Genomic DNA, 49,996 nt, shown 5'->3' with positions numbered 1-49,996 from the left:
TTGGTGCCGACTTTGTAGCGCTCTTCCACTTTCTCGTTCTGTCCCAGCTCAAGCTCGGAGAGATGCATGAGCCCTTCCACATCTTTCGCGATTTCCACGAACAGTCCGAAACCGGCGACCTTCGTCACCGTGCCTTCCACCGATGAACCGAGCTGGAATTGCTGAATCAGCTGCGGCCAGGGATCCGACATCATCTGCTTCATGCCAAGCGTAATCCGGTGGTTGTCCGGCTCGCAGGTGACAACCATCACTTCGACCATCTTGCCCTTCTTGAGGACCTCGGAGGGGTGGTTGATCTTGCGGGTCCAGGAAATATCTTCATTGTGCAGCATGCCTTCAAGGCCGTCTTCCAACTCAATGAATGCGCCATAATCGGTGAGCTGCCGCACCCGGCCCATGACCACGGCCTGCGGCTTGTATTTCTCGGCCGCGGTCTGCCACGGATCGCCGGCGGCCTGGCGCATCCCCAGCGAGAGCCGCTGGTTCTTGGCGTCAACCGCCAGCACCACCGCTTCGATTTCCTGCCCCACCTGCAACAGCTCGGAGGGATGATTGACGCGCTTGGACCAGGACAGCTCCGAGATGTGCACGAGGCCTTCGATGCCTGGCTCCACCTCAACGAAGGCGCCGTAGGGCACGAGGTTTACCACTTTCCCCTTGATTTTCGTATTGACGGGATATTTTTCCTCGGCGTGCTGCCAGGGGCTCGGAAAGAGCTGCTTCAGCCCCAAGGACACCTTGTTGGCCTGCCGGTCAATGGCCAGCACGATCACGTCCAGCTTCTGGCCGACCGAAAGGACCTCGGAGGGGTGGCCGATGCGCCCCCAGGAAATGTCGCCGATGTGCAGCAGGCCGTCGATGCCGCCCAAATCGATGAACGCGCCGAAATCGGTCAGGTTCTTCACGGTGCCGGCGCGGCGTTCGCTGACGGTCAGCGACTCGATGAGCTTCTGGCGGATCTGCGTTTTCTCTTTGAGGAGGTAATCGCGGTGGGACACGACGATGTTTTTGCGGGAGCGGCTGATCTTGATGATGATGAACTTCAGGCCCTGGCCGACGAGGGAATCCAGATTCGCGTAGCCTTTCAGGGAGGCGAGGGAGGCCGGCATGAACGCCTCGATGCCGATATCCACCATGAGCCCGCCTTTGACCTTACGGAGGGGCCGGCCGTCGATGATGTCGCCTTCCTTGCAGTTGTTGACGATCCGCTCCCAGCCCTTCTGCCGGTCGGCCTTGTGCTTGGAGAGGATGACCATGCCCTGCTCATCCTCGATCTTCTCCACTAGCACTTCGACCTCATCGCCGACTTTCAGGCTCTGGGGATCGGAGAACTCGAGCCGGTTGATCGAGCCTTCGGACTTAAAGCCGATGTCCACCACCACGTCCGCAGGGTTGACCGCGATGATGCGGCCCTTGACGATCTGCCCTTCGGCGATGGAGCGCATGCTCTGCGCGTAGAGATCGGAGAGCGTTTCGGTTGTTTCCTCGGTCATCATCTCGTCTTGAGGGTTGTTGGGCTGCTCAACTGGGCGGCCAGTTGGCGCCACGCCGTTGTCACGGCCTCCGCAAGCTGTTGGTGGGCATTGCGAGAGGCCCCGGAAACCGTAGACCCAAGAGTATAGGGGATCGGCGGGCCGAACGCAACGGAAATTTTTGAGCGTCGCAGGCGCAGCGGCCCCGTCGGCCCCATCGCCTCAAAGGTGCCCTGCACCACCGCCGGAACAATCGGGGCTTTCGCCGCCATGGCCAGCAGGCCAACACCGCGCTTGGCCTGGCCTAACCGGCCTGAGAGCTGGCGAGTGCCTTCCGGAAAGATCGCCACGACGCCTCCTCGGCGGAGCTTGACGATGGCCGCGCGCAGCGCGCCCAGATCCGCTTCCCCGCGCCGCAACGGCACCGCCCCAATGGAGCGCAGATACGCGCCCAACAACGGCTTCGCAAAGAGGCTGGAGCGCGCCATAAAATCGATGGGGCGCGGGCACGCCACCCCCAGCAGCGGCGGATCGAGATAGCTGACATGATTGCCGGCGAGGATGCACGGACCACGCCTCGGCACATGGCGCTGCCCGCGGACGGACAGGCCGTAGGCGCCGCGAAACACCAGCCACAGCAGGAGCCGGCTGAGCTGATACGGGACGGCCTGTGCGACCGTCATGCGCGGGGATGCGCGATATGCCGGAGCATTGCCCGGATCACTTGGGCAATCGTCAGGCGGGTCGTATCGATCGTCACGGCCCCCCGCGGCTTCACGAGCGGGCCCACGCGGCGATTGCGATCCAGATGATCGCGGAAATGCAGCTGCTCCTTCACTTGGATCATGGGCGGCTTGGTCCCGTAGAGACGGGCCAGCTCTGATTGGCGCCGCCGAGCCCGGACGGCCGGATCCGCGTTGAGGAAAAACTTGTGCGGTGCCTGAGGAAACACCACCGAGCCGGTATCGCGGCCTTCAACAACCATGCCTTGGTGGTTCGCGAGCCGACGCTGCAACGCCACCATGGCGGAACGGACCGCCGGCTCCTGGGAGACTTGGGCGGCGGCCTCGGTCACTTCTTCCGTCCGGATCTTCGTGGTGATGTCGTGCCCGCGCAAGAAGACGCGCAAGCCGACGTCAGGATCTTGCCGCAGCCGAAGCGGAAGGGCCTTAGCCAACCGTGCGACCTGCTTGGCGTCCGTGATGGGATTCAAATCGGCATGCAGGGCCGCGTAGGCCAGCGATCGGTAGGTCGCACCGGTATCCAAATAGAGCAACCCCAGCCGCTTGGCTAGCAATCTTGCCACCGTGCTCTTCCCCACGCCGGCCGGACCGTCGATGGTCACCACCAGTGGCCTAGTCAAGGGCATCACGTTTGGCTTTTGCTGCGCGCAGCAATCGGCGCAGGGCCGGACGATCGCTCCAGGCGAGGTGCTTGCGCAGCTGCTGCCACGTCCGCTCGAATCGCCGCATGGCCGCGGTGATCTGGCCGCGGTTCGTCAAAAAGATCGCCTCCCACAAAGCCGGATCGCTTTTGGCGACGCGCGTGCCGTCGAGAAAACTGCGAGGCGCGATGGCTAAGGCCTTGGGCTCGGTGGCGGCCATGAGGCAGAAGGCCATCACATGCGGCACGTGACTGACTTCGGCCAGCAGCTGATCGTGGCGCGCGGGATCCATCATGATCACTCGATCGGCGATCGCGGCCCAGAACCGCCGGACACGAGCTAACGCGGCTCGATTCGTGCGTCGGGTTGTGGTCACAATGCACAGTGAGCCATCGTAAAGATTCTTTTGAACCGCCCGAATCCCGCGCCGCTCGGAGCCGGCCAGGGGGTGTGCTCCGACAAACGCCACGCCGCGGCGCCGCGCGCGCTCCAGCGCATGCACGATCGCCTCTTTGGTGCTGCCGACATCAGTGAGGATGCTGCCTGGCTTCATGGATCGTGCGATCCGCGGGCCGAGCGGGAGCATCACATCGACCGGTGTGGCCAGGACGACCAGGTCGGCATCGGCCACCGCCTTGCGCAGGTCGGTCGTACCCCAGGTGACTGCACCGGAGGCTTTGGCCTGGCGAAGTGTTGCGGGTTTACGACTCCAACCAACGACCTCATGGGCAAGCCGTTTCTTGCGAATCGCCATGCCGAGCGACCCGCCCATGAGTCCAAGTCCTACGATCGTGACTTGCTTAAAGTGTGTCATTGATCGATTAATGCGACCCACGATTCATGACCCATGACGCATGACATATGACATATGACACAAGACACATGACACACGACCAAATATGTTTTTGTTTTAGTCATGGGGCATGCGTCGTGTGTCATGGGTCGCCGTTTCGTCATAATGTCCGACCCACCGCTTTGGCGACTTTGCGAATTTCTGTCACGAGCGCAGCAAACTTCTTGGGCAGCAGCGACTGGGGCCCGTCCGAAAGTGCGACTTCCGGATTCGGATGCACTTCGATGATCAGCCCATCCGCGCCGGCGGCGATGGCGGCCTTGGCCATCGGTCCGACATATTCCCACGTGCCGGTGCTATGGCTCGGATCCACCACGATCGGCAAGTGCGACAAGCTCTTGATGACCGGCACGGCGTTCAAGTCCAGCGTAAAGCGCGTGGCGGTCTCAAACGTCCGGATGCCGCGCTCGCACAGGATCACGTTGAAATTCCCCTGGCTTAAGATATACTCCGCCGCCAGCAGAAACTCATTGATCGTCGCAGATAAACCCCGCTTGAGCAGCACCGGCTTCTTGGACTGCCCCACGTCTTTCAGCAGCTCAAAGTTCTGCATGTTGCGAGCGCCGATCTGGATCATATCGGAGTATTCCTCGACCAGCGGCAAATCGCGCGTATCGAGCAACTCCGTCACCACGCGCAGGCCGGTCTCATGGGCCGCCTCGCGCAGCAGCTTCAGCCCTTCTTCGCCGAGCCCCTGGAAGGAATATGGCGAGGTGCGCGGTTTAAATGCTCCGCCGCGGAGAATTTTGGCGCCGCCGTGCTTCACCGCCTTCGCCACCTCCTGCAGCATTTGCCGGTTTTCCACCGAACACGGCCCGGCCATGATCACCACTTCTTTGCCCCCGATTTTGACATCGCCGCCTACGTCGATGACGCTGGCCTCAGGCTTGAATTCCCGCGAGACCAGCTTGTAGGGCTTGAGCACCGGCATCACTTTCTCAACGCCGGGGATCACTTCCAGCGGCTGCACGCGCAGCTGATCCTCCGGCCCGATGACGCCGATGATGGTGCGCTCGGTGCCCTGGGACACCATGGGCTTGAGGCCAAGCGCCTTGATGCGCTCAATCACATGATTGATCTGTTTCTTCGTTGCATCCGGTTTTAAGACGATAATCATGACACCCTCCTTATCCTGCGCCGACTAACGTAAACACTGGCGTAATTCCTGAATAAATTTTCGATTCTCAGCGGGCGTGCCGATTGTGATCCGAAGACACCCGGTCAGTTTCCAGCCGCTCATTTCGCGGACGATCACGCCGCGCTGCAACAGGGCGTGCGCAATCTCCGGCGCGCGCGGGCCAAGCTTTAGCAGGATAAAGTTCGTCGCGCTCGGAATCGAGCGGATCTTCAGCTGATCACATTCTCTGAGCAGATAGCGCTTGCCGTCAGCGACGAGCTTGCGCGTCTTGGCAAGAAACGCTGTATCATCAAGCGCTGCCACCGCAGCGGCCTGGGCGAGCGAGTTGACATTAAATGGCTCGCGCACGGCGTCCATGGCCGCAACCACCGCTGGCTCCGCGATCCCATAGCCGATGCGCAGCCCAGCGAGTCCATACGCCTTTGAGAACGTCCGCGTCACGATGAGCGGATGCTGCTCAATCAGCGGAATCGTCTGCGGATAATCCGGCGCATCCGCAAACTCATAGTACGCCTCATCCATGAACACCAGGACATGGCGCGGCAGATCGCGCACAAAGGCCAGCACCTCCTGCCGTGTGACATAGGTGCCGGTGGGGTTATCCGGATTGGCGATAAAGACGAGTTTCGTATCCGCGGTGATCCGTGCTCGCATCGCCGGAAGATCATAGCGATAATTCGTCAAGGGCACGACCACGACCTTGGCCCCGCAGGCCTTGGCCTGCAGCTCGTAGATCAGGAAGGTTGGAGCCGCCACCACCACGCCATCCCCCGGATCGACAAACGCCCGTAGCGCGAGGACGATGAGCTCATCCGAGCCGTTGCCGAAGATCAGCGCTGAGGGATCGACATGCAGTTTCTTCGCCAGTTTCGCGCGCAGCAGCGGGCAGGTCGACTCAGGATACCGGTGCAGATCCTTGAGGGCTTTCTGCGCGGCCGCCACGGCTTTGGGCGAGGGCCCCAGCGCGTTCTCATTGGAGGCCAGCTTGATGACCGAGGAGAGTTTGAGCTCTCGCTTGACCTCCTCAATCGGTTTGCCCGGCCGATAGGCCGTCAAATTCCGAATCGTCGCCCGCGCTCGTGTATCAATCATTTGATGCGGATTACACAGATTATTGGTCATTTATTGGTCACTGGATACGATCCTAAAATGCGAAGTAACGACGTCGAACGTTCTAAAGCTATCAGCGCTTTCTTCAGGCGCGGCTCGCTCATGTGGCCGTCGACGTCGATGAAAAAGAGATACTCCCAGGCCTTGCGCTTCGAGGGCCTCGACTCGATCTTCGTCAGGTTGATACGGTTGTGCTTGAATGGCACGAGCGCATCATGCAAGGCCCCCGGCTTATCCTTCAGCGCAAAGAGGATCGACGTCTTGTTACGGCGGCCGCGCTTTGGCTCGCCTAAACCCAGAATGAGAAATCGTGTTTTGTTCTCCCGCTCATCCGGAATCGGCATGGCGCGCAACCGATGCTCGCGCGCGAGCTCCTCCCGGCCGATCGCGGCGACCGCATGGCGCTGTGCTGCTGGCAACTGCACGAGCATCCAGACGGCATCGGCGGTTGAGCTCGTCTCCGTGCGCGCCACACGCGGCAAATGATGATCGAGCCATCGACGGCATTGCGCCAGCGCCTGAGGATGCGAGTAGACCGTGCGAATCTGCGAGAGCGATGCCTTGGGTGCTGTGATGAGCGCGTGATGGACCAGGAGCTCGGCTTCTCCATGAATCCGCACGGGCGTATCCACGAAATCGATAAACCGATCCAGGGTGTGCGCGACCGACCCCTCCAAAGAATTCTCAACAGGCACGACCCCGTAGTCGGCCTGCCGGCGCTCGACCAGATGGAACACATCATCGATCGTCGCCGCATGAAGATACCGGGCTCGCGCTCTGAAGCGGGCCTTGGCGGCGAGGTGCGTGTTCGTCTGCTCAGGACCCAAATACGCGATGGTTTGCATTCCCTCACTCACTGACTCACCCGCTCACTTACTCACTGGACTCTGTCGTCGCCGTTTCGCAGAACGACGCTCACGGCGGCGGCACTCGCACAAAATGGCTTGGAACGCATGCTCGACCGCCCGCGGCGAGAGCGGGCCACGGTTGGCGTGGACCACGTGCTTCAACACCGAGGCCTCGCGCGCCGCGTCAAACACCGGCCACTTGCGCCGATGCTTGATCCGGCCGATGGCGAGTGCCAAAGCGGCCCGCTGATTCAGCAGGCGCAAGAGCTGCTCATCCAGCCGGTCAATTCGACGGCGTAGCGACGGCAGATTCGGCATGAGGCTCTTGAATCGTGGGCGTGGCCATTTTGGGTAATGCTTCAATTGATGTCAGCCCGAAATGGCGCAGAAACTCCGTGGTGGTTCCGTAGAGAAACGGCCGGCCCGGCGTGTCTTTTCGGCCGGTCATTTTCACAAATTGCCGCTCAACGAGGGTATCAAGTGAAGCAGTCGCATCAACGCCGCGGACCGCTTCGATTTCGGCTTTGGTGATCGGCTGGCGATACGCGATGATGGCGAGTGTTTCCATCGTCGCCGATGTGACCGAATCCGGCTTGGGCGGCTGCAGCGCCTTGCGAATCCAGGGGGCGAGCGACTCATCGGTCACCATGTGCAAGCCCCCGGCGATGTCTTGGATCCGGAACGCGCGATTCGCCGCCGCATATTCGGCATTGAGGTGTTCTACCGCCTGCCGGATCGCTGTGTCGTCCGCATCCTGCAGAATGTCCTTGAGCCGCTTCACCGATAATGACTCGCTGAACACAAACAACAAGCCTTCAATGACCCGCTTCAGTTCAACCTGTTCCATACCCCCCTCAGCTCGAAACCACGGTGATAGTGATGTCTGAAAACGAGGATTCTTGGATGGCACGGGCGATGCGTTGGCGGATGAGCTCCAACAAGGCCAAAAAGGTCACCACCAGCTCCAATTTGCTTTTCTCCGGCGTAAAAATATCAAGAAAACGCACGTGCCGCTTCACCGTCAAGAGCACGCGCAGCTCGGTGAATTTCATCTCGACGGTCCAGGGCTCGACGTTCACCTCATAGATCGGCGCGCCGGCTTTCTTCAGCACGCGGCCGAAGGCCCCCATCAAATCGGTGAGGCTGACTTCCGCGGGTGCAGGGGCCGCCGCGGCATCACCGGCATCGGTCGTACACGCTGCCGGCGCGCGGCCAAAATGCTTGTGCTGCAAGGCATGCAGCTCGGCGAGCAATTGCGCGACGGTCTTGAACTGCTCGTACTCCTTGAGTCTCCGCTCGAGCTCCTCAAGGCTGACCGGGACGTCCTCCTCATCCACCATCGGAGGCTGGGGCAGCAAGCCTCGGGCCTTGATCGCCACGAGCATCCCCAGCAGCGGCAGCGGCTCCGCCAGCTCGTTCAACTCAATCCCGGAGCGCTTGACCTGCTCCAGGTATTGCTCGGTAAGATCCACCAGCTTGATGAGAAACACATCGACGAGATTGGCCTTGGTCAACTCCACGAGGAGCGACAAGGAGCCTTCGTAAATGTCCGCATCGACTTCGTACCGCATTTCAGTGGCCGGGTGGCCGGGTGGCCGGGTGGCCGGGTATGACTTGGCCACTTGGCCACTTGGCCACTTGGTCACCGCCAATAAGGCCGAAGGCTTGCTTCACCTCATGAATCGTCTGCTGGGCCACGGCGCGGGCCCGCATGGCGCCGTCGCGCAAGATGCGCTCGATGTCGCCCGTCGAAGGGCCGCGTGATCGCGCCGCGCGAAACGGCTCGGTCAGCTGAACCAGCAGCTCGCCAAGGTCGCGCTTATTCTCGACACAGCCCCGCGTGGCGTTGCGACAGCCGTCCCAAAACGGCTGGTAGCCGGTCGGGTTGAGCATCTTGTGATAATTGCAGACGTTGCACGTCTCCGGGTGCCCTGGATCGGTGCGCTTGATGCGCAGCGGATCGGTGAACATCTTCTGCGCCGTCGCGCGAATCCCCTCGGCTGACTCCGAGAGATTGATCGTGTTGCCATAGCTTTTTGACATCTTGCGACCGTCGGTGCCAAGGAGTTTCGGGGCTTCGGTCAGCAGCGCTTTCGGCTCGGGAAACATCTCGCGCTTCAGCAGAAAGTGGATTCGCCGGACGATCTCACGCGCGAGCTCCAGGTGCGGCAACTGGTCCTCGCCCACCGGCACCGCATGCGCCTTGTAGAGCAAAATGTCCGCCGCTTGCAGCACCGGATAGCCGAGAAATCCGTAGGTGGCCAAATCCCTCCCCTGGATTTCCCGCAGCTGCTCCTTGTACGTCGGCACCCGCTCGACCCACCCTAACGGTGTCAGCATGGCGAGTATGGCGAAGAGCTCCAGGTGCTCAGGGACATCCGACTGCCGGAAGATCACGCTGCGGGAGGGATCAATGCCGGCGGCAAGCCAGTCGCGCACGTTCTCCAGCGACCATTCATGGAGGCGTTGGGGGTGCTCATACTCGCTCATGAGCGCGTGGTAGTCCGCGACCATGAAGAAGCACTCGTACGACGCTTGCAGCGAGTTCCAATTGGCCAGCGCCCCGACCAAGTGGCCGAGATGCAATTGGCCGGTCGGCCGCATCCCGCTGAGCACGCGTTGTTTCATGCGCAGGTTACCGGGAGCCCCAAGGCCACCGCATCTCTTTGAGCGGCAGCACGCGGAACACGTACTTCCCGCGAATGCTTCGCTGCCTGCGCTGAGACGCCTCGCTCTGGCTCACGAGCGACACCACCAAATCAAATGCGATGATGCGCTTGTCATCATCGATGCTCACGCTCCCCGTCACCTTCTCGCTGTACAATTCTTCCTGCTGGGTGGCGCCGAACCCCAACACGGAGTAATAGACGCGAACGTCTTTGGCGGGGAGCGTATAGGTGCCGTACGCCGCTTGGTCGGCAAACTCAAACGTCAACCAGGTCAGATAGCGGGTGGACCGCGGAGTGGCGGCATCCGGCGAGGACACCGTCTCCGTATTCGAATCGCCCACCACCACCACGAAGCGCCGGCCATCTTCCAGGCGGTGCCCATCGGCGACGGACACGTCGTTCTCTGGCCCGGGGAATTTCCCCGCCATGGCCACCCCGTAGACGCCGTACGCCACCCCGGTCGTGGCCGAATCGGATGCGGCGCTGGCGGCCTCGCCCTGCATGCCGCACATCAGGCTCCCGATGAACGCGCTCACGACTGCCGCCAACACCATCCGAGCCATGGGCACTAGTCCAACTTTCTCGCCACCTTCTTCAATTCCCACGCTTCCAGCAGATCGCCGACTTGCAGGTTCGTGGCATGCGCTAACAGCACCCCGCACTCAACGCCTTCCTGCACCTCGCGCGCATCATCCTTCAGGCGCTTCAGGCTGCCGATGGTGGTCTCCGCCAGCCGATCCTTGCCGCGGATGACGCGGATCGTGCAGTCGCGGCGCACGCTGCCCTTCGTCACCATGCACCCGGCCACCAGGCCCTTCGAGGTCGGAAAGATCTTGCGCACCTCGGCGCGGCCCACGAAGAGCTCTTCAATGGTCGGCTCCAGCAATCCTTCGATCGCCGCCTTGATGGCCCCGACCAGCTCATAAATAATCTGATAGATATGCAGATCAACACCCTGTGTCGCCGCCAGCACTTGCACTTTCAGATCGACCCCGACGTGAAATCCCACGACAATCGCGTCAGACGCCGCCGCCAGAATCACATCCGATTCGTTGATGTCCCCCACGCCGATGTGCAGCATCTTAAACGACACTTCGTGCTTCTCAGCATCTAGCTTCTGCAGGCTCTGCACAATAGCCTCGAGCGAACCCTGGACATCGGCCTTCAGAATCAATCGGAGCTCCTTGAGCTTGCCTTCGGCGATGCGCTGGTGCAGCTCCTCTAGCGTGATGCGTTTTGGATGCAGCACCGCCTGCAGGTCTTTCCGGGTTTGCCGGTGTTCGGCCAGCTGCCGGGCCAGCTTATCATCCGGCACGATGAGGAACCGATCGCCGGCCTGCGGCACCTCGGGCAGGCCGAGCACCTCGATGGGTTTTGACGGCCCGGCCTCCTTGACGCGGTGACCGCGATCATCCACCATCGCGCGCACCCGGCCGATGAGGTGGCCGATCACGATCGTCTCGCCGATGCGCAGCGTGCCGTGCTGCACGAGCAGGGTCGCCACCGGCCCGCGATCTTTCGTTTGCTTGGCTTCAATCACCGCGCCCGAGGCGGGGCACGTCGGATCGGCTTTCAATTCCAGCAATTCCGCTTCGAGCAGCAGCATTTCCAAGAGTTGGTCGATGCCCTGCCGGCTGCGCGCGGACACCGGCACCATGATCGTCTTGCCGCCCCAGTCTTCCGCGATGAGGCCGTGCTGTGTCAGCTGCTGCTTCAGTTTTTGGGGATTCGCCTCCGCTTTATCCATTTTGTTCATGGCCACCACGATGGGAACATCGGCGGCGTTTGCATGGTTGATCGCTTCGACCGTTTGCGGCATCACCCCGTCATCCGCGGCCACAACCAGCACGACAATATCGGTGATATTCGCTCCTCGAGCCCGCAGCGCGCTGAACGCTTCATGGCCGGGGGTATCGAGAAATGTCACGCGCCCCTTGTCCAGCAAGACTTCATAGGCGCCGATATGCTGCGTAATGCCTCCGGCTTCCCGCTCGGCCACTTTCGCTTCGCGGATCGCATCCAGCAGGCTGGTCTTGCCGTGATCAACGTGCCCCATGAAGGTCACGACCGGAGCGCGCGGTGCGAGATGCGCGGGATCCGGCTCCGCCGCCTGCAGCAGCTGCTCTTCGAGGGTCGGCTGCGGGGCCACCTCCCAGTGAAACGCCTGCGCTGCCTTGGTCGCCACCGCCTCGTTCAGCGGGTGCAGCAGTGAGGCGAAGATCTTCTGCTGCATGAGATATTTGATCAGCTCGCTGGCATTCATCCCCATGGCCTGCGCAAGATCCTTAACCGTCACTGGAAATCGCAGCTCAAGCCGCTTGGGCGCTGCCGGAGTCTCGGCGGCAGCAGGCGGTGCCGTAAGCGCTTCCGGTGACGGCGCGGGCTTGGCGGATGGCGCGACAGGAGCCGGCGGTTTCGGTTTCGGCGGGGCCAGGGTGGCCGCCGCGGCGCGCGCACCACGGGCCGCCGGTGCCAGATGAAGCGATGGCGCCGCCGCTGGGCGAGCGGGCGCCGCCGACGACGGGGCCGTGGCGACGGGCCGGGCCGGCTTGATGATGGGCTCAGCGGACTTTGCGACGGCCGCTCGGGGGACCGATGGCGCCGTCGGAGCGGCTTTCGCTGCGGCTGAGGTCTTGGCCGCCGAGACCGCCGTTTTGGCGGCGGCCTTTGCGGGGGGCGCTTTTGTCGATTTCTTCACCGAGGCCTTTGCGGCGGGAGCGGCCTTTTTGGCTGGGGCGCGCACCGTCAGCGCTTTGCGCACGCGGTTGACCGCATCCGCATCCAGCGTGCTCGTAGCACTCGCGGCTCTCACCCGCAGGGCTTTGAGCTTGACCAACAGCTCGCTCGAGCTCAGATGCAAGGCTTTCGCGAGTTCGCTAACTTTCATTCGATGCCTCTGGCGTCCCTTCCTGTTCAGGTTCGGCCTTCGCGGGAGGTTGGGCGGCCTCCGTCGTCTCGCCGCCGTCAACCTTGGGACTCCGATCGGCGGCTCCGCCTGACGGCGAGGCAGGACCGCCTGACGGCGGCTGACTCAGGGATGCCTTTGCCGACTGCAGCAGCTTCTCGGCGGTTTTTTCGCCGATGCCTTTAATCGCGGTGAGCTGCTCCAGGGTCTTGGCCGCAAGCTGGGCGACCTTCGTGATGCCGGCCTCGTTCAGCCGCTGCTCCAATAAGGGACCGACGCCAGGCAGGCTGCGCAAGGGCGCGTCCGCCTGGCCGCTCTGTGCTAACTGCGAGCGGCTCTTGATGTCAAGCTGCCAGCCGGTGAGCTTCGACGCCAACCGCACATTCTGGCCTTTCTTGCCGATGGCGAGCGAGAGCTGATCATCATCAACGATCACCAGCGCATCATGCGCGTCGGCATGCAGCTCGATATCGGCGATCTTCGCCGGAGACAGCGAGGCGGCGATGAATTCCTTGGGATCCTCATGCCAGCGGATGATGTCGACTTTTTCTCCGTGCAGCTCGCGGACGATATTTTTCACCCGGGTGCCGCGCATGCCCACACAGGCCCCCACGCAATCCACCTTGTCATCGCCCGACGCGACGGCGAGTTTGGTCCGGTCGCCGGCCTCGCGAGCGATCCCCTTGATCTCCACGATGCCCTCGCCGATCTCCGGCACCTCAAGGGCGAAGAGCCCGCGGATGAAGTTGTCGTGCGTGCGCGAGAGCACCACCGCAGGCCCTTTCGCGCTCTTGCGGACGTCCAGCACATACCCTTGCAGGCGGTCGCCCTGGTGATACTCTTCGTGCGGGATCCGCTCGGATTTCGGCAGCACCGCTTCGGTCCGGCCCAGCTCCACAATGATATCACCCCGCTCAAACCGGTGCACGGAGCCGGTGATGATATCGCCGACGCGGCCCTGGAATTCGTTGAAGATGACGTCCCGCTCCGCTTCGCGGATTTTTTGGATGATCACCTGCTTGGCGGTTTGCGCGGCGATGCGGGTCAGGTGCGCAGAGTCAATCTCCTTGCCGGCGACGATCACGGTGAGTTTGCCGGTCTTGCGGTCAAAGGTGGCACTCGCCTCCGTTTCCTCGCTGACCCCTTCGCTCTTTTTGGCCGCCGTCGCCACCGCCGCCTCAACCGCTTGGATCAGGACCTCGCGGTCGACGCCTTTGTCCCGCTCAATCGACTCAAGAATGGTCAGCAATTCTCTACTGCTCATCGTCCTCGTCCTACCATCGCAGCGCTTTTTTCGCGACGGTGATCTGGGTGAATGGGACCGTGACGTTGCCAGCCGGCGTCTTGACCACCACCGCCTCCGGCTGGACCGCCAGAATGATGCCCATCAGCTCTTTGGTCTTTCCGTTGTCCGTCAACAGCTCCATGCGCACCTCTTCTCCGAGCGCTCGCTCAAAATCCCGCTTGGTCGTCAGCGGGCGATCCAGCCCCGGCGAAGACACCTCCACGATATAGCTGCTGTCAATGATGTTGGCCTGCTCTAAGGCGTTGCTGATGTGCTGATTGACCCTGGCACAGTTCGCCAGCGTGACACCGCCCGGCCGATCCACAAGCAACCGGATCAGCGCCTGGCGGCCTTGGGGGCGGCAGGTCAGCTCCACCAGCTCCATCCCCGCCTCCGCCAGAATCGGCTCAACCAACGCGTGAATCTGCGCCACCTGCGCTTCCTCTATTGGCATCGCTGGAGAATAAAAAAGTGGGGGATACCCCACTTGTGGCCTTGCTATGGTAAATCGTAGAATACTACGAAGAGGATGCCTTGTCAAGCCACTGGCGGATCGTTGCCGCAAGCTGGCTCGGCTCTGCCTGAACCTTCTGTTTGCTGGCTCGCTCGACGACTTCCACTTTTCGCTCGGCCTGCCAGACTTTGCCGATGACGACTTGAACGGGAATGCCAATCAAGTCGGCATCCTTAAGCTTCACGCCCGCAGAGAGTTGACGATCGTCCAGCAGCGCTTCAAGACCGGCCTTGCCGAGCGCCTCATACAGCGCTTCGCCAACCTTGCCCTGCTCAGCGTTGTCATGCTCCATGATGCTGATCACCACCTGAAAGGGGGCGAGGTTAACCGGCCAGATGATACCAGCGGCGTCATGGCCTTGCTCAATCGCCGTGGCGAGGATGCGGTTGACCCCGATGCCGTAGCAGCCCATGACCATGGGTTTGACCGCCCCATCCGCAGCTTGGAATTCCGCCCCCAGGGCTTGGCTGTATTTGGTGCCGAGCTTAAACACGTGGCCGATTTCGATGGCTTTCACAAAACGTAAGCGCCCTCCGCACTTCGGGCATGCATCGGCTTCAGTCACCATCCGAAGATCGGCCTCAGTAGTCACGGTAAAATCTCGGCCGGGGTTCACATTGATCATATGGGCTTCGGCCGCATTCGCTCCGGTGACCGCGTTGACCATGCGCATCACCGCATGATCCGCCACGAGCGTGACCCCACCCAGCTTGACCGGCCCGGTAAAACCCATCGGGGCGCCCGAAAGCCGCTCAATCGTCTTGGCATCGGAGAGCTTCACGTGCGCTGACGTGAGGACCCGGGCCAGCTTGGCCTCATTCACGTCATGATCGCCGCGCACCAGCACCGCGACATGCTCTTTCTCAACGTCGTAGATCAGGGTTTTGATCAATGCGCTCGATGGCACCTTGAGAAATTCGCTGACCTCTTTGACACTGTGCTTGCCTGGCGTTTTCACCACCTGGAGCGGCTGTGGCCGCTCGGTCGAAGGTGGAAGGTGGAAGGTGGAAGGTGGGCACGTGGCAGCTTCGAGGTTTGCTGCGTAGTCGCACGTGGTGCATTTCACGACGCGATCCTCCCCGCACTCGGCCGGCCCCATGAACTCTTGCGAGCCTGAGCCGCCCATCATCCCGGGATCCGCCTCGCAGGCCAGGAACTTCAGCCCGCAGCGAGTAAAAATCCGGTGGTAGGCCTTGGCCATGGCGTCATAACTGCGGCCAAGCCCTTCGTGATCCGCGTCGAAGCTGTACGCATCTTTCATCAAAAATTCTTTCGAGCGGATCACCCCGCCGCGCGGTCTTGGCTCATCGCGGAATTTGTTTTGGATTTGGTAGACCGTCATGGGGAGATGCTTGGGCGAACGGATTTCTTTGAGCAAGTCGGTGACGACTTCCTCGTGAGTCGGGCCGAGGGCGATTTCCTTGTCGGTGCGGTCTTTGAACGTGATGAGCACATCGCCGAGCAGCTCGTAGCGGCCGGTGCGCTTCCACAGCTCGGTCGGCTGAAGGACCGGCATCAGCAGCTCCTGCGCTCCGGCTCGATTCATTTCTTCGCGGACGATGGCTATGGCCTTCTGCAGCGCGCGCAACCCAAACGGCAGATACGAGTAGGCGCCGGAGCCGAGCCGGCGGATCAAACCCGCCCGCACCATCAGCTTATGGCTGATCGACTCGGCATCTTTCGGATCTTCTCTGAGTGTTGGCAGAAAATATCTGGACCACTTCATGAACGGTCAATGCCCTTATGGCTTCACCACATCTTCCGCCCAGTGGAAGAAGCGGTCGGTGAGTTTGGCGATTTCGGCCGCTTCATGGGCGGTAAAGGAACGATCTTCATACTCGATGAGGTGTTTTTCATGAACGATCCGCCGCAGCGTCTCGGCTTTCTGCTTCACCTCAGGGACTTTCGCCAACGCGCTGAGCAGATAGACCGCTGATTCATGATCCGGGCTGGCCGAGCGCTGTTCGGTGTAGTATACCAAAACCGCATCGCACGCTGAAATGGCACAGTGCACGGCATTCAAGCCCACCGCGTTCCAGCGACTCGACGCCATCGCCTGCCGCATCGACTCGAAAAATTCAGTCGCCTTCTTCAGGTAGCGGCTGGCTGCTACTCGTTCGACACGCCGGACCTTATGAGGTCGCGCGGCCATCCAAGACGTCCTTCAACGGTTGTCCCCACAGCAGCTCATGATCCTTGAGGATGCTCTGGAACACCGCGAGTTGTTGTTGAGACTTCTGTTGCGCTTCATGCGCGGTCTGAATATACGGAGCCACCGAATTGCCAAATGCTCTTGTGACGTCAGTCCAGACGCGCTCCATCCGCTTCTGCGCCTGCGGTTTTCCTTTCGCCGATCGAACAAGGATGAACACGTCGATGTCGCTCATCGGCCGCTCTTCTCCACGCGCCAGGCTCCCATAGAGTGCGACGCTCACGATCTCAGCACTCAATTCCTTGCCCAAGCCCCGACGCAATACGGTGCGCAAGCGCTCCTTGGCAGCGGCCTCTCGCGCAAATAAGGGCTTCAAGAGCTCCTGAACGAGATAATGATCCTCTCGCAGCGAATAGACGAAGCTCGCGCCGACTTTGCGGAAATCCAAGATGGTGGCCTGATGGAGCGCTCGCAACGCTCGATGCGTCATCACGGGGTTGAGCGAGAGCTCATCGGCCAGACGCCGCCCGCTCCACTGTCCGCCCTTGCGGCAGAGAAAGCGAAGCAGCTTAACCTTTCGCTCATCGTTGAGGATCGCGTTGATCGGCTGGTGGAATTGCATCGTATTGTTTAATCTATTAAACACGTGTTTAATAGATTAAACAATACCACGTGCCCCGGCGGCTGTCAAGGGTGCTTCTTGGAGGACGAGGCGGACTTCATCGAGGAGAGCGTCGATGAGCTCGGCTTCGGCGACGTGGCGGACCGCCACCCCTTTCCGGTAGATGATGCCAATACCCCCGCCGCCGGCCATGCCCACATCCGCATGCGCCGACTCCCCTGGCCCATTGACGACACAGCCCATCACCGCAACGGTCAGTGCCAGCGCGCGCGGTTCGCTCTGGGCCAGCGCTTGCAGCCGCTGCTCGACCTCTTTGGCAATGCCGATCACATCGATCTGGCAGCGGCCGCACGAGGGACACGCGATGACGTTGGTGCCGAAGCGGCGCAGCTCAAGCGAGGAGAGAATCCGCTGCGCGACTTTCACTTCATCGACCGGATCGCCGGTGATGGACACGCGAATCGTATCCCCGATGCCCTCGGCAAGCAAGGCACCGATGCCGATGGAGGATTTCACCGTTGAAGCTTCGAGCAGCCCGGCTTCGGTCACGCCGAGATGAAACGGATAGTCGCACAGTTGGCTCATCCGCCGATACGCGGCCATCATCTGCAGGACGTCGGAGGATTTGAGCGAGAGCACGATGTCATAAAAATCAAAGGTCTCGAGCAATCGCACGGACCTGAGCGCGCTGTGCACCATCGCTTCAATCAGGTTCCCGGAATACTCTTCCTCGCATTCTGGATCCAGCGACCCCACATTGACCCCGACGCGAATCGGCACCCCTCGCTCTTTCGCCCGATCCACGACCTGCCGAACCGCTCTCGCATTCCTAATATTGCCCGGGTTCCATCGGATTTTGTCAAAGCCCGCCTCAAGTGCTGCGATCGCAAACTGCGGATGAAAATGGATGTCAGCCACGAGCGGCACGTTGTGGCACTCGCGCCGGATCTCCGGCAACACATCAGCCGCCTCAATCGTCGGCACCGCCACGCGCACGAGCTCGCAGCCCGCCGTGGCCAGCGCTCGGATCTGCCGGCATGTGGCCTCGATGTCCGTTGTGTCGGTCTTCGTCATCGACTGGATCGACACCGGCGCTCCGCCTCCGATGAGGAGGTCTTTGACTTTGACTTGTCTCGTCTTGCGTCGAATCATCAGCGTCTCCATTCGATATCAGATATGAAATGGCCATTTCTTATCTGATATCGCCTGAATCGTTAGCGGTGGAACCAGCCGGCGACTTTGTCGAATACTCCTAAGCGGGAGAGGTCGTTGGCGCAGACGACGAGCACGAGGGACATGAGCAGCGCAAACCCCACCTGGGCGGAGCGCTCCTGCACTTTGAGGCTGATCGGCCGTCCGCGCAGCTGCTCCAAGGCGAGAAACAGCAGGTGGCCTCCGTCGAGAATCGGGATGGGAAAGAGATTAAAGACCGCAAGGCTCAAGCTGAAAAGGCTCACCAGAAAGAGCACCGGGCTAATACCCAGCTTCACCGCTTCAGAGGTGAGCATGACAATCCCGATGGGCCCGGTGACCGAGTCGCGCACCGACAAGCGCCCCGTCACCATCGACAGCAACGCCATCAAGGTCTGCTGCAGCCACTCGTTTTGCTGTGTCACCGCCCGCGTGGCGGCCGCGAAGGGAGCGAGGCGCGTTGACTGAAACGCCCCGCTCGGCGAGATGCCGATTTGCCCGACGGTTTTGGTTTGGCCTAAAAAATCGGTGAGGGATTTCGCTTTGGGCGTGATCGCCACGGAGAAGGTGGCCTGCTGCCGCTGAATCACGAAGGCCAGCGGGCGCTCAGGGGAGCGCGCGATGATCTTCGTCATCTGCTCCCAGCTGGCCAGCGGCTGGCCGTCGACGGAGGCGATGCGATCGTCCGGTTGAAGACCGGCCAAGGCCGCCGGCATCTGGGGCACGAGCTTGCCCACCACCGGCAGCAGCTCCGGGTAGCCGATGACGAAGACGGCCCAGAGGCTCACCAGGGCGACAAGATAATTCACGAACGGGCCGGCAAACACAATCAGGCCGCGCGTGGCGATCGGTTTGGACAGATATTCCCATGGCTGGTGCTGCCGCTCCTCGCCTTGTTCGCCGGCCATTTTCACGTAGCCGCCGAGGGGAATGGCGCTGACCGCATATTCGGTGTGCCCGCGCGTCCACGTCAGCAGGCGCGGGCCGAAACCCATCGAAAAGCGCAGCACGCGCACGCCAGCGCACCGGGCCACCACAAAGTGGCCGGCCTCGTGCACGATCACAAGAATCCCCAGGATGAAAATAGAAATGATGGCTGACATAGGCTTACGACGTGGCGCAATGCTCCGTGTGTTGGCCAATCAGCTCCTGGGCGGTGGCGCGGGCCCAGGCATCGACGCGAAGAATGTCATCCAGGGTCGGATGCGCCATCGCCGTGTGGCAGCGCATCGTCTCCTCGATGACGCGCGGAATCTCGTGAAAGGGCAGGCGCTCCTTGAGGTAGGCTCGAACGGCGACGTCATTGGCCGCATTGAGCGCTGCGCACGCCGTCCCGCCGGCCGTGGCGGCGTCCAGGGCCAGCGCGAAGCACGGAAATTGCTCCAGATCCGGCTCAGCGAACGTGAGCGAACCCAGCTGCGTGATGGCTAATCGAGGCAACGCATTCTCCCACCGGTCCGGGTAGCTCAGCGCATACTGGATCGGCAGCCGCATGTCGCACGGGCTCATCTGGGCAAGCCACGTGCCGTCCCGCAGCTCCACGATGGCATGCACCACCGCCTCAGGATGAATGACGACCTGCAGCTGCGCCAGGGGCCTATCGAAGAGCCACCGCGCTTCGATGATCTCCAGCCCCTTGTTCATCAGCGTTGCTGAATCGACCGTAATCTTCGGCCCCATCAGCCACTTGGGATGCGCTAAGACGTCGGTGTGCGTCACGAGTTTCCGCTGGGCCGGCGAGAGCTTCCATAAGGGCCCGCCGCTGCCGGTCACGATCAACCGGGCCACCTCCTCCTTCGCCACCCGCTGGAGGCATTGAAAGAGCGCGGCATGCTCGCTGTCGATGGGGACCAGGCTCGTGCCATGCTCCCGCACCAAGCGCATGATCAGCTCGCCGGCCATCACCAGCAGCTCTTTGGAGGCCAGGGCGATGCGCTTGCCGGCTTGGATCGCGCGCACGAGGGGTATCAGCGCCTCGTGGCCGGAGGTCGCCACGACGACCACGTCGACATCAGGATGGGTCGCCAGCTCCGTGAGCCCCGCCATGCCTGACATGATCTGCGCGCCGTCGACGATCAGCTCGAGCCGCTTCGCCGCCTGCTCTTCCCACACGCAGACCAGCGAGGGCCCGTACTGCTCCATCTGCTCAGCCACGAGATCCACTCGCGAGCGCGCGGCAATCCCGACCAACTGCAAACACTCGGGATGGGCGGCAATCACCTCCAGCGTGTTGCGCCCCACCGACCCAGTTGAGCCCAGCACCGCGACTCGCTTCATCTCAGCCATAGATGAGGATGCCATAGAAGAGGGGCGCGGTGAAGAGGAGGCTATCGAGCACATCCAACACGCCGCCCAGGCCGGGGATGAGCGAGCCGGTGTCTTTCACTTGGCAATCGCGCTTCAGCAGCGACTCCGCCAGATCTCCGAACTGGCCGCATAATCCCATGAGCGCTCCAAGGCCGAGGCTCAGCGGCATCGTCGGCATCCGGCCGAAGATGGGCTGATGCCCCAAGAGCGGCTCCGCGATGACCGCGGTGGCGGCGCTGACAAGAATCGCCCCGAGCAATCCTTCAACGGTTTTCTTCGGGCTGATCCGAGGGATCAGGCTGTGCCGGCCGATCAGGTTGCCGATGGCATACGCGCCTGCATCGCCCATTTTGGTGACGAGGATGAGATACGCCACCAGCAGCCGCCCATCGATGCCCTTCATCGCGCGAAGGTAGAAAAAATAACTCATCAAGGCCGCCACATAGGCCAGCCCAAACAAGGTCGTGGCCAACCCGCCCAGCGCCTCGAACGTGTTTTCCCGCGTAAACTGCCGAATGAAAATGATGATGATCGTGGCCGGCCAGAAAATATCCCACATCCAGCTGATCGCGCTCATGCCGGGACCCAGAATCGTCGTCGGCATCAACCCCGGCTTGACGAGCGAGCGCCACGCCACCAACGCGGTGAAAACCAACCCGAGCCCGATGGACAGCGGCCGGTGCACCAAAATGCCCCGATGGCGCACCATGGTGAAAAATTCGTACAGCGCTCCGGCCACAAACCCCCCGATCACCAGCGGATAGACCCAGAGGGGGAAGTAAAACAGGGTGGCGACGACTAACCCGATCAACACGGCCGCTCCCACCAACCGCCGGTAGAGATTCGCCATTTAGGCCGTTGCCGTCTCCACTTGACCAAATCGCCGATCGCGCCGTCTGTAGGCGTCGATCGCCTGCCTCAGATCCTCAATCGAAAAATCGGGCCACAGGGTCGGTGTGACGTACAGCTCGGTATACGAGGACTGCCACAGCAGAAAGTTGGAGAGCCGCTGCTCCCCGGAGGTGCGGATCAGCAGATCAGGATCGCCGAGATCCGGCGCATACAGAACGCTGGAGATCATGGCCTCGTCAATCGCCTCAGGGGAGACGGTGCCAGCGCGGACGCGGCGCGCAATCTCCCGCGCGGCATCCACGAGCTCTTGGCGGCCGCCGTAACACAGGGCAAGGCTCAAGGTCATGCGGCGGCACGCCGCCGTCCGCTCCATGACTGCTGCGAGGCTCGCATGGACGCCTGGGGGAAGTTCGTGCAGCCGGCCAACCGCCCGCAGCCGAATCCCGTTGGCGAGCAGCCTCGGCGTCTCCGCGTGAATAAAATGCTCCAGCAGCCGCATCAGCTCGCCCACTTCCTCGGGGGGGCGGAGGCGGTTCTCCCATGAGAACGCGTAGAGGGTGAGCACGCGAACACCCAGCTCGCAGGAGGCCTCGACAATCCGCCGGACGGCCGCAGCCCCCCGCTGATGGCCGATGATCCGTGGCAATCCCCTCGCCCCAGCCCAGCGGCCGTTGCCATCCATGATGATCGCGATGTGGCGTGGTATGTGCTGTGCGTCGTCCATCGCCTGACACAAAGACGCCCACGGCCGCCAGCCGGCGGCCCGTGGACGCTCCTTAGGGTGCGGTCGTTGCCGGCGTTGATGGCGCCGCCGGAGCAGCCGCGGGTGCAGATGCCGAGGCTTTGCGCGCGCGCTCCAGCTCGGCTTGCAGCTGCTCAATCGTCTTGATGTGCTCCTCGGCCTTCTTCGCGAGCTCATCTCGCTGGGCCTGGACGTCATCGAAATCGACTTGCAGGCTGTCGTAGTCCTCTTCCAGCTGCTCCTGGTCAATGCGGGCCTGGTCTAAGTGCGTGCCGACCCAAGCCAGAGCCACCGCCAGCACCACCGTCAGCCCCCCTAACCCAGACCAAATGAGGATCGTTCTTCGAGGCATCGCCATATACTCGCTCCAATCGTAGATTATGATTACACAGATTATGAAAAGCGATTACACAGATCAATGTGTAATCACCCATATAGTCATTTCACTTACTATACGGCGCGTGGTTCGACACCCGCTCCGCTTCCTGCTCATACGCTTTGCCTGATGCTTGATTCGGGATCATGATGATTTCGACGCGCCGGTTTTTCTGACGGCCCTCCGCCGTGTCGTTGGAGGCGATGGGGCGCTCTTCGCCATACCCGATCGTCGTAATGCGCCGGCGATCGATCTGGTGCGCGGTGGCCAGATGGTCGGCTACGGCGTTGGCGCGCGCCGCTGCCAGCGCGTAATTATCCGCCCACCCGGAACGCTTGATCGGCTGGTTATCCGTGTGCCCCTCAATGCCGATCGGCTGATTCGGAAATTGCCGAAGGACGGTGGCCACACGGCCCAGCACGCGATGCGCGCTGCCGCGCAGCTGGGCTTTGCCGGAATCAAACAGCACCGCATCGTGGACCCGCGTCACGAGGCCGCGGTCGTCATAGCCCACCTTGGCATCGGTCGCCGAGAGCTGCTGCTCCAGCATCTCTTTCGCCTTGCGCAACTGATCCGCCTCCTCAGCCTTCAATTGCGCGAGCGTCTTGAATTGCTCCAGCTGGTCGCTGAGCTCCGCAAGCTGCTGGATATCCCAGGGCGAGCGTTTGGCAAAATTCACCGCGCAACCAGCCGTCAGACCAACCACCACGAGCATCACGAGCCAACGCCGCAACATTCCGACCTCCTGTCGCTGTATTCTACTACCAATGGCTTGTCTTGAACACCTGTTCTCGCTTTGAGCCGGTCGAAATCAAACCAATAGACACCTCCAAGAGCTGCTCGAGCCGCTGGACATAGCGCTGGGCGGCTTTAGGCAAATCGTCGAAGGAGGCCGCATCGCAGGTTTCGGCCTTCCAGCCAGGCAGCGATTCGTACACCGGGGCAACACGGGAGAGCTGCGCGATATCCGAGGGGAACTCTTCGATCAGGCGGGAACCGCCTGCCTCGTCCCGGTAGCCCGTGCAAATCTGAATGGTGTCCATCTCATCGAGCACATCGAGCTTCGTCACGGCGATCGCATCGCAGCCATTGACGACCACCGCATGGCGGGCCACCACGGCATCAAACCATCCGCACCGGCGGGGCCGTCCGGTGGTGGCTCCGAATTCCTTGCCCTTGGTGCGGATCTGCTCCATCAGCGCGGGAGGAAATTCCGTCGGAAACGGGCCTTCGCCGACGCGCGTGGTGTAGGCTTTGACGACGCCCAGCACGCGATCGATGGCCGTCGGCGGCACCCCAGCGCCCGTGCAGGCTCCGCCGGCGATGGCATTGGAGGACGTCACATAGGGATAGGTGCCATGGTCGATATCGAGCAACGTGCCCTGCGCGCCCTCAAAGAGCAGACGCTTCTTCCGGCGCATCGCGTCCCGCAAAAAGCGCGGGCCATTGACCACGTGCGGGGCGAGCCGCTCTCCGTAGCCGCGATAGCGCTCATAGAGGTCGTCGTACGACATGGGCGGCTCGTGGTAGAGCGCGGCGAAGACGCGATTCTTCTCCTCGATATTGGCGCGCAGCTTCAGCGCGAAGGTCTTCGGATCGCACAAATCTACGATGCGGATGCCCGCGCGGGCAATCTTATCAACATAGCACGGGCCGATGCCGCGGCCGGTCGTGCCGATGCGCCCGACCCGTGTGGATTCTTCCAGCAGATCAAGACGCTTATGGTAGGGCAGAATGACATGGGCGGTATCGGCGATCTTCACGGCCTGCTGCACATCGATCCCGCGCACGGCGAGTTTCTTCATTTCCGCCAGCAGCGCCTCAGGATCGATGACGACGCCATTGCCGATCAAGCCGATTTTCCCCTGATGGAGCAGCCCGGAGGGGATGAGGTGGAAGATGAACTCTTCGCCATCGGCGATGACGGTATGTCCTGCGTTGTGGCCGCCCTGGTAGCGGATGAGGATGTCCGCCTCTTCGGAAAGGACATCGATGACTTTGCCCTTGCCTTCATCGCCCCATTGAGCTCCCACAACTACTGTATTCATCTCTCTCACTGCGACACATGACTCATGACCCAAGACTCATGACTAAAGCCACACAGAAAAGTCATGGGTCACGGGTCATGTGTCATGTGTCCTGGATCGCCGTTTCGTCATAGTTTGATCAGTTTTGCATCCAGCACATGCTTGAGTTTCTTCACTTGCTCCATGACTTTGGGAGGGATCGCGTTGTCGATGTTGATGACGGTGATGGCCGTGCCACCCGGCTCATCGCGCCCGTTCGTCATGCCCGCGATGTTGATCTTCGCCGCCCCGAGCAGCGTGCCGAGGCTGCCGATCAACCCCGGCTTATCCTGGTTTTTCAGGATCAGCATGTAGCCTTCCGGTGTGGCCTCCACGAAATACTTGTCAATCTTCACGATGCGCGGCTGGCGGCGCGCGGAGAGCGTGCCCTGCAGCGTCAATGTTTTTCCATCGCTGAGCACCTCGAGGGCGAGCACATTGGCGAATTCTTCCATCCGGCTCGCTTTCGCTTCCACCACTTTGACGCCGCGCTCGGCGGCGATCAGCGACGCATTCACGTAATTCACATTCTCGCCCACCATCGGCTGCAGAATGCCTTTGAGGATCGCGAGGGTGACTGGCGACGTATCGTGCGAGGTCACTTCGCCCACATAGGTGACGCGCACCTCGGCGATTTGGCCGGCCAGCTGCGAGGCGAGCGACCCCAGCCGCTCGCCGAGGATGATGTACGGCTGCAGCACTTGCAGCGTCTTCGCATCCACGGAGGGCATGTTCACCGCATTGCGGATGCCGCGGCCTAAGAGCGCATCGGCCACCTGCTTCGCCACTTCAATGGCCACATTGAGCTGCGCCTCTTGCGTCGAGGCCCCAAGATGCGGCGTGCAGACGACTTTGGACAGCTTGAAGAGCGGATTGTCTTTCGGCGGCTCTTCCTCGAACACATCGATCGCGGCTCCGCTGACTTTGCCCTCATCGATCGCCGTCTTGAGGGCCGCCTCATCGATGATGCCGCCTCGCGCGCAGTTGATGAGCCGCACGCCGGATTTCATCATGGCGATTTCTTTCTCGCCGATCATGTGCTTCGTTTCGGCCGTCAGCGGCGTATGCACCGTGATGAAATCGGCTTCCTGGTAGAGGGTCTTTAAGTCCGTCAGTTGAATCTCAAGCTGCTGCGCGCGTTCGGATGAGAGAAAGGGGTCGTACGCGATCACCCGCATGCCGAAGGATTGCGCGCGCTTCGCCACCTCGGAGCCGATTTTGCCGAACCCGACGATGCCCAGCGTCTTGCCGAAGAGCTCGGTCCCCACGAATTTCGAGCGCTCCCACAACCCGGATCGCACATGCGCATCGGCTTGGGGAATGCTGCGCGCGCAGGCCATGATCATGCTCATCGTATGCTCGGCCGTGGAGATCGTGTTGCCGGCCGGCACGTTCATGACGATGATGCCGCGCTTGGTCGCCGCCTCCGCGTCGACATTGTCGAGGCCGACCCCTGCGCGCCCGATGACCTTCAGGTTCTTGGCCTTGGCGATGACCTCAGCCGTCACTTTGGTCGCGCTGCGCACCACCAGCCCGTCATACGGCTCGATGATCTCCGCGAGATCCTTGGGCGAGAGGCCAGTTTTGATATCAACCGCTAACCCCTTTTCCGACTTCAGAATCTTGATCCCATCCTCCGACAGATGATCCGCAATCAGCACCTTCAGCTGTGCCGTCTCTTTCTTCGCTCGGTCTGCGGTCTGCGGTCTGCTGTCTGCTGTCTGTGGCATCACGTTCTCGCTCCTACGGCTTTATAGCCCAACTCGGTTAATGCGCCTTCCAAGGCGGTCAATCCCGCCGCGATGTCCTCCGGTGAAATGAAGCCCATGTGGGCAAACCGAAAGATTTTGCCTTCCATCTCGCCCTGGCCGCCGGCCACCATCACATGCGAGCGCTCATACATCGTCTTGGTCAGTTTTTTTCCGTCGATGCCGGCCGGCACGTTGATGGCCGTGACTCCATTCGAGGGTCGCTTGGAAAACAGGGTGAGCCCAAGCGCTTTCGCACCAGCGCGCGTGGCTTCAGCCATCGACGCGCACCGCGCGATCTGCTGCGCCACCCCTGTGCTCAAAATCAGCTTCAACGCTTCATCCAGGGCGATCACCGTCGAGACGGCTGACGTAAACGGCGTGTCATCATCCGCCAGAGATTTTTTGTACAGCCGCAGATCGGTGTAGAAGCGCGGCGTCTTGGATTGGTCGACCAACGCCCAGGCGCGGGTACTCAGGCTCAAAAAGGCAAGACCTGGCGGCAGCATCAGCCCCTTTTGCGAGCCGGTGACGACCACATCGATGCCCCACTCATCGGTCTTGCAGTCATCGGCGAGCAGGCCGCTGATCGCATCGACCACCAGCACCGCCGGGCTGTTGCGGGTCAGCGCGGCAATCGCCTTGATGTCGTTGACGACGCCAGTTGAGGTCTCGCAGAGTGTGGCGAACACCGCGTTCGCGTTGGGATGCGTGTTAAGCGCTTCGGCCACTTTTTGCGGATCAACCGGATCGCCATAGGCGACAGGGATCGTCGTGGCTTTGACACAAAAGGCTTTGCAGAGTTTCTCCCATCGCTCGGCGAATTTTCCTCCGAGAATGACGATCGCCTCATCGCCCGGTGAGAGCAGATTCACCACGGCCGCTTCCATAGCACCCGTGCCTGAGCTGGTCAGACACACGACATCGTTGGCCGTCTGCATCGCCGTTTTCATGCCGGCCATCGCGCGCTTAAATAAGGCGCGGTAGGCGGCCGTGCGGTGATGAATGATCGGCCGTCCGAGCGCCTCCCTCACCTGCGGCGGCAACGGCGTCGGTCCTGGAGTGAGTAACATGTCTGAATTCATCACTACACGCTCCAATCGTTAGTGATTCAGTAATTAAGTGATTGGGTGATTAAGCGGCGGCTTGCCCAGCACACAAATCTCTCAATCACCCAATCACTGAATCACTCAATCACTTCTTTGGTTTGCCGCGGATCACTTCATCCACGATGCCGTACTCTTTGGCTTCATCGGCGGACATGAAGTAGTCGCGGTCGGTGTCCTTTTCGATTTTGTCCAAGGGCTGGGTGGTGTGCTTGACCAGCAGCTCGTTAATTTTCTCGCGCAACCGCAAAATCTCCCGCGCCTGAATCGAAATATCCGACGCGGCCCCTTGGGCCCCGCCCCACGGCTGATGGATCATGATGCGCGCATCCGGCAACGCAAACCGCTTGCCTTTCGTGCCCGCGCACAAGAGCAAGGCGCCCATGCTCGCCGCCTGCCCCACGCAGTACGTCGCCACCGGCGGCTTCACAAACTGCATCGTGTCGTAAATGGCCAGGCCCGCCGTCACCGAGCCGCCCGGGGAATTGATATAGATGTTGATTTCCTTATCCGGATCCTCGTTCTGCAAGAACAATAATTGCGCGATGATCAGGTTGGACACCACGTCATCGATTGGCGTGCCGATAAAGACAATGCGATCTTTGAGCAGCCGTGAGTAGATATCGTAGGCGCGCTCTCCGCGCGGCGATTGCTCCACGACCATCGGAACCAACAGTTGTCCGTGCTCGCTGCTCATCTTCCCCCTCATGGTTGCTGAACCGGTGATTGAGTAATTGGGTGATTCAGTGATTGAGTGATTTTGGCTTCACGTTTCAACAGCTCAATCGTCTTCTCTTGCCGGATGGCCGAGGCCACCGACCCCCAGAGCCCTTGGGCATCAAAGATCTTGCGCACGTCAGCCGGGTCTTTCTTCCATCGCTGCGATAATCTCCACAATCGCTCGACGAGATCTTGCTCCGCAACGCCGATCTGCTCTGCCTCGGCGATCCGATCGAGGATAAACGCCAATTTGACATGGCGCGCAGCGCTCGTGCGCAATTGCTCGGTGAATTTCTTCAGCTCCTCCTCCACCTGGCCTTCGGTGATGCCGGAGAGGAGCAGCCGAACTCGAAAATCGCGCGTGAGCTGCTCGGTTTGCCGCGCCACCAGCTTCGCCGGCACGGCAAAGGCGTGGCGAGCCAGCAGCTCGTCGCACAACGCCGTTTCCACATCGCGCGCCTGCGCGGCGCGCTTTTGCTCCCGCAGCTTGGCTTCCACATGCTCGGTGAGTTTCGCGACGGTGTCGAATCCCAGGTCTTTGGCGAACGCCTCGTCCAGCGGCGGGACTTTCCGCTCTTTCGGCTGGCCCTCGCCGGCCGGCACGAGCTGCGCCATCGAGTCTTGCAGCGACGCGAGCGCGCGCTGCAGCTCCTCCGCGGCTACCTCCAAGGATGGCTCGGTCAGCGGAAGGCCTGTGTACGCGCCCAACGCAAACGTCGGCTCAACTTCAACCGTCGCTTCCAACGTCAGGCCATCGGCGTCGTTGAGCTGCACCTGCTTGACTTCGAAGGGCCCGACGGGTTTGAGCTGATGCGCCTTGGCAGCCTGCTCCAGGGCGCGGCGGCTGAGCCGCTGCACCAGCTCCTGCTGAATCGCATCGGCGTACTGGCGCCGCACCAGCTCCACCGGCGCTTTGCCTTTCCGGAATCCCGGCAGGGCGGCTTCCTTTTGGAATTCGGCGAGGACCGCGGCCCGCACGGGGGCGACCTCCTGCGGGCTCATCACGAGGCGCAGCGATTTTTCGCAGGGAGCGGTCTCGGTCACCGCGTGATCATCGCCGTCTCGTGTTGGGCGTGTGGACTTCTTGAACAAGGCCATGGGTCGTTCGAGGTCGCTGGGTGCCCTTCGCGGTTAGAGTCGGAATTTCTCGCCGAGGTAAATCTCACGCGCCCGCGGATCCGTGATGAGCTCATGGGCGGTGCCAGCGATCAGGACGCGGCCCTCGGCCATGATGTAGGCTCGGTCGGTAATCGCCAGCGTCTCGCGCACGTTGTGATCGGTCAATAAAATCCCTAAGCCACGGCGCTTCAGCTCGCGGATGATCTCTTGAGCTTCAAACACGGTGATGGGGTCGATGCCGGAAAAGGGCTCATCCAGCAGGATGAACTCCGGGTTCGTGACGAGCGCTCTGGTGATTTCCAGCCGGCGCTTCTCGCCGCCGGAGAGCGTGAGCGCCTTCTGCCGCGCTAAGTGCGTAATGCCCAATTCGTTCAGCAGCAGATCCAGGCGATTCCGGCGCTCTTTCGGCGACATCTCCAGGGTCTCCAGCACGGCCAGGATATTCTGCTCAACGGTCAGCTTCAGGAAAATCGACGGCTCCTGCGCGAGGTAGCCGATCCCCAGCCGCGCGCGTTGATACATCGGCCAGTCGGTGACCTCGCGGTCATCCAGCATGATGCGCCCGCCATCCGGCCGCACATAGCCGACCATCATCGCGAAGGTCGTCGTCTTGCCGGCCCCGTTGGGCCCCAGCAGGCCGACGATCTCGCCGCGGGAGACAGCGATGTCCACGCCGTCCACCACCGGGCGGCCGCCATAGCCTTTCACCAGCCGTTCAGTTCGTAGCCGTTGCATGCGTGGTCGGGCTCGGCGATTCCATCAGGCCGCCGAGCGACAGTTGCGGGGGTTGATTCTTCTCCGTCGGGTACAGCAGCAGCGACGGTTTTCCCACCAGCGTGATCTTGCCTTTTCCGGGCTCATACACCGCCCGATCGGAGAGCGCGGTATTGTCATGCTGATGGATGCGGACTCTGCCGGTGGCTTCGGCATACTTGATGGTATGCGTGGCCTGATCGATGTAGGCGACGAGCCGATCCGAATAGAGATCGCCGTTGGGGTCGTTGACATGGACGTTGCGCTCAAACGTGGCCACGCTGTGCTGGTAGTCGAATGACAGCGGCCCGTCGCAGGTGATCGTCACCTGGCCGGGCCCGTCGGGGTGGTTGAGGCTGACGGCGTCATGGTCGGAGGGATTGAGCACCATTTCGATGTCCTGCTCAAGCCGCGCGAATTTTAGCTGCGTGAGGCCGTTGAGCCCCCGCCCCCGCAGCAGCATGTGATCGGTCTCGATGCGCACCGATTGATCCGTGCTCATGCGGTTATCATCCGGGATCCAATTGAGCCGCGGCGTTGAGAGCCACAACCCGTCGGTGGTGTGGATGGTCACGTCGTGCTCCATCTGCACATGGCGGTTGGTCTGATTGACCCGGGCGATCGAGGCCGTCAGATACGCCGTGCGCCCGGGGTCAAACCCGGTGGCGTCTGGGCGCAGGATCGTGACCAGGTTCTCCTCAAGCGTCGCCCCTTGGCCATTGAGCACCCACTTCGTGCCGCCGCCTTGATGGTAGCCGGTCAGCGTGAAGCTGCTCATTCGCTGCTCGGTTTGGGGCGCGGCCGGCTTGGCGGCGTGCTTGGTGCCACCGAACTTGCCGCATCCGATCAACGAAGCACAGAGCAATAGAGCGACCCATGACGCATGACCCATGACCCATGACTGTGACGTTCCGGACGTCCTGGTTGCTGCAGGAACAGGCCCCTGGCGTGTGTCGTGTGTCATGGGTCGTGTGTCCTGTGTCGCCGTTTCGCTGGTGGGACGAGTCTTCCAGCGACGATGCATCCAGACCCACTGCTCAGGGTACCGGCGGATAGCGGACTCGACCACCGCGCTCCAGGCCTGCGTTAATTCGCGCATGGCTGCCGTCCGATCGGCGCCTGGCGGCGCGCGCAACGGCGGCTCAACGCTCAAGCGAAATCGCCGTCCGTCTCGACGGAGAAAACAAGGGATGATGGGTGCCCCGGTCATCACGGAGAGCGCGGCCGGCCCAATCGGCGTATGCGCCGGCTGGCCGAAAAAGTCGACGAACACGCCATCGAGGCTGTCGATGTCCTGATCCGGCAACAGCCCGATGAGCTGATTCGCGCGCAAGAGTGCGGCCACATCTTTGGCCGCACCGCGGGCCAGCGTGGTCACGCCTTTTGCGCCGCGCATCGAAATCAAAAATGATTCATACTCCGGATACCGCAGCCGGCGTGCGAGCACCGCCCCTTCAAAACCGAGCGATCGAAGATAGAGCGGAATCAGCTCCCAGTTGCCGAAGTGCGCCGTCACCATCAAGGCGCCGTTGCCCTGCTTCAGCGTTTCGCGGATGTGGTCGATGCCTTCGGCCGAAATCAGCTGCTGCAGATCCGCCGTCGAGAGCTTCGGCACCTGGAGCCATTCCATCATATTGCGCCCGAGATTGACGAACACCCCGCGCGCAATCCGCCGCCGCAGCGATGGACTGACCGAAGGCCCCAGGGCGTAGGCGAGATGCTGGTGGGCGAGGCGCCGCTGGCTACCGATGAAATAGTAGGCTGCCGTTCCCAGCGCTGCCCCAACCGCCTGGGCGGCTGGCAGGGGAAGCGCTTGGGCGCTTACGCGCAGCGCCTGGAACCCTAAGTACATGATTCGTCGACGGATAGGGTGCTTCATAATCAGCGAAATATGATACGCCTTTTCGGAGGGAGCGTCAACTACAACGAGCGGATCGAAGAATTAATCCAAGCCAAGGGCAAAGCGAAGCGCGGCATGGAGGGCGAGCAGCTTTTCTTGAGTCAGGAAGCACATCCGCTCCTTGAGCGCCTCCTTGGGAATCGTCGTCAGCACATCGCAGTTGATGACACACCGTTTTGGCATGCCATCCGTCTGACCCAGGGGGACTTCAACCGGAATGTCGCGGATGGTCGTGGTCACTTGCGCCACAATGATGGAGACTCTCACCTGAATGGCCCGTTGACGCGAGATGATGACCACGGGTCGTTTCCCGATGGGTGTCGGTAACTCGGCCCACCACACTTCGCCCCGCTGCATTACCAGGAATCCCGTGCCAAACTGGTCAGACCGGCCTTGTAGTACCCCTCGACATCAGCGGCAAGCTCGGGGTGGCGCGCATAGCCGGCAACATAGCGTTCCTCAAGAGCTTCTTGCTCTCTCATGCGCAGCCATGTCCGAAATGCCATCAGCAGGATCCGGCTTCGGCTATGATGCGTGCGCTTGCAGAGCTGTTCAAGGCGCGTAAATTCGCTCCGGGGAAAACTGATCGCGGTTTTCACGGCCTGTGCCATCGGCATCCTCCAGGATTACTTTAGTATTCTGATCGTCAATACCATAGTATACATCTGAGTTCCGGCAGTGTCAAGCGCCTCCTCGAAATTCGCCATGGCGAATTTCGAGTCCTATGGAAAATAGTCGGACCAGCATTTTCGGCAGGAGCGTCAACGACCAAGGAGAGTCGTGGGTTATTTCTTCAAGCAGCTATAGCTCGTGGCGCTTTGTGTCATCCCAGGATGGCCCGGTGGATCAGGTTCCCATATGATACTTCCAGTCACCGTCTTGACATAGTCTGCCGCCGGGCAGACGCATGTTATACCACTGCAAGTCGCGGGCGCTGAAGCGCCACAACTAGCGTCTATGTTCAGCGGTGGTCCGACCCCTGAAGATTCTGAACAAGATCCATACCAGCCGGTAGGTACTGGAGCATTCCCGAACGGTTTCCAGAAGCCTTGCATACAGCCGCGGAACTCGTGGTGGTCGGTGTTGTAGTAGAGTGCACCTTCCGCGCACGGTTGACCCGTGCTATTATCTGGCGGCTGATGGGCGTTATCAAAGTTTCCCATTCGCACCGGCCCACTAACATCCAGCTTGGCTTGCGCATCCGGCTGATCCGTCCCAATCCCCACGTTGCCGCTGTTGTACGCCAAAAAGGTGCTATTCGTCGACCGCAACTCCTGGTACACCCCGCGGGGGGAGGGGTAGTAGGTGGTCAGCGTGATCTCCTCGGCGATCACGTAGCCGGCGGTGGCGAGGAGCAACCCCACGAGCAGCCAAGCCTTCATCGTTGAACGTCCCATCCCTCGCCTCCTGAGTCTTAAGGCGATATCAGATATGAAATGCCCATTTCATATCTGATATCGAACTAAAAAGGCCGAGCCGCCTGGTTACCTCGGCCTTCGGCCTCGGTATGCCCTTCGGCGACCACCGCTATTCGCGGCGGTGCCCGCCTTGGGCTTCGGCAGTTCGGCGATCTCAGATTCCTCGGCAACCCGGCGATCTTCTTCCTGAGACCCGTGGCTTTGCGACCCCCGCTCACCACGCGGGGTGTGCTCTTATCGTCAGTCTATCTATAAAAAGTATAGCCCTAACGTCACTACGGCGTCAATGGTGAGAGGTCGTTGCTGATCGCTGAAGGCTAAACGCTGATCGCTTACGTGGTGTGCTGGTGCATCTGGCCTTCGAGCCAGCCATCGAGGACGTCGCGCTTGAAGCGCCACTGGCCGCCGATCTTGGCCGCCGGCACGCGCCCTTCGCGGGTGAGCTTATACACGGTCATGACGTGCAAGCCGAGGTACTTCGCCACCTCGCGCAGCGTCATGATCTGATCTTTCGGTTGTCCGTGACCGTTGGTTGATTTCTTCATTATCATTATCTTTTCACTCCATCACCCAATCACTGCATCACTCAATCACTGCTCTTAGATGGGAGTATGCCATATCCTCTCTTATTTCTTCAAGACTTTTACCAAATTTTTATAGGCGGTACGCGTTCTGGACGTCCCTTGATATAACGCTCTGCGATACAGGAAGTTCTGTAGGTAGAGTGATTAGTGATAGTACTGGAGGACGGATTCCCAAAGGCCTTTGGCTTTGAGGATCATATCGACGACTTCTCGCACCGCGCCTTGCCCGCCGGGACGATGCGTGACGTAATGGCAAATGGTTTTGACTTCATCGATGGCGTTCGGCACGGCCACGGCGAGACCGACCTGGCGCAGGATGGGCAGCTCCATCACATCATCGCTGATCGCGCAGACTTGCTCCGGCGTCGTGCGCAATCTCTTCAGCATCCGCTCAAAGGCGTGGATTTTCACACGCTCGCCCTGGGCGAGGAAGTCAATGCGCATTTCCTTGGCGCGTCGCTTGACCATCTTGGAAGTTCTAGAGGTGATGATGGCGGACTTCAGGCCCACACGGTTCCAAAAGACGAGTCCGGCGCCATCCTGCACGTTGAAGAACTTCAGCTCATCGCCGTACTCCGCGTAGACGATCCGCCCGTCGGTCAAGACACCGTCGACGTCGATGAGCAGGACATTCACGCGCGCAGCGCGCTGCACAATTTCCGGTGACGGACTATGCGTTCGTTCCATCTCGAAAAAGGAGCCTCAGATCGACATCAGATATGAAATGGCCATTTCATATCTGATATCGCTCTAGACAAAGCCGGCCTTCAACAGATCCTGGACGTCGAGGAGGCCGACGGGCCGGCGGCGCTCATCGACGGCGACCACCTCATCGATGCGGTGCTCGCGCAGCATGCGCAGCGCTTCCACGGCCAGGCGATCCTGGCCGATGGTCTTCGGATGGCGCGTCATGACCTCGCGCACCCGATGCTGGGTCAGATCCGCGGTGGATTCCAGATGCCGGCGCAAATCTCCGTCGGTGAAGATGCCGGCCAGCCGCCCGCGCGCGTCGACCACGCTGGCACAGCCGGCCCGCGCCTTCGTAATCGCCAGCAGCACGTGTTTGACGCGCGCGGTCTCCTTGACCACTGGATGCGCTGCTCCGGTGCGCATGATGTCTTTAACGCGCAGCAGCAGCCGCTTGCCGAGCGCGCCGCCCGGATGCAGCCGCGCGAAATCCTTTTCCTTAAAGCCTTTCCGCTCCGCCACGACCACGGCGAGCGCATCGCCCATCGCCAGCATCGCGGTCGTCGAGGAGGTGGGCGCGAGATTGAGCGAGCAGGCTTCGTGCGCCACACTGACATCGAGGGTCACGTCGCTATATTTTGTCAGGCTGGATGTAGGATTGCCTGTCATCGCGATGAGCGAGGCGCCAATGCGCTTGATCACGGGCAGCAGCCGCGTGAGCTCTTCGGTTTCGCCGCTGTTGGAGACGGCGATGATGACGTCATCCTTCGTGATGCGGCCCAGATCCCCGTGGATGGCTTCGGCTGGATGGAGCCAATGGCTCGGCGTGCCTGTTGAGGAAAGCGTTGCCGAAATCTTCTGCCCGATAAGGCCGGCCTTGCCCATGCCGGTGACGACCACACGGCCGCGGCAGGCCACCACGCGATCCACCGCATCCTCAAAGGCGCGGCCTACGCGCGGAATCAGCCGCAGAATCGCCTCCGCTTCAATCCTCAATACTTCTCGTGCCCGTTTAATGCTCATGGTTTCCAGACGATATCAGATATCAAACGGCCAAACCATATCAGATATGAAATGGCCGTTTGATATCTGATATCGCTCTTTGGATAGCTTGGACTTCGTCTAAAAGGCGGGGCAAGTTGGAGAGTTTGAGCATATTGGGCCCATCAACCGGAGCGTGATCAGGATCCTCATGGACTTCGAGGAAAATGCCGTGGCAGAAACCGGTGGCGACGGCCGCGCGCACGAGGGTCGGCACAAATTCGCGCTGGCCGCCTGAGGCATCCCCAAGCCCGCCTGGAAGCTGGACCGAGTGCGTGCCATCGAAAATCACCGGGTAGCCGAAACCGGCGAGCACTTGCAGGCTGCGCATGTCGGAGACCAGGTTGTTGTAGCCAAAACTCGCTCCCCGTTCGGTCACCAAAATCGAATGATTGCCGGCAGACTCAGCCTTGGCGATTACGTGCCTCATGTCCCACGGAGCGAGAAACTGGCCCTTCTTGATATTCATCGGCTTGCCGGTTTTGGCGACGGCAATGATCAAATCGGTCTGGCGCGAAAGAAACGCCGGCACTTGCAGCACATCCAGCACCTCAGCCGCCGGTGCGACATCTTCGCGGCAGTGCACATCGCTCAAGACCGGAACCCCCACGGACTTCTTCACCTTGGCCAGGATGTTCAGCCCCTCCTTGATGCCGGGGCCGCGGAACGAGGTCCCTGAGGTGCGGTTGGCTTTGTCGTAGCTGGATTTTAAGATGTACGACACGCCGGCCTTCGCGCACATCGTGCGCATCCGTTCGGCATGCGAGGCAAGGTGTTTTTCGGATTCGATGACATCTGGCCCGGCAATCAACACGAGCGGCTGGCCGGCGCCGATGTTGAGAGAACCCACCCGAACAACGACGGGTGATTGAGTGATTGAGTGATGAGGTGATTGCGTCATGATGGTTAGCGAGTTTTGGCGGAGCGTCGAGGTTTGGCGGCAGATACTTTTTTAGCTCGTCGATGTGTGCCGCCATTGGATACCTGCTGCGTGCTGTAGTGAAGCGCGGCCGAGACAAAGGCCGTAAACAGCGGATGCGGGGACAACGGTCGCGATCGAAACTCCGGGTGGAATTGCCCGGCCACAAACCAGGGATGATCGGCCAGCTCGATAATTTCCACCAAATCGCCAGGATTGTAGGTCGCTGCCACAACGAGGCCCGCCTTCCTGAATTGTCCGCGATACGCGTTGTTGACTTCGTAGCGATGGCGGTGCCGCTCAGAAATTTCCTCGCGCTGATAGGCGGCGAACGCTTTCGTCCCCTTTTGCAGCCGGCACGTGGATGCTCCCAAACGCATCGTGCCGCCCATGGCCTTGATCCCCTGCTGCTCTTCCAGCAGGCTGATCACCGAATGCGGGGCTTTGGGATCAAATTCGGTGGAGTTGGCCCCGGCCAGGCCGCAGACATTGCGCGCGAATTCAATCACGGCGCACTGCATCCCAAGACAAATGCCCAAAAACGGCACGCCGCGCTCGCGCGCATAGCGGATCGCGGCGAGTTTGCCTTCGATGCCCCGGTGCCCGAAACCTCCAGGGATCAGAATGCCGTGAGCCTTGCCGAGCGTCGCCTCGGCCCCGTCACGCTCAATCTGCTCGGAATCCACGCGCGTCACATCGACGGCGGCATCATTCCCCAAGCCGCCGTGGCGCAGAGCCTCATAGATGGACTTGTACGCATCCTGCAGCTGGATGTATTTGCCGACGACGGCAATCGCCACGCGGTATTTCGGGTTGAGGGCCCGCTCCACGACCTTCGTGCGCCATTCCAGCAAATCATGCTGGGGGTACTTCAGCTCGAGCAAGCGGAGGATCGTGTCATCCAATCCCTGCTGATTAAAAATGAGCGGCACCTCGTAGACATCGCGCACATCGAGCGCTTGAATCACCGCCTCAGGGGCCACGTTGCAAAACTGCGCGATTTTGCTGCGCACGCCTTCGGAGAACGGCTTCTCGGTTCGGCACAAGAGCACGTCGGCCTGCAGACCGATTTCCCGCAATTTGCCCACGGAATGCTGGGTGGGTTTGGTCTTCAGCTCATCCGCGGCGCGAATGTAGGGCACGAGTGTGACATGGACATTAATGGCGTTCCCCCGCCCGAGCTCATTGCGCAGCTGGCGGATCGCCTCAAGAAACGGCAAGCCTTCGATGTCGCCGACGGTGCCGCCGACTTCAATGATGACCACATCAACATTCTGTTTCGCGACAGCCCTCATCGACTGCTTGATCTCATCGGTGATGTGCGGGACCACTTGGACCGTGCTGCCGAGGTAATCGCCGCGCCGCTCTTTCGTGATCACCGTATGATAAATGCGGCCGGCCGTCACGTTATTGGCCTGCGTCATCGTTTGGCCGGTGAATCGCTCGTAGTGGCCCAAGTCCAGGTCGGTTTCCGCCCCGTCTTCGGTCACGTAAACTTCGCCGTGCTGGTACGGGCTCATGGTGCCGGGATCCACGTTGATGTAGGGATCGAGCTTCTGCAGCGTGACTTTCAGGCCGCGGGATTTGAGCAGCAGCCCGATGGAGGCCGAGGCAATGCCCTTGCCTAAGCTCGAGACGACGCCACCAGTCACAAAGATATACTTCGCCATTTACGGTTTCGCTTTCCGCGCCTTCAGCTGAGCTTCAATCGGTTGGGCGGCCTTCGCATCGCCGCTGTCGCGCAAACAGAGCGCGTAATTTTCCATGACGGTGATCGTATCCGCATCGCGCTCCCCCACGGTCTGCTCGAGCATGTCTAACGCCTTCCGAAACAGCGGGAGCGCTTCGGCAAATTTCCGCTGCGAATAGTACGATGTGGCGAGATCGTTATACGCCAGCGCGGTCCGCGGATCATGGAGCCCGAATTTTTTCTCAGTCGCCTGCACGGTCATCAGCGCCACCTGCTCGGCTTCCGCGAAGCGGCCTTGCGCATATAGCTGATCGCCGGTTGACACCACGCGTTCGAAATTCGCCTGCTCGGTGTGCTCTTGCGACGCGATGCGTTGAAGGCGGGCGGCGATGGCGTTCGCTTCCTCCGCCCGACCGAGGCGTTTGAGCACATCCGCATAGCCCACCAAGACCGAGGCGTTGTGCGGATGCTCGGATCCTAAGCGCTGATCGAGAATGTGAAGCGCTCGCTGATAGAGGAGGGCCGCTTCAGCGTCGCGATGCTGGGCCGCATCAAGCTGAGCCAAATTATTCTGGTATTTCGCCACGGTCATGTCATCAGGGCCGAACGCAGCGGAGGCTCGGCGCAGCAGCGATTCGGTGAGCGCGGTGGCTTCAGCCACCTTCCCTTGTTGGTAGAGCTGCATGGCCTGGGCATCGGCCTGCCGCCAGGACGGATCTTGCGCTGACTCATTCGCGGCCTGCGCCATCCCATGCACAAGGAGGAAGGCCACCAAGACCGCTCCCGCCGTCTTTCTCGCTGCGGTCTGCGGTTTGCGATCTACGGTCTGCATCAGCGCTTCCGCCTTTTTCAAATCCTCCGGCGTATCCACCCCAATGGTGTCATGCGCGGTTTCCAGAAGTTTGATGCGGTAGCCGTGCTCAAGCGCTCGCAGCTGCTCCAGCTGCTCAGCCTGCTCAAGCGGGGTCGGCTCTAAGGATGGAAATTGCAGCAGAAAATGCCGCTGGTAGCCATAGATGCCCAAATGCTTCCACGGGTGATTGAGTGATTGAGTGATTGAGTGATTGCGGACATGCGGGATAGGAGCCCGGGAAAAATACAGGGCAAATCCATCGCGATCCGTCACCACCTTCACCACGTTCGGATTGGCGAGGTCCTCGGGCTTCAACGCCGTCATCAACGAGGCCATCGGCACGGCGGCGTGGCGCGTGAGATACTCCGCCAATTGGTCGATCATCGACGGGTGAATCAGCGGCTCATCGCCCTGCACGTTGATGATGACCTGGGCCTGGTGCGCGCGCGCCACTTCGGCCACGCGCTCGGTGCCGCTGCGCGCGGATGCCGAGGTCATGACGGCCTGGCCACCGCACTGCGTCACGGCGCGCGCAATGCGGTCATCATCAGTCGCCACGATCACTGGCTTCGCCAATGTCGCACGGCTGGCCTGTTCATAGACGCGCTGGATCACCGGTTTGCCGGAAAGCAGGGCGAGAGGCTTGCCGGGAAATCGCGTTGAGCCATACCGCGCCGGAATGACCACGAGGACGCTCATCGATGCAGGCTCACTGGACGCGGACGCGGCTGGCGTCGTCGAGCCGCGAGGACCTGCGTTAATTCCTCGGGCGTGGTGGTGGCGACCCCCAACTTTCCAACGACGATGCCAGCCGCCGCATTGGCCAGCCGCGCGGCCTGCTCCATGCTCGCCCCGCCGGCGAGTGCTAAGGTAAACGTCGCGATCACGGTGTCACCCGCCCCGGCCACGTCGAAGACTTCTTGCGCCACGGTGGGAATGCGCAGGGGTGCGCGCTCCTGCTCAAAGACGCACATGCCTTCCTCGCCGAGCGTAATCAGCAGCCCATCGCACATCAGCCGCCGCAAAATGTCAGCACCCGCCGCCTCCACATCCGCCGGCGTCTGAAGTTCGCGGCCCACGGCCTCGCCGGCTTCCTCGCGGTTCGGCGTGAGGGCCGTCACGCCGCGATACAAATCGAAATGCTCCTGCTTCGGATCCACCGTGATGATCGTCTTGCGCGAACGCGCTCGAGGAATCACCGACTCCAAGAGCTGCCGGGTAATGACGCCCTTGCCGTAGTCTTCGATGATCATCGCGTCCGCCTCCGGCAGGCGGGCCTCGACGGCGGCAATGAGCCGCTCGATCGTCTTGGGCGGCAGCGGTTCGTTCTGCTCTCGATCCACCCGCACCACCTGCTGGTGATGCGCAATCACCCGAGTTTTGACCGTCGTGTGGCGGCGGATCGTGAGGATCGAGCCGGTGTCGATGCGCTGCGACGCCAACCCCGACACGAGCGCATGGCCCCACCGATCATCGCCAATCAGGCCCACAGGAATCACGCGGCCGCCCAGCGCCGCAAGGTTGTTCGCCACATTCGCCGCCCCCCCGGGCATCGTCGATTCAGATTGCACCCACACCACCGGCACCGGGGCCTCGGGGCTGATCCGGCTGACTTTGCCCCAGACGAACTCATCGAGCATGAGATCGCCGATGACCATGATGGTCGCCCGTCGGAATTTTTTGATCAAGGCGCCTAACGAATTATTCATGCGGCATCACCGCTAAAGATGTTCAATGACGGAACGGACGAGCAGCGGCATCAGCAGCTCATGATGGCCGGTGATGTGCACGGCCTTGCCGCCGAGCAGCGTGGGCCGCTTGAGCACGTTCTCCGACGGCCGATAATGGCGGATCATGTCGAAATCAAACGCCGTAAAATCCTTGACGGCATGGCCGAGGTTGCGCGAAATCGACACGGCTTTCAGGAACACCTCCGGCAGAATCACCGCCGAGCCGAAATTGCCCACGACCCCGCCGTGCCCCAGGCTGGAGACCACCCCGACGAGCGTGCGGAAATCGGCCAGCGAGGTTTGGCCGATGGCCGCCCCATCCGCATCCGCATGCTGGTGGATGATGTCGGTGCCGATGGCCACATGCACCGTCGCCGGCACCCCAAGCCGGTGGCACGTCGCCAGCACGCTAAGGCGCCGATGCGGCAGCGCGCTCTTGGCGATCATCGCCCCCACCGACTGCCCCAGCCCCCAGCCTCGCTTCGCCCCCTCGCGGATGGCGCGGTTGAGCTGCCGATGCGTCTCCTCGGCCATGCCGAAGGAGCCGTCGGCCAACGCTTCGGCCACTTCCTCCGAGGTGCACCCCATGTAGGCCAGCTCGAAATCGTGGATGACCCCGGCCCCGTTCATGGCGATGGCCGTCACGATCTTGCGCCGGATCATCTCGATCAGCAAAGGGCTGAGGCCCACCTTGATGACATGCGCGCCGAACATCCACAGCACGGGTTTGTGGCGGCGGCGCGCCTGCACGATGGCGTCCACCACCGTGTTCAAGCTGTTGACGGCGAGAAATTTCGGGAGAGAGTCGTAGAACTGGCGGAAGCTGCCGCCTTTGCGGCCCATCCTCGCAAACGCCGAGATCTGCACTTTGCTTTTGCGAGAACTGGCGGGGTAGGTCTTCAGTCGCGTGAAATCAAGCGTTGGCACGTTACGCTATTCTACCAAAAGCCGCTGCGGCCTGTCAACGCGCCGCAGCGGCTTCTACTCGACGCTGCTCACACGATCGTGGGGGGAAACGCCTCAGGGCGCCGGGGAGGCGTGGGGAATCTTTCCGGACATTGGGCAGTAGCCGCCGTGCATGCCCCACTTGCCCATCCCGACGCAATTGCCGCTGGCCACGCACCAGACCTTGCAGAGGACGCCGACCAAACTGACGATCATGACCACGGCCGCCACAAGGCGCCCGATGCGCTTCAACCCCTTCTTGTGGGTCTCAGCGCGCTCCAACACCCAGTAGCCGCCCACCGCCGCTAGCAATAACAGTCCGACACTATGGGTCATCGATCCCTCCTGTGTTACACCCGCTCTTGCAGAAACCGAATGCTCCTGAGCACCAACCGCCGAGGCGCGAGCCTGGCCAGCGAGACCATGGCGCGATGCGTCCAGCCGGGAATCACCACCGGTACACCGGCCATCATGCCTCGATAGCCGATCGCCGCGACGGCCTTCGCATCCATCAGCCGGCCCCGCACCAGCCGCACCCGGCGATCCAACCCGGCCCGCTCTTGAAACCCGGACTCCGTGGGCCCGGGACAGAGGGCGGTCACGGTAATGCCGGCCTCCCGCAGCTCATTGGCCAGCGCTTCAGAGAATGATAACACATACGCCTTCGTCGCGTAATACACGGCCATCAGCGGCCCGGGAACAAAGGCCGCGGTCGAGGCGACATTGAGAATCTTTCCCGAGCGGTGCGCGAGCATATCCGGCAGCAGCAACTTGGTCAGCTGTGTGAGCGTTCCCATGTTGACCTGCATCATCCGCAGCTCATCCTCAAGATCCGTCGTCGCAAATCGGCCATACAGGGCATAGCCGGCATTGTTGACGAGCGCATCGACATGGACCCGCTGGCGCTTGAGCTCTTGGGCGATGTCCGACGCTGCGTCCGGCGAGGAGAGATCTTTGGCGATCACCCGAACGGCCACGCCATGCGCGCGCTCAAACGCCTCGGCGATGCGCATCAATTCATCCAGGCGGCGCGCAACAAGGACGAGGTTGTAGCGATCGCGGGCAAACAGCGTGGCCAGCTCGAAGCCAATACCGCCGCTCGAGCCGGTGATCAGGGCCGTCGGCCGGTGACGAGCAAGATCAATGGCGGACGTCATTGTCGCAGACGTGGGCCGCCGGAACCGTTCAAATACCTCAAGTCGCCTGAGCCGTCTAAGGTCAAGAACGTCAGCAGGTAGTCCCGCAGATGCCGGGTCAGCAGGAAATTCTGGCGAACATGCTCTCGGCCGTTCTCGCCAAGCCGTTTCGCATACTCCGGATTGCCAAGCAGCTGCTTGATGGCGTAGGCAGCCCCCTCCACGCTATGCACCAGTAACCCGCTGTGCCGGTGCTTCACTTGCAGGGGAATTCCGCCGACCGCCGAGGCGACGACCGGCCGGGCTTTCCAGAGCGCCTCGGAGACCGTCAGCCCGAATCCCTCCCGGATGGATTTCTGGACGACGACCGCCGAGGCGCGCTGAAGCGCGTTGATCTCGATGTGGCTGTTTGGAGGCAGCATCAGCAAGTGGATGTCGGCGCTGCCGTTGGCGGCTTCGCGGACGCGGTTCAACACTTCCTCTCCTTCCGGATCATCGCTCGCAGATCCACCAGCCAACACCAGCCGGCACTTGATCGACTTGCGGACTCGCCGGAACGCTTCGATCACCCCGACCGGATCTTTGAGGTAGTCAAACCGCGAAACCTGCGTGATGATCGGCCGGTCTTGCGGCACATTCAGCCGCTGCAGGATCGCCTGGATCTCCTCTGGAGGCAGCTCGCGATTCTTATCGCTGAGCGGATCGATCGACGGAGCGATGAGTATTTGCCGCATCGCCATCTGTTGCGCGAACGCCGAAGAAGAGTAGACCGCGGCATCGAATTTGAGAATGTAGGGCTGGAGGAATTTCCACACGAGCTGGCTCGGCCGCGAGACATCAATATGGCAGCGCCACAGCCATTTCGACTGCGGGGCGCGATCCCGCTCATCAACCAGGGTCATCGGCTGCGGATCATGGATGAACACCACATCATCGTCCAACGTCAATCGCTGCGCATTGCGCCGTCCCGTCTCCAGAAATGTGTCAAACATCTCCGGCGTGATCGTCTCGGCCTTGCCGTGCAGCGCATTGTGGAACGCCTTGGTCACCCGATAAAACGGCTCCGTGCCTTCGATGACCTCCCAGCGGACCTGCAGGCCCAGCTCCTGCAGCAGCGGCACCATGCGCTCCAAAATCTCGGCGACCCCGCCGCCGACGCGGGTGGAATTCACCATCACCACCCGCCGTCCGGCCACGTGCTGGGCTAAGGCGCGCAGCTCCTCGACGGTGCTGGCCCCGACAATGGGACTGTAATCAGCGAGCTGCGGCATGCGATGTTCCCTGACGATCGAGCTCCTGCTGCACCATGGCCAACAGCATGGTCCGCAGAGACTCGAGCGTGCGCGCGTAGGGATCCAGCTGTGCGACCTGCTCCGCGAGCGGCCCTAAGCCCAGCTGTTCCTCAAACCAGATCGCAAAATCATTCGTCGACTGGCCCAGCCGCAGCCGCGCGTCAAACATATGGAAGTACAGCGAATGGATGCTGATCTGCGACAGGGCTTGCGCAAAGCCGGCGAGTGTTGAGACCTGATGCGCGGTCGGCATGATCACGTGCACCGATTTGACGAAGAAGAACTCCTCGCCCTCGGAAGCGAATTTCAACTGGGCCGAGGGGGTCTGGTCAAGATACCGCTCAATCGTCGACGCAAATGCCTCCCGAAGGCTTTGGAGGGTGGCGTGCTCCATCGTATCGATGCTCGCCAGCCATTCGCCGAGCCGCCCTTCGCCGAGGATTTCGGCCACCCAATAGGCGAAGTCATTCGGCGGCTCCGGGATCAGGTAGTGGTGGCTCAGAAGAAAATAGTGGGTGTGGTAATAGATGCAGCCCTCCGGCACCTTGCGCAACAACGCCGCCAGCTGCGGCAGGGTCGCGGCGCGCAGCCCGGTGGCTTCTTGCAGCACGAAGCTCGTGAAAAAACGAAACGGCGTGCCGGCTTCCGACGGCAAGCTCATGGACCCTTCGATGATTTCCGTTTCTCCCATTGGATGTCCTCGAGGAACCGCTTGACCAATCCCTGAGAGCCTAAGCCCAGGGCCAGCGCGAAGGCCAGGCCAAACGTCCCCATGAGGATGTACAGGGCGATTTCAATCGTCCGGGTGACCACCTGCAACTGTTCCAACGCGACGATGATGGTGACGAGCAGCACCATCGTGTAGACGGCTTGGCCCACCAGGTGTCCATGCGTCAAGCCGGCGTTGAGGGTGGCCGCGCGGACGGTCGCGCCCAAAAATGACGCCAAGAGCATGCCGAACAGAAACACCACAATGCCGACGATAATACGCGGGAGGAACGCCCCAAATCGCGTCAGCCATTCGGCGGCCGCGTCGATCCCGACGAACTGCAGCCCGACGATCGTCGCCGCCACGAGCAGCAGCCAATAGACGAGCTGGCCGAGCAGCTCCACAAACGTCAGCCGAATGGCTCCACGGTGCAACAGCTCGCTGATCTTGGCTTTCTCCGCCAGCCGCTCCAGACCGATCGCCCGCAGCAGGCGGACGATGAGCCCTCGCGCGATGCCGCCCAGCAACCAGCCGGCCACGAGAATCAGCAATGCCCCAAGCATTTTTGGGATCAGCATCTGCAGCTGTTCCGCGAGCAACCGTAATGGCTCAAGCATCAGTTGGTTCCAGTCCATGGCTCCCTCCTTGAGGCGAACGCCTCGCTCTGCGCGCGCTGCAGCGCGCTGAACCACCGCTGGACATCCCGCGGGCTCTTCAACCAATACGCCGCGGCGGTGGCGACTCGACGCGGGCCCACAAACACCGTCAGGCCGCGCAGACGGTTCGTGACTCGGAAGGCATCTTCATCGCTCCGGTCATCCCCGAGATAGATCACCCACCAGCCAGCCGCCCCGCCGCGAGGGGACAGATGCCGAAGGAGCCACGTCACCGCGCGGCCTTTATCCCACGCCACCGGCGGAAGCAGCTCGATGACACGCTTGCCCCGCCGCTGCCGAAGCCACCCGCGTCGACGCCACGAGCCCACACAGGCTTCCACCCGCCGATGAAACAGGCGGTGCGCGGATGGCGGCACCGAGCGCCAATGCGCGCTGACGGTCAACCCCTTCCACTCCACCAACGCGCCGGGGATATCGCGGAGCGCCCGTGAGAGCTGCCGAGCTAGCCTGCGCAATCGCGGCCGCGCTCGCCGCGCTTGCGGATGCGTAAAGGCTAGGCTGGGCCCGGCCATTTCCAAGCCGTGGTTGCCAACATAGTAGGCGCCTTGAATTCCTACGATCCGCTTCAGATCGGCCAGCGCCCGGCCACTCACGAACACCACCCGAAACCCCGGCAAGCCAACCAACTGCCTCAGAAGACGCTTCGTGCCTGTCGGCAGTTGAGCGTGCGCGGGGTGATCGGCGATCCGAGCCAGCGTGCCGTCAACGTCACAGCAGAGGAGCACGAGCCTGGCACTCACGATCCGCTGTCGAATCGTCGTCCACCGGCTGCTCAGCGACCTCATGTTGTTTGTGGTGCCTGGATCACGCGCGGGCGCGACGAATCAGGGCGGATCCGGGCCAGCTCGCTGACCAGATCGGCGGCCCACCGGTAGATGTTCCGCTCATGGATCGTCTGCCGCATGCGTTCCATCCTGGCTCGCTGTTTGGCTTCATCCATGGTGAGCGCGGCATGAATGGCGTCTGCCGTCTGGTCAATATCGTATGGATTCACGATCAGGGCCTCAGGCAACTCGCGGGACGCTCCGGTGAGCCCGCTGAGGATGAGCACGCCCTGCGCATCCGCCCGAGCCGCAATAAACTCCTTGGCCACCAGGTTCATGCCATCATGGAGCGACGTGACCAGACAGAGGTTCGCAGCCTGATAGAAGGGCGCGATCTCGGCGTGGCTGTGGTGTTTCTTGAGGAACACAATCGGTTTCCAGGCGCGCGTCTGAAACCGCCGATTGATGCGCTCCGTTTCGGCATCCAACTCAGCGCCCAGATCATGATAGCGTTTGATCAATGTCCGGCTCGGGGCTCCTAGCTCCACAAAGGTGAATTGGCCCTGAAACTCCTTGTGCTGCTCCAGGAACCGCTCGATGGCCCGGAACCGTTCCCCAATGCCTTTGGTGTAGTCGATACGATCCACCCCCACACCGAGATAGGCGGCCGCGACGCCCAGGTTCTTGAGCAGGCCTTCTCTGAGCGTCGAGGCGTCAGGGCGTGCGCTGCTGCCAGCGCTCGGCTGCTCCGCGTCCTCAGAGGCAATGCTGATCGGAAACGGCCTGACCAGGGTCTTCTGCTCACGCCGGTTGACCGCAAACCGCTCCCAGTCGATGCGAGATTCCACGAGACGATCCACCGTATCGAGGAAGTTGTTGCAGTGGAACTGAATGTGAAAGCCGAGCAGATCCGCGCCCAGCATGCCATCGAGCAAGTCTCGCGCCCATGGACAGATGGCGAAGGCTTCCGGGTTGGGCCACGGAATATGCCAAAAGAGTGCGACCATCGCATCCGGCCGCGCGGCCTTGATCAGGCGCGGCAGGAGGGCGAAATGATAATCTTGGATCAGCACACAGGGATTCTCGATTCCCTCCAGCTCCTCCAAGACGGCCGCGGCGAATTTGGCGTTGACCTGCTGGTACGCCGCCCAGGCGTCGGCGTTGAAGATGGGCCGCGTATGCGCGATGTGGCAGAGCGGCCAGAGGCCTTCATTCGCAAAGCGGTAATAGTACCCGTCCTCTTCCTCCTTCGATAACCAGACCCGCTTGAGCGTATAGGCGGGGGTCTCCGGCGGCACCTTCAGTTTGCCGTGCGCATCGGCGGTCTCGCGATCCGCATCCCCTGAGCCGTGAGCAACCCAGGTTCCGCCGCAGGCCCGCAGGATCGGTTCCACCGCCGTCACCAAACCGCTGGCCGGCATCATCCACCGAATGTGCCGGCCTTCGCGGATGTGCTGATACGGTTCACGATTCGCCACGACGATCAGGGTGCGGCCCTGCAGGACCGACTTGACGTGTTCCTTCAGCCGCTCGGCGGTCCAGTGCGCCTCGCGAGCATGACGAAGCCTGGCCTCCTCCTCCGCGGCGGCCTTGGCGGCCATCAGGCTCTTCGCCATGTGCGTGACTTCACGGGCGAGCGGCCCAAACAGGTCTTCCTTGGGCAAGGCGTCATCGGCCGGCTCCCCGGTCCTCAGGCGTCTGATCCACTCGACGGTCCGGCTCATCGGCCGGATCAGGCTCCACCGCACAATCAGCAGCGTCACCAGCGAGATGAGCAGCACATGAAAGAGCAAGCGGACGAAATTCTGCCGCCAGAGCTGCGTGGCGTGAGTCTCGATGTAGGTCGCATCGTGGAAGAGGACTAACGCGCCAAGGAGACTGGCGTCCCGACGCATCGGCAGCGCAAACAGGTGCCACCGCTGTTCCCCGACCTGGATGAAACCGTGCTGGGCGGTATCGACCTGAATCGCCTCCTCCGCGAGGGGCGGTAGCCCATGGAACTGTCGCGGCAGGTTGGTGGTCAACGCGAGTGTTTGCCCATCGGCGGCGTACAGCGCCACGCCAGCCAACCGTTCCCGGTTTCCAAACCGCTCGACGAGCCGCTGCAGCTCGGCCAGCCGCTCCGGGTCGGCCATCAACGGTTCGGCAAGATCCTGCAGGCTGTCAGCGACAATGGCCGCTCTGCGCTCCAATTCATCCTGCAAGCGCACCTGTTCTTGCCGCGCCTCATAGCTGGTGGACACAAAGACCACCGCCGAGGATGCGATGACCAGTGAGAGGATGAGTCGAAGGGTGATTCGCATGGGATGCGTTAGTGTTTTGTCGGCGTCAGGATCAATGACGGTCTATTATACGACTAAAAAAGACGGTTCAGCCACACGATTCCAGCCCCCAGGGCTGCGGCCAGGGGCAAGGTCGCAAGCCATGAGAGCACAATCGTTCGAATGACGCCCCACTGCGCCGTGCGATTGACGGCGCCCAATCCAAAGAGGCTGCCGCAGGACACATGCGTCGTCGACACCGGAAGCCCCCAGCGCGAGGCGAACAGCACCAGTACCGCGGTCACCAGATTCGCCGTGAAGCCTTGGCCATGGTTCATCGTTGTGATCCGCTCGCTCATGGTCATGGCGACCCGTCGCGCATTCAGCAGCCCTCCGATCGCCATGGCGAGGCCGATCACGAGCAGGCTCATGGACAGCGGGACTCGGAGTGCCTGCGCGGCGATGAGAAGGGCGACGATCTTCGGCGTATCGTTCAGGCCCCTGGCGAAACTGACCGCTCCGGCTGAAAGAAAGTGCAGTCGATCCAGGATCCACTGTGAATCGATGCCGAGAATGTGACCCTGATAGCGCTCGGCACAGGCTGACAATTGCCCGACACTCAGCGACAAGCCGGTCGAGCGAAGCACGGCGGTCCCATTCGGCTGAACCAGGACGGGTTGTGGAACCCCGCCATCGACACAGAGACACATCTGACGCTCGATCCCCAGCTTCAGACGAGCGAATCGGAACACCGGATAGAGCAACGCGGTCGCTCCAAAGCTCACGAATGGACTGATCGCCAGCGGTATGAAGAAGCTCTGGCCTAACTTGCCGGCATTGACTGTCCCGACCGCGGCGAGACCTGCACCGACCAACCCACCGGTGAGCGCATGGGTCGTGGAAATCGGAAAGCCTGTGATGGTCGCGAGCATGACCGTCAGGGCAGCTCCGAGGCCAACAGCCAAGAGGAATTGTGGGTCGTGGGTCAGGAGATCCGGGACCAGCCCCTTGCCGCTAAAAGCTTTCACCAATCCCCCAGACAGTGCGAGAGCGACGCAGGAACCCGCGAAGGTCGTCAGGGTCGCCCACCACAGTGCTTTGCGGTAGTCCGTTGTGCGGCTGCCAAACAGCGTGGCGACGCCTTTGAAGTTGTCATTGGCCCCATTCGTATAGGCCAGAAACAGTACGGCGAGTGCTACCCAGATGATCATGTCACCCTTCTCTGTGATGGTACATACCCGTGTACCTCATGCTCGGCCTACTTGTCGGCCCTCGCCATGAGCTCGCGCACGCGCGCGGCAATGTGATCACGGATGTGGCGGGCGGCTTCCAGCGTCCCGCCGGCCGGATCGGGCAGCTCCCAGTCAAGATGATGCGTCGCCGGCAGCGTTGGACACTGGTCGCCGCAGCCCATCGTGACGACATAGTCCCACTGGCGCTCCGAAATGGCCTCCAGCC

At 61.5% G+C, this 49,996-nt stretch carries 52 protein-coding genes and 1 riboswitch; all 52 genes read right to left on the bottom strand.

Features of this window, described 5'->3' with window-relative positions:
- Positions 1 to 1,496 (bottom strand): 30S ribosomal protein S1 (locus HY737_04200; protein ID MBI4597587.1); only part of this gene is annotated, 1,496 nt, incomplete at its 3' end.
- Positions 1,493 to 2,155, bottom strand: a complete 663-nt coding sequence (locus HY737_04195) for a 1-acyl-sn-glycerol-3-phosphate acyltransferase (protein ID MBI4597586.1) — start codon at positions 2,153 to 2,155, stop codon at positions 1,493 to 1,495. The genes HY737_04200 and HY737_04195, both read right to left, overlap by 4 nt.
- Complete coding sequence (locus HY737_04190) at positions 2,152 to 2,835, bottom strand: (d)CMP kinase (GenBank protein ID MBI4597585.1); 684 nt, start codon at positions 2,833 to 2,835, stop codon at positions 2,152 to 2,154. The genes HY737_04195 and HY737_04190 overlap by 4 nt, the downstream gene beginning before the upstream one ends.
- Positions 2,828 to 3,628 carry a prephenate dehydrogenase gene (locus HY737_04185; protein MBI4597584.1) on the bottom strand — a complete coding sequence of 267 codons (801 nt, stop codon included), beginning with the start codon at positions 3,626 to 3,628 and terminating at the stop codon, positions 2,828 to 2,830. Before HY737_04185 ends, HY737_04190 begins: the two co-directional genes overlap by 8 nt.
- 181 nt (positions 3,629 to 3,809) lie before the next feature.
- Positions 3,810 to 4,826 (bottom strand): 3-deoxy-7-phosphoheptulonate synthase, encoded by a 1,017-nt coding sequence (gene aroF / locus HY737_04180; protein ID MBI4597583.1) that lies wholly within the window; start codon positions 4,824 to 4,826, stop codon positions 3,810 to 3,812.
- Between the two features lie 24 nt (positions 4,827 to 4,850).
- Complete coding sequence (locus HY737_04175; GenBank protein ID MBI4597582.1) at positions 4,851 to 5,939, bottom strand: histidinol-phosphate transaminase; 1,089 nt, start codon at positions 5,937 to 5,939, stop codon at positions 4,851 to 4,853.
- Positions 5,940 to 5,965: 26 nt separating this feature from the next.
- Positions 5,966 to 6,802, bottom strand: a complete 837-nt coding sequence (gene pheA / locus HY737_04170) for a prephenate dehydratase (protein ID MBI4597581.1) — start codon at positions 6,800 to 6,802, stop codon at positions 5,966 to 5,968.
- A 24-nt stretch (positions 6,803 to 6,826) separates the two neighbouring features.
- Complete coding sequence (locus HY737_04165) at positions 6,827 to 7,123, bottom strand: chorismate mutase (GenBank protein MBI4597580.1); 297 nt, start codon at positions 7,121 to 7,123, stop codon at positions 6,827 to 6,829.
- Positions 7,089 to 7,652 carry an SMC-Scp complex subunit ScpB gene (gene scpB, locus HY737_04160; GenBank protein ID MBI4597579.1) on the bottom strand — a complete coding sequence of 188 codons (564 nt, stop codon included), beginning with the start codon at positions 7,650 to 7,652 and terminating at the stop codon, positions 7,089 to 7,091. The genes HY737_04165 and scpB overlap by 35 nt, the downstream gene beginning before the upstream one ends.
- A 7-nt stretch (positions 7,653 to 7,659) precedes the next feature.
- Positions 7,660 to 8,376: a segregation/condensation protein A gene (locus HY737_04155; protein ID MBI4597578.1), complete on the bottom strand. Its 717-nt coding sequence runs from the start codon at positions 8,374 to 8,376 to the stop codon at positions 7,660 to 7,662.
- 1 nt (position 8,377) lies between these two features.
- On the bottom strand, positions 8,378 to 9,433 hold the full coding sequence (trpS, locus tag HY737_04150; GenBank protein ID MBI4597577.1) for a tryptophan--tRNA ligase: 1,056 nt from the start codon (positions 9,431 to 9,433) through the stop codon (positions 8,378 to 8,380).
- Positions 9,434 to 9,440: 7 nt separating this feature from the next.
- Positions 9,441 to 10,037, bottom strand: coding sequence for a hypothetical protein (locus HY737_04145; GenBank protein MBI4597576.1), 597 nt, complete (start codon positions 10,035 to 10,037; stop codon positions 9,441 to 9,443).
- Positions 10,038 to 10,042: 5 nt separating this feature from the next.
- Positions 10,043 to 12,361 carry a translation initiation factor IF-2 gene (gene infB, locus HY737_04140; protein MBI4597575.1) on the bottom strand — a complete coding sequence of 773 codons (2,319 nt, stop codon included), beginning with the start codon at positions 12,359 to 12,361 and terminating at the stop codon, positions 10,043 to 10,045.
- Positions 12,351 to 13,643 (bottom strand): transcription termination/antitermination protein NusA, encoded by a 1,293-nt coding sequence (gene nusA / locus HY737_04135; GenBank protein MBI4597574.1) that lies wholly within the window; start codon positions 13,641 to 13,643, stop codon positions 12,351 to 12,353. The genes infB and nusA overlap by 11 nt, the downstream gene beginning before the upstream one ends.
- 10 nt (positions 13,644 to 13,653) lie before the next feature.
- Positions 13,654 to 14,118 (bottom strand): ribosome maturation factor RimP, encoded by a 465-nt coding sequence (locus tag HY737_04130; GenBank protein ID MBI4597573.1) that lies wholly within the window; start codon positions 14,116 to 14,118, stop codon positions 13,654 to 13,656.
- Between the two features lie 64 nt (positions 14,119 to 14,182).
- Positions 14,183 to 15,904 carry a proline--tRNA ligase gene (locus HY737_04125; GenBank protein MBI4597572.1) on the bottom strand — a complete coding sequence of 574 codons (1,722 nt, stop codon included), beginning with the start codon at positions 15,902 to 15,904 and terminating at the stop codon, positions 14,183 to 14,185.
- A 15-nt stretch (positions 15,905 to 15,919) separates the two neighbouring features.
- Complete coding sequence (locus HY737_04120) at positions 15,920 to 16,330, bottom strand: HEPN domain-containing protein (protein ID MBI4597571.1); 411 nt, start codon at positions 16,328 to 16,330, stop codon at positions 15,920 to 15,922.
- Positions 16,311 to 16,976 carry a nucleotidyltransferase domain-containing protein gene (locus tag HY737_04115; GenBank protein ID MBI4597570.1) on the bottom strand — a complete coding sequence of 222 codons (666 nt, stop codon included), beginning with the start codon at positions 16,974 to 16,976 and terminating at the stop codon, positions 16,311 to 16,313. Before HY737_04115 ends, HY737_04120 begins: the two co-directional genes overlap by 20 nt.
- A 12-nt stretch (positions 16,977 to 16,988) precedes the next feature.
- Positions 16,989 to 18,104, bottom strand: a complete 1,116-nt coding sequence (gene ispG / locus HY737_04110; GenBank protein ID MBI4597569.1) for a flavodoxin-dependent (E)-4-hydroxy-3-methylbut-2-enyl-diphosphate synthase — start codon at positions 18,102 to 18,104, stop codon at positions 16,989 to 16,991.
- A 62-nt stretch (positions 18,105 to 18,166) separates the two neighbouring features.
- Complete coding sequence (rseP, locus tag HY737_04105) at positions 18,167 to 19,246, bottom strand: RIP metalloprotease RseP (GenBank protein MBI4597568.1); 1,080 nt, start codon at positions 19,244 to 19,246, stop codon at positions 18,167 to 18,169.
- 4 nt (positions 19,247 to 19,250) lie between these two features.
- Positions 19,251 to 20,420, bottom strand: coding sequence for a 1-deoxy-D-xylulose-5-phosphate reductoisomerase (locus tag HY737_04100; GenBank protein MBI4597567.1), 1,170 nt, complete (start codon positions 20,418 to 20,420; stop codon positions 19,251 to 19,253).
- Between the two features lies 1 nt (position 20,421).
- A complete protein-coding gene (locus HY737_04095) occupies positions 20,422 to 21,300 on the bottom strand; it encodes a phosphatidate cytidylyltransferase (GenBank protein ID MBI4597566.1) in 879 nt (292 codons plus the stop codon).
- Positions 21,301 to 22,026 carry an isoprenyl transferase gene (locus tag HY737_04090; GenBank protein ID MBI4597565.1) on the bottom strand — a complete coding sequence of 242 codons (726 nt, stop codon included), beginning with the start codon at positions 22,024 to 22,026 and terminating at the stop codon, positions 21,301 to 21,303.
- A 52-nt stretch (positions 22,027 to 22,078) separates the two neighbouring features.
- A complete protein-coding gene (locus tag HY737_04085) occupies positions 22,079 to 22,396 on the bottom strand; it encodes a hypothetical protein (protein ID MBI4597564.1) in 318 nt (105 codons plus the stop codon).
- 91 nt (positions 22,397 to 22,487) lie between these two features.
- Positions 22,488 to 23,156 (bottom strand): OmpA family protein, encoded by a 669-nt coding sequence (locus HY737_04080; protein ID MBI4597563.1) that lies wholly within the window; start codon positions 23,154 to 23,156, stop codon positions 22,488 to 22,490.
- Between the two features lie 25 nt (positions 23,157 to 23,181).
- Entirely contained in the window at positions 23,182 to 24,468 is a 1,287-nt protein-coding gene (locus HY737_04075) for an adenylosuccinate synthase (GenBank protein MBI4597562.1), read from the bottom strand.
- 107 nt (positions 24,469 to 24,575) lie between these two features.
- Positions 24,576 to 26,153 carry a phosphoglycerate dehydrogenase gene (locus HY737_04070; GenBank protein ID MBI4597561.1) on the bottom strand — a complete coding sequence of 526 codons (1,578 nt, stop codon included), beginning with the start codon at positions 26,151 to 26,153 and terminating at the stop codon, positions 24,576 to 24,578.
- Between the two features lie 62 nt (positions 26,154 to 26,215).
- Complete coding sequence (locus HY737_04065; GenBank protein MBI4597560.1) at positions 26,216 to 27,319, bottom strand: alanine--glyoxylate aminotransferase family protein; 1,104 nt, start codon at positions 27,317 to 27,319, stop codon at positions 26,216 to 26,218.
- Between the two features lie 109 nt (positions 27,320 to 27,428).
- Positions 27,429 to 28,037 (bottom strand): ATP-dependent Clp endopeptidase proteolytic subunit ClpP, encoded by a 609-nt coding sequence (clpP, locus tag HY737_04060; protein ID MBI4597559.1) that lies wholly within the window; start codon positions 28,035 to 28,037, stop codon positions 27,429 to 27,431.
- A gap of 8 nt (positions 28,038 to 28,045) precedes the next feature.
- Positions 28,046 to 29,158, bottom strand: coding sequence for a hypothetical protein (locus tag HY737_04055; GenBank protein MBI4597558.1), 1,113 nt, complete (start codon positions 29,156 to 29,158; stop codon positions 28,046 to 28,048).
- Between the two features lie 33 nt (positions 29,159 to 29,191).
- Positions 29,192 to 29,914 (bottom strand): LPS export ABC transporter ATP-binding protein, encoded by a 723-nt coding sequence (gene lptB / locus HY737_04050; GenBank protein ID MBI4597557.1) that lies wholly within the window; start codon positions 29,912 to 29,914, stop codon positions 29,192 to 29,194.
- Positions 29,895 to 31,784: an LPS export ABC transporter periplasmic protein LptC gene (lptC, locus tag HY737_04045; GenBank protein MBI4597556.1), complete on the bottom strand. Its 1,890-nt coding sequence runs from the start codon at positions 31,782 to 31,784 to the stop codon at positions 29,895 to 29,897. The genes lptB and lptC overlap by 20 nt, the downstream gene beginning before the upstream one ends.
- A gap of 90 nt (positions 31,785 to 31,874) precedes the next feature.
- Positions 31,875 to 32,189, bottom strand: coding sequence for a type II toxin-antitoxin system PemK/MazF family toxin (locus HY737_04040; GenBank protein MBI4597555.1), 315 nt, complete (start codon positions 32,187 to 32,189; stop codon positions 31,875 to 31,877).
- Positions 32,189 to 32,443 carry a hypothetical protein gene (locus HY737_04035; protein ID MBI4597554.1) on the bottom strand — a complete coding sequence of 85 codons (255 nt, stop codon included), beginning with the start codon at positions 32,441 to 32,443 and terminating at the stop codon, positions 32,189 to 32,191. Before HY737_04035 ends, HY737_04040 begins: the two co-directional genes overlap by 1 nt.
- Positions 32,444 to 32,617: 174 nt before the next feature.
- On the bottom strand, positions 32,618 to 33,229 hold the full coding sequence (locus HY737_04030; protein ID MBI4597553.1) for a hypothetical protein: 612 nt from the start codon (positions 33,227 to 33,229) through the stop codon (positions 32,618 to 32,620).
- 183 nt (positions 33,230 to 33,412) lie between these two features.
- Positions 33,413 to 33,493: riboswitch (cyclic di-GMP riboswitch) on the bottom strand.
- Positions 33,494 to 33,582: 89 nt separating this feature from the next.
- On the bottom strand, positions 33,583 to 33,795 hold the full coding sequence (locus HY737_04025) for a helix-turn-helix domain-containing protein (protein MBI4597552.1): 213 nt from the start codon (positions 33,793 to 33,795) through the stop codon (positions 33,583 to 33,585).
- 183 nt (positions 33,796 to 33,978) lie between these two features.
- Positions 33,979 to 34,521 carry an HAD hydrolase family protein gene (locus tag HY737_04020; protein ID MBI4597551.1) on the bottom strand — a complete coding sequence of 181 codons (543 nt, stop codon included), beginning with the start codon at positions 34,519 to 34,521 and terminating at the stop codon, positions 33,979 to 33,981.
- Between the two features lie 63 nt (positions 34,522 to 34,584).
- On the bottom strand, positions 34,585 to 35,544 hold the full coding sequence (locus HY737_04015) for a KpsF/GutQ family sugar-phosphate isomerase (GenBank protein ID MBI4597550.1): 960 nt from the start codon (positions 35,542 to 35,544) through the stop codon (positions 34,585 to 34,587).
- A 40-nt stretch (positions 35,545 to 35,584) separates the two neighbouring features.
- Positions 35,585 to 36,463: a 3-deoxy-8-phosphooctulonate synthase gene (kdsA, locus tag HY737_04010; GenBank protein ID MBI4597549.1), complete on the bottom strand. Its 879-nt coding sequence runs from the start codon at positions 36,461 to 36,463 to the stop codon at positions 35,585 to 35,587.
- Positions 36,464 to 36,468: 5 nt separating this feature from the next.
- A complete protein-coding gene (locus tag HY737_04005; GenBank protein ID MBI4597548.1) occupies positions 36,469 to 38,151 on the bottom strand; it encodes a CTP synthase in 1,683 nt (560 codons plus the stop codon).
- Positions 38,152 to 39,723, bottom strand: a complete 1,572-nt coding sequence (kdsB, locus tag HY737_04000) for a 3-deoxy-manno-octulosonate cytidylyltransferase (protein ID MBI4597547.1) — start codon at positions 39,721 to 39,723, stop codon at positions 38,152 to 38,154.
- On the bottom strand, positions 39,720 to 40,733 hold the full coding sequence (rfaE1, locus tag HY737_03995) for a D-glycero-beta-D-manno-heptose-7-phosphate kinase (GenBank protein ID MBI4597546.1): 1,014 nt from the start codon (positions 40,731 to 40,733) through the stop codon (positions 39,720 to 39,722). Before rfaE1 ends, kdsB begins: the two co-directional genes overlap by 4 nt.
- A gap of 12 nt (positions 40,734 to 40,745) precedes the next feature.
- A complete protein-coding gene (locus HY737_03990; GenBank protein ID MBI4597545.1) occupies positions 40,746 to 41,681 on the bottom strand; it encodes a hypothetical protein in 936 nt (311 codons plus the stop codon).
- A gap of 93 nt (positions 41,682 to 41,774) precedes the next feature.
- Complete coding sequence (locus tag HY737_03985; protein MBI4597544.1) at positions 41,775 to 42,035, bottom strand: hypothetical protein; 261 nt, start codon at positions 42,033 to 42,035, stop codon at positions 41,775 to 41,777.
- A gap of 14 nt (positions 42,036 to 42,049) precedes the next feature.
- The gene (locus HY737_03980) at positions 42,050 to 42,856 is read right to left on the bottom strand and encodes an SDR family oxidoreductase (GenBank protein ID MBI4597543.1); all 807 of its coding nucleotides are present in this window, start codon (positions 42,854 to 42,856) and stop codon (positions 42,050 to 42,052) included.
- A complete protein-coding gene (locus HY737_03975) occupies positions 42,853 to 44,106 on the bottom strand; it encodes a glycosyltransferase (GenBank protein MBI4597542.1) in 1,254 nt (417 codons plus the stop codon). Before HY737_03975 ends, HY737_03980 begins: the two co-directional genes overlap by 4 nt.
- A complete protein-coding gene (locus tag HY737_03970; GenBank protein MBI4597541.1) occupies positions 44,090 to 44,818 on the bottom strand; it encodes a hypothetical protein in 729 nt (242 codons plus the stop codon). The genes HY737_03975 and HY737_03970 overlap by 17 nt, the downstream gene beginning before the upstream one ends.
- A complete protein-coding gene (locus HY737_03965; GenBank protein ID MBI4597540.1) occupies positions 44,785 to 45,471 on the bottom strand; it encodes a hypothetical protein in 687 nt (228 codons plus the stop codon). Before HY737_03965 ends, HY737_03970 begins: the two co-directional genes overlap by 34 nt.
- Positions 45,453 to 46,298 (bottom strand): trehalose-phosphatase, encoded by an 846-nt coding sequence (otsB, locus tag HY737_03960; GenBank protein ID MBI4597539.1) that lies wholly within the window; start codon positions 46,296 to 46,298, stop codon positions 45,453 to 45,455. The genes HY737_03965 and otsB overlap by 19 nt, the downstream gene beginning before the upstream one ends.
- Entirely contained in the window at positions 46,295 to 48,580 is a 2,286-nt protein-coding gene (locus HY737_03955) for a trehalose-6-phosphate synthase (GenBank protein ID MBI4597538.1), read from the bottom strand. The genes otsB and HY737_03955 overlap by 4 nt, the downstream gene beginning before the upstream one ends.
- Positions 48,581 to 48,633: 53 nt before the next feature.
- A complete protein-coding gene (locus tag HY737_03950) occupies positions 48,634 to 49,749 on the bottom strand; it encodes an inorganic phosphate transporter (protein MBI4597537.1) in 1,116 nt (371 codons plus the stop codon).
- A gap of 47 nt (positions 49,750 to 49,796) precedes the next feature.
- Positions 49,797 to 49,996: hypothetical protein (locus HY737_03945; protein ID MBI4597536.1), on the bottom strand; the 200-nt coding region annotated here is incomplete at its 5' end.

The sequence above is a fragment of the Candidatus Omnitrophota bacterium genome (assembly GCA_016209275.1).
In the GTDB taxonomy this organism is placed as follows: domain Bacteria; phylum Omnitrophota; class Gorgyraeia; order Aquiviventales; family Aquiviventaceae; genus JACQWM01.
The sequence above is the reverse complement of the archived record's forward strand: the minus strand, read 5'-3'. Positions and strand labels throughout refer to the sequence as shown.

Excerpts from the sequence above, each read along its gene's own strand:
- HY737_04075 (MBI4597562.1), bottom strand. The coding sequence starts at position 24,468 with ATGAATACAGTAGTTGTGGGAGCTCAATGGGGCGATGAAGGCAAGGGC.
- rfaE1 (MBI4597546.1), bottom strand. The coding sequence starts at position 40,733 with ATGAATAATTCGTTAGGCGCCTTGATCAAAAAATTCCGACGGGCGACC.
- aroF (MBI4597583.1), bottom strand. The coding sequence starts at position 4,826 with ATGATTATCGTCTTAAAACCGGATGCAACGAAGAAACAGATCAATCAT.
- HY737_04090 (MBI4597565.1), bottom strand. The coding sequence starts at position 22,026 with ATGGACGACGCACAGCACATACCACGCCACATCGCGATCATCATGGAT.
- trpS (MBI4597577.1), bottom strand. The coding sequence starts at position 9,433 with ATGAAACAACGCGTGCTCAGCGGGATGCGGCCGACCGGCCAATTGCAT.
- HY737_04185 (MBI4597584.1), bottom strand. The coding sequence starts at position 3,628 with ATGGGCGGGTCGCTCGGCATGGCGATTCGCAAGAAACGGCTTGCCCAT.
- HY737_03955 (MBI4597538.1), bottom strand. The coding sequence starts at position 48,580 with ATGCGAATCACCCTTCGACTCATCCTCTCACTGGTCATCGCATCCTCG.
- lptC (MBI4597556.1), bottom strand. The coding sequence starts at position 31,784 with ATGTACTTAGGGTTCCAGGCGCTGCGCGTAAGCGCCCAAGCGCTTCCC.
- kdsA (MBI4597549.1), bottom strand. The coding sequence starts at position 36,463 with ATGACGCAATCACCTCATCACTCAATCACTCAATCACCCGTCGTTGTT.
- lptB (MBI4597557.1), bottom strand. The coding sequence starts at position 29,914 with ATGCAACGGCTACGAACTGAACGGCTGGTGAAAGGCTATGGCGGCCGC.
- kdsB (MBI4597547.1), bottom strand. The coding sequence starts at position 39,723 with ATGAGCGTCCTCGTGGTCATTCCGGCGCGGTATGGCTCAACGCGATTT.
- nusA (MBI4597574.1), bottom strand. The coding sequence starts at position 13,643 with ATGAGCAGTAGAGAATTGCTGACCATTCTTGAGTCGATTGAGCGGGAC.
- otsB (MBI4597539.1), bottom strand. The coding sequence starts at position 46,298 with ATGAGGTCGCTGAGCAGCCGGTGGACGACGATTCGACAGCGGATCGTG.
- HY737_03965 (MBI4597540.1), bottom strand. The coding sequence starts at position 45,471 with ATGGACTGGAACCAACTGATGCTTGAGCCATTACGGTTGCTCGCGGAA.
- HY737_03975 (MBI4597542.1), bottom strand. The coding sequence starts at position 44,106 with ATGCCGCAGCTCGCTGATTACAGTCCCATTGTCGGGGCCAGCACCGTC.
- HY737_04095 (MBI4597566.1), bottom strand. The coding sequence starts at position 21,300 with ATGGCGAATCTCTACCGGCGGTTGGTGGGAGCGGCCGTGTTGATCGGG.
- HY737_04005 (MBI4597548.1), bottom strand. The coding sequence starts at position 38,151 with ATGGCGAAGTATATCTTTGTGACTGGTGGCGTCGTCTCGAGCTTAGGC.
- infB (MBI4597575.1), bottom strand. The coding sequence starts at position 12,361 with ATGAAAGTTAGCGAACTCGCGAAAGCCTTGCATCTGAGCTCGAGCGAG.
- HY737_03950 (MBI4597537.1), bottom strand. The coding sequence starts at position 49,749 with ATGATCATCTGGGTAGCACTCGCCGTACTGTTTCTGGCCTATACGAAT.
- HY737_04040 (MBI4597555.1), bottom strand. The coding sequence starts at position 32,189 with ATGCAGCGGGGCGAAGTGTGGTGGGCCGAGTTACCGACACCCATCGGG.
- HY737_04165 (MBI4597580.1), bottom strand. The coding sequence starts at position 7,123 with ATGCCGAATCTGCCGTCGCTACGCCGTCGAATTGACCGGCTGGATGAG.
- HY737_04035 (MBI4597554.1), bottom strand. The coding sequence starts at position 32,443 with ATGGCACAGGCCGTGAAAACCGCGATCAGTTTTCCCCGGAGCGAATTT.
- HY737_04120 (MBI4597571.1), bottom strand. The coding sequence starts at position 16,330 with ATGGCCGCGCGACCTCATAAGGTCCGGCGTGTCGAACGAGTAGCAGCC.
- HY737_04130 (MBI4597573.1), bottom strand. The coding sequence starts at position 14,118 with ATGCCAATAGAGGAAGCGCAGGTGGCGCAGATTCACGCGTTGGTTGAG.
- HY737_04025 (MBI4597552.1), bottom strand. The coding sequence starts at position 33,795 with ATGAAGAAATCAACCAACGGTCACGGACAACCGAAAGATCAGATCATG.
- scpB (MBI4597579.1), bottom strand. The coding sequence starts at position 7,652 with ATGGAACAGGTTGAACTGAAGCGGGTCATTGAAGGCTTGTTGTTTGTG.
- HY737_04030 (MBI4597553.1), bottom strand. The coding sequence starts at position 33,229 with ATGGGACGTTCAACGATGAAGGCTTGGCTGCTCGTGGGGTTGCTCCTC.
- rseP (MBI4597568.1), bottom strand. The coding sequence starts at position 19,246 with ATGTCAGCCATCATTTCTATTTTCATCCTGGGGATTCTTGTGATCGTG.
- HY737_04015 (MBI4597550.1), bottom strand. The coding sequence starts at position 35,544 with ATGAGCATTAAACGGGCACGAGAAGTATTGAGGATTGAAGCGGAGGCG.
- HY737_04085 (MBI4597564.1), bottom strand. The coding sequence starts at position 22,396 with ATGCCTCGAAGAACGATCCTCATTTGGTCTGGGTTAGGGGGGCTGACG.
- HY737_04195 (MBI4597586.1), bottom strand. The coding sequence starts at position 2,155 with ATGACGGTCGCACAGGCCGTCCCGTATCAGCTCAGCCGGCTCCTGCTG.
- HY737_04125 (MBI4597572.1), bottom strand. The coding sequence starts at position 15,904 with ATGAAGTGGTCCAGATATTTTCTGCCAACACTCAGAGAAGATCCGAAA.
- HY737_04175 (MBI4597582.1), bottom strand. The coding sequence starts at position 5,939 with ATGATTGATACACGAGCGCGGGCGACGATTCGGAATTTGACGGCCTAT.
- HY737_04080 (MBI4597563.1), bottom strand. The coding sequence starts at position 23,156 with ATGTTGCGGCGTTGGCTCGTGATGCTCGTGGTGGTTGGTCTGACGGCT.
- HY737_04020 (MBI4597551.1), bottom strand. The coding sequence starts at position 34,521 with ATGGAACGAACGCATAGTCCGTCACCGGAAATTGTGCAGCGCGCTGCG.
- pheA (MBI4597581.1), bottom strand. The coding sequence starts at position 6,802 with ATGCAAACCATCGCGTATTTGGGTCCTGAGCAGACGAACACGCACCTC.
- HY737_04155 (MBI4597578.1), bottom strand. The coding sequence starts at position 8,376 with ATGCGGTACGAAGTCGATGCGGACATTTACGAAGGCTCCTTGTCGCTC.
- HY737_04055 (MBI4597558.1), bottom strand. The coding sequence starts at position 29,158 with ATGGCCTTGTTCAAGAAGTCCACACGCCCAACACGAGACGGCGATGAT.
- HY737_03970 (MBI4597541.1), bottom strand. The coding sequence starts at position 44,818 with ATGGGAGAAACGGAAATCATCGAAGGGTCCATGAGCTTGCCGTCGGAA.
- HY737_04065 (MBI4597560.1), bottom strand. The coding sequence starts at position 27,319 with ATGAATTCAGACATGTTACTCACTCCAGGACCGACGCCGTTGCCGCCG.
- HY737_04100 (MBI4597567.1), bottom strand. The coding sequence starts at position 20,420 with ATGAAGCGAGTCGCGGTGCTGGGCTCAACTGGGTCGGTGGGGCGCAAC.
- ispG (MBI4597569.1), bottom strand. The coding sequence starts at position 18,104 with ATGATTCGACGCAAGACGAGACAAGTCAAAGTCAAAGACCTCCTCATC.
- HY737_03980 (MBI4597543.1), bottom strand. The coding sequence starts at position 42,856 with ATGACGTCCGCCATTGATCTTGCTCGTCACCGGCCGACGGCCCTGATC.
- clpP (MBI4597559.1), bottom strand. The coding sequence starts at position 28,037 with ATGAGCAGCGAGCACGGACAACTGTTGGTTCCGATGGTCGTGGAGCAA.
- HY737_04145 (MBI4597576.1), bottom strand. The coding sequence starts at position 10,037 with ATGGCTCGGATGGTGTTGGCGGCAGTCGTGAGCGCGTTCATCGGGAGC.
- HY737_03985 (MBI4597544.1), bottom strand. The coding sequence starts at position 42,035 with ATGACCCATAGTGTCGGACTGTTATTGCTAGCGGCGGTGGGCGGCTAC.